The following is a 57,671-nucleotide window of genomic DNA, read 5'->3' on the forward strand; positions in this document are numbered from 1 at the left end:
CGGAAGAAGCGGGAGAAGGCCATCGACCACCTGCGCGAGGCACGCCGGATCGTCACCCAGATTGGCCCCTCGCCCTTCCTCGCCCGCATCGACAGCGCGCTTGAGACCCTGGGCGCGCGCAAGGTCTAGGGCCGGTGCGCCGCGCCGCCTCCCCGGGCGCTCAGCTTTGCAGCTTCGACAGGTGGTCCAGCGCCGTCATGCTTGGCAGGAAGGTATAGGCCCCGCCCCGCGTGGTGATGAATCGCGGGAAGCCGCGCAGCCGGATCGTGCCGCCATCCTTCAGGGCCAGGTCGAACCAGCTGGTCTCGGGCACATTTGCGCCCAGGATGGGATCGTTGGCGCCGGTGATGTCGGGGTCCTGCAGGCCAAGGTTGATCCAGTCGCACATGACGGCCTCGAACTGCGCCCCGAGATTGGCACAGAGGAAATTGCCCAGCAGACCGCGTTCGGCGTCCTTGTCGTTCTCCGGGTTGGCCGGGTCGAAATCCGGCCCGTAGGACATCCCCCGCCGCACGATCCGGCGCGAGTAATGCGCCATGCGCTGCACGATCGGCCCGTTGCGCGGATTGGCCCGCCGGGTATGCGCGCCGGCCGGGCAGAGCGAGCGTTCGGTATAGTCGAAATTGGTCAGATGGCCCGGCGCGGGAGTCTCGGGATCGGTGGAATAGGGAGAGGTCTCGTACGGGGTGCCATTGCGCCAGCGCCCGCACATCTGGGCGGCCACGACCTCGCGCAGGGCGGCATGGCGGTCGAGCCCGCCGAACACGGTCTTCTCGGCCCCCTGCGGCAGCAGGTCGTCGACCCTGGGATGCCCCATAAGATAGGTCGCGGCCCTGGTCAGGTAGTCTTCGAAGGCGACCACGTCCTGCTTCAGCACCCGGAAGGCGTTGAAGGCGCCGTTCCGGCCCAGTTTGGCGGGCGATGGCACGCGGTAGCGGATCCCCTCGTAGCGGGTGTGATGGCCCAGCAGGATCGTGCCCAGCGGGTTCTCGGGTTCCCTGTCGTCGTCGCGCAGGGGGTTCAGCACGTGTTCGAACCGGGGCTGCGAGATGCTGTCGCGATAGCCGAAGAAGACCTTGTCCTCTGCCAGGTTGCGCCCGTCGCGCGCGGCGAGCACCCCGAAGGCCTGTCCGACCTGCGCCTGCACCCGGTCCAGATGGGCGGTATCGTTGGCATAGGTCGAGGCCACGAGGTGGACGCGGTCGGGCGTGTCGAAGGGCGGCGCCCATTTGATCGGGGCGCTGTCGCCGAAATCCTTCAGCTTCTGCGCGCGCTTCGTCATGCCCTCGCGGAACTCGGTCGGGAAGCTCTGCAGGTCCGCCGCCGGCACCCCAAGCGCCCGGAGCCCGGCATGGGTGATGCCGATGTTGAAGCAGAGGTCGGGCTTCTCCGACCATTTTTCAGAGCTTTCGCGGGTGATCTGCGGGGCCGTGTCGCTGTCGCCCGAGAGCGCGGCGGCAAGGAAGGCGCGGGCCTTGCGGCGGTCCGTGACCTCGAGCACCAGATGGCGCACCTGGCCCATGCGGTAGCCGCGCAGGATGTTGCCCTGGATGTCGGTAATGTCGAATTCGTCGTTCACCAGCCCACTCCGAACTTGCTGCGCACCTGGGCCGCGGAATAGCCCGGGTAGGCGCGATAGCCGCCGCCCAGCGAAATGTTGGGATTCGCATGCAGCATCAGGATCAGGTCGCGCGGCAGGGTCTTGAGGTCATGCGGCTTGATGTCTTGCGGTGCGATGCCCCGTGCCTCGTCCATCAGGGTGAAGAGATCGGTGGGGAAATCCGGCGCCTGGAACAGGTCGTGATCGTGCACCCAGTCGATGAAGGCCTCGACGTTGTGGGCTGTCGGGATCAGCTTGTCTCCGCCCTCGACCACCGTCATCACCTCGTCGAAGACGCTGCCGATGGTGAAGATGAAGTCGCGGATGTAGTTGCTGAAATCCCCGTCGTAGACCGAGATCATGCAGATCTTGTCGTCCAGCAGCAGGAACCGCGCGAAATGCACCGTGCCGACATTGTCGAGCCCGGCGAAGATCTCGTCCACGTTCTGGGCAATGGCCAGCGCCGCCTCGGCCCGGCCGATGGCCGAGCTGTCCTTAAGCGGCATGATCAGGTTCATCATGCGCTGCACGCTTTCGGTGGTCTGGGGCGTCTCTCGCGGGCCGCCGGGCATCTTCGGCGCCGGGGTGCGGGCAGCCCAATAGGGCAGGACCACGCGGCGCGACAGGAACTTGAACCAGCCGCGCTGTGGCAGCGTGTCGACGTAGCGATCGAACCAGCCTGGGGTGTCGGCCATGGGCTTCAGTCCTTCGCGAAGGGGCAGGGGGTGGCGTGGCGGTTCTCGCTGGAGGCCCGGTAGGCATCCCGCCGCGCCTTCAGGATCGGATCGCCCGACGGCGCGATCCCCGGGGTCAGCAGCCAGGGGTTGAAGCTGAGCTTCTCGCTGTCGGCCTCCTGGTCCTCTGCCACGTCGGTGATGGTGAGCGTGCCCATCATGATCCGCACCCGGTGCGGTGGCCAGGGGCGCGAGCAATCGTCGAAATCGTCGCCGATATCGCCAAGCTGCATCATCAGCGAGAACTCGGCCTTGCCGTCGCCGGCGAGGCGCTCGCGCAGTTCGTCCTGCAGGAAGGCGTCACGCGGAGGGTCGTTGTCATGCGCGGGCTGCACGCCCGAGACCGGTTGCCAGGTGAAACGGACATAGCGGTCCACGTCGTCGGAGCCTGTGACGACGAAGGTATGGACGGCGTGATAGGCGGCGCGGGCATAGCTGGCCGGGGCGCCGATGGTTGCAGCGCCGAACGTCGGCAGCTGCGCAAAGAGGTTCTTGTTGGCGTATTCGAATCCGCCCTTGTCGGCATTCGTCGTCTCGCCGGGATAGGGGTTCCGCCTGGGCAGCATCATCTGAAGATAGTCCTTCACCTTGTCCCAGGCGCCTTCCCGGTCATAGGGTTCCTGGTGGGCGGCATTGATGAAATCCCACGCGCTCCGGGGCTCGGGCGCGAAGAAGGCGGGCAGGGTCATGGCGAGCAGGTCGGTGGATCTGGCCTCGGTCCCCCCGGTCAGATGAAAGCGGATGGCAAGGCCGCGCACGTCGGTCCAGCCGTCATGCAGCCTGTCGGCACCGGACCCGTTCGAGAAACGCCCCGTCACTTCGATCCTGTCCCCGCCGAAATGCTCTGCCACGCAGTAGGAGCGGGCGACGGGTGAGGCGATGAAATGGCCCCTCACCCCGATGCCGTTGGTGTGGACGGGCCGTCGTTGCGCGTTTCCATCTTCCCGCCAGAGGGCCTCGAACAGGGCCTCGCCCTGCGCCTTCTCCCCGTCCGGCCACACGGAAAACTTGCGCTCCATGTCGGGCGCCTCGGTCCTTCGATCGTCCATTTTCCACCCCACCGAATCCGGAAGTCCCAAAAACGTAACATGGACTCGGCCCCCGGAAGGGTTCGAATTTTCGATAATTCCGGATTGTACCCGGAAAAGTCCTGACCTGAGTGACGTAACGGCAGGCACTGGGCCCTGCGCGGCCTGCGACGGGTCCGCCAAAGGTCTTTGAGAACGCCGCCCCGGGACGTACCATCCCCGGGCGTGGCAATCCGGATTGGCGTTATGGCGTTCAAGGTTCTGTCCTGTGACGGCGGCGGGATCCGCGGATACCTGACCTGCCTCATTCTCAAGGCCCTGCAAGACGAGACCGGGTTTCTCGACAAGGTGGACGGGTTCTTCGGCACCTCGACCGGCGGGCTGATTGCCGTTGCACTGGCCGACGGCCGGTCTCAGGGGCGCGACATGAGCGCGCTGCTGGACGAGATCACCGCGATCTACCGGCACAGGGGAGACATGATCTTTCGCGAGGCCGAACGCGGGCGGATCCGCCGGTTGCTGCATGCGCTGATCGAACGGTCCGGGCGGGACAGCGGCCCGGGGCTGGTGAGTTCGCATTTCACCTCGCGCGGGCTGGCCGAGATCGGCGCGACGCTGGTGGCGGACCGGACGCTGGGCTCGATCCTGCCAGAGATCGTGCTCGCCGTACCGGCGGTCTGCCTCTACGCCGATGACGACACCGGCTGGGCGCCCTACAGCCTGACCAATCAGGAACTGCGGCGCGACGGCTTCTTCGACATGAGCGATGTGCCGCTGCTGGACATCGCCCTGGCGACCTCGGCCGCGCAGACCTTCTTTCCGCCGCATCGCATCGTCACGCCCAGGCGCGATTTCGGCTATTTCACCGATGGTGGCGTCTTTGCCAACAACCCGGTGCTGAACGGGATCAACGTGGCCATCGCCGCCGGACGGGCGCAGGGCCTTGGCGATATCGAGGCGATGTCGGTAGGCACCGGCCTGCAGCCAAGCTCCATCTCCGAGGAGATGGTCAAGAACCCCGACGACTGGGGGCTGCTGAAATGGTTCGGGCTGACCTCGGGCGCGCCGCTGGGCGCGCTGCTGGATCTCGGGCTGACGACCTCGGCCGAAAATCAGTACTGGATCGCGCATCTTGTGCTGGATGACCGGCTGGTCCGGGTGAACCCGCCGCTGCCCCGGACCGTGGGCCTGACCTCGCGCGATCCCGAGGCCTACGCGATGATGGAACACGCCTGCCGAACCGCGATGGAAAGCCGCTCGTGGCAGCAGGCGCTGGACATGCTGCGCGGCTGGTAGGCCGGGTCATCGCGGCGGCTGTCGCGGGTCCGGCGCTTGACGCGACCCTGCCTTGGCGGAAACCCGCGCGGTGTCCCGTGACATGCCCCTTTGCACCCGGATGCGGAAAACCGGTCGCGGCCCCCCGCCGGGCTGGTGCGAAAAAACACTGTCGTCCCAAGGGAAAGCCCGACCCGGACCGCTGCGGCCCGAATGGGGCGCCGGATGCCGGTGCTCCGGATTTCGAAACATTTTTGGGCGTCCGGACCGGCGGCAGGCGCCTGACCTGGACGACGCGGACTGTAACGTTGCCATGACAAGGTCCGACCGACAGACTGGATGACGTCGGGGCAACCAAGGGCGTCCCGTCTCGGCGAAACCAGAACAGGGAAAGCCAAATATGCCGGAAGAACTCTATGTCGTGGCCTATGAGGGCGACGAAAGACACCACGTTCTCGACTATGCCACAGCGCAGGCGGCGAAGTCCGGGGCGAAGCTTCATATCCTGCATGTGCTGGAATGGTCCCCCTATTCCTTCCTGACCCCGCAGGAGCTTGAACAGCGCCACGTTCAGCGCCGGACCGAGATGGAGCGCGCGCAGGAGCTGATCCTGGATCCCGCGGTCGAGCGGACCGTCGCGGCGGGCGTCTCCGCCGCGGGCGAGATCAGGTATGGCTCGGTCGTCGAGGTGGTGACCGAGACCGCCGAGAAACTGGGCGCGACGATGATCTTCGTCGGCCGCGCCGGCGGCAATTCCATCGGATCGCGCATCTTCGGCTCGGTTCCGCTGGGCCTCGCCCAGATCGCCTCCGTTCCCACCGTCATCGTCCCCTGAGGAGCCACCATGTATCGAGTACCCTTTCTCGCGGCCCTCGTGGCCTTCCTGTTCTCGGCCCTGCCGGCCGCCGCGCAGACCTTCGATGACACCATCAACCGCATCTTCGCCGATTACACCGGCTGGTACGTCGGCTTCATCTTTGCGCCGATCCCGGGCACCAGTTTCTCGTGGATCGCCATGTGGCTGGTGATCGGCGCGCTGATCTTCACCTTCTACTTCGGCTTCATCCAGCTGAAGGGCTTCTGGCATTCGATCCAGCTGGTGAAGGGCGATTACTCCGACCCCAATGACGCCGGCGAGGTCAGCCACTTCCAGGCGCTCGCCACCGCGCTTTCGGGCACCGTCGGCCTCGGCAACATCGCCGGCGTGGCGGTTGCCGTCTCGATCGGGGGGCCGGGCGCGACGTTCTGGATGGTCGTCGCCGGGCTGTTCGGCATGGCCACCAAGTTCACCGAATGCACGCTGGGCGTGAAATACCGCAACGAATACCCCGACGGCACCGTGTCGGGCGGGCCGATGTACTACATCACCAAGGGGTTCAAGGAGCGCGGTCTTCCGGGCGGTCCGATCCTGGCTGTGCTGTTCTGCATCTTCACCATCCTCGGCGCGCTGGGCGGCGGCAACATGTTCCAGGCCAACCAGGCCCATGCCCAGATCTCGGGCGTGCTGGGCGATTACCCGGGCTGGATCACCGGCATCCTGCTGGCCGGCGTGGCCTTTGCCGTGATCGTCGGCGGCCTGAAATCCATCGCCAGCGTGACCGAAAAGGTCGTGCCCTTCATGGGGGTCTTCTATGTCGTCGTGTCGCTGATCATCCTGCTGATGAATTTCGACATGATCGGCTGGGCCTTCGGCCAGATCTTCATGGGCGCCTTCACCGGATTGGGCGTGGTCGGCGGCTTTACCGGCGCCCTGATCCAGGGCTTCCGCCGCGCCGCCTTCTCGAACGAGGCCGGCATCGGCTCGGCCGCGATCGCCCATTCGGCCGTCCGCACGAAGGAGCCGGTCACCGAGGGCTACGTCGCCCTGCTGGAGCCCTTCATCGACACGGTGGTGATCTGCACCATGACCGCGCTGGTCATCGTCATCACCGGCGTGCTGAACGTCGATCCCGAAACCGGGCTTTATATCTGGAATGCCGAAGCCGGCCGGATCGCGACCGAAGGCGATGTCTCGGGCGTTCAGCTGACCTCGGCCGCCTATGCCCGGGCGTTCAGCTGGTTCCCGGTGCTGCTGGCCATCGCCGTGGTGCTCTTTGCCTTCTCGACGATGATCTCGTGGTCCTATTACGGGCTGAAGGCCTGGACCTACCTGTTCGGCGAGGGCGCGGTGAAAGAGATCATCTTCAAGGTGCTGTTCTGCGTCTTCATCGTGATCGGCGCCTCGGCCAACCTGGGCCCGGTGATCGACTTCTCGGACGCCATGCTGTTCTCGATGGCGATCGTGAACATCATCGCGCTGTACCTGCTGATGCCGATCGTCAAGCGCGAGCTGGCGTCCTATGTGTCGCGGCTGCGGTCCGGAGAGATCAAGCGCTTCAAGGGCTGAGCGGCCTGAAAGGGCACAGGCCAGGGGCCGAAACGGATGCGCCCGGTGAAAGCCGGGCGCGTTTTCCCTTCAGCAGGGGTCAGGGATGGCTCCATGCGCGGTGCAGGGCGTCGATCACGTAGCCATGGCTGTGGGTCCGGTGCCCCTTCAGGTGCGGATGATCGAGCGGCAGGTTGTCATGCCGATGCTCGCGCACTTCCGGGTCCTGTGCCGGCCAGAGCCGGAGCGCCAGCACCATTCCCAGCCCCGCCAGTGCGGCCAGCACCAGCAGCGCGGGCACCAGGCCGAACTGCGTCATCAGCCAGCCCGACAGCGGGTAGGTCAGCAGCCAGCAGGCGTGGGACAGCGCGAATTGCGCGGCAAAAAGCGCCGGGCGGTCCTCGGCATGGGCAGAGCGGCGCAGCAACCGGCCCGAGGGCGTCAGCACCGCCGAATACCCCAGCCCCACCGCCAGCCAGGCCGCCAGCAGCAGCGGCCAGCTCAGCCCGTGCAGCCCCGCCATCGCTGCCAGCCCCAGCAGGCTCGCCACCATCAGCCCGGCGCCGGCCAGCATCACGGGCCGGTCGGGCACCTGGTCCAGCAGCCGCGGCAGGGCCAGCGCCGCCAGCATCGACCCCGCGCCGAAGGCGAACATCGTCCAGGCCAGCGCGCTGTCGGTCAGCCCCAGCTGCCCGCGCACCAGCACCACGGAATTGACCAGCACCATGGCGCCCGCGCTCGATGCCGACAGGCAGAGCGCCAGCAACCCGCGCAGCCGCGGCGTTGCCAGATAGATCCGCAGCCCGCGCGTCGTCCGGTCGTAGATCCCGCGCGGCTCCCGGTCCTCGGGCGGCGTGGGCGAGGGCAGCATCACGCTGACCACCAGAAGCGCCGAGCCGGCAAACCCCGCCACCGTTCCCAGGAACAAGGCGTTGTAGGACATCACAGCCAAGAGCAGCGCGGCCAGCGTCGGGCTGACGATGTTCTCAAGGTCATAGGCCGCCCGCGACAGGGACAGCGCCCGGGTGTAACGTTCTTCCTCGGGCAGCACGTCCGGGATCGTCGCCTGGAAGGTGGGCGTAAAGGCGGCAGAGGCCGATTGCAGCAGGAAGATCAGCACGTAGACCTGCCAGGGCTCTGTCACGAAGGGCAGGGCCAGCGCCACGCCGGCCCGCACCAGATCCAGCGCGACCAGCAGACGGCGCCGGTTGACCCGGTCGGCGAAGGCCCCGGCAATGGGCGCAATGCCGACATAGGCGACCATCTTGATCGTGAAGACGGTGCCCAGCACCATCGCCGCATTGTCCCCGGCCAGGTCATAGGCCAGCAGCCCCAGCGCCACGGTCGCCAGCCCGGTGCCCAGCAGCGCCACGCATTGCGCGAGAAACAGATGACGGTAGGTGCGGTCGGACAGGATCTGGAACACGGGCGGCCTCAGGTCTGGTGGAGGCCCGGGCGGCACGCCGCCGGGCGGATGCGTTCAGGGGACCGTGATCGTCGGGCGCGCGCAGGCAGCGGCAAGAGGCGGCCCTTGCCCGGGGGCGGTGCCGCTCTGTCGGGCCATCCCGGGCGGGCCGTTTCGTCGCAGTCATGCCGCAGCAGAACCCGGCGGCCCGTCGGGTCCGCGGTCGGAGGCTGATCCGGCTGGCCCCACGCATCGTTCATGGACCCATTTAAACGCCGTGGACCGAAACCGGCAAGCGGCCAACGGCAACCTGCCCGACTGAGCGGCGCCAGGGCGGCAGACGATGTCGCGGCGTCGGCCCGCGGCCGCGAGTGGAATACGATCCTGTCGCGCCATGGATGCGTGGCAATGCCGCGCGCCCCGCACGCCCGTTGCGCCTGCGACCGGGCATGGCCACCCCGGCGCAGCTGTCCTCGACCCGTCAAACTTTAGGATTAGCCTTGCATTAAGTCGCAGGGACTAAAGCGGTCAGAACGACCTTTCTTGAAGGAGAGCCGGAATGACCGCCGAACTGTCGGAACAGGATCTGGATCGCGCCAGACACATGTGCCTTGAGGCCGGCATGCTGCTGCGTGTCGCCAATCCCCGCCATGCGGTGGAGGCTGCCAGCACCACCGCCGCGCCCCTGGGCGGCGATACCGGCGAGCTGGTCGGCCGGCCGTTTCCGTCGCTGTTCCGGGACCCTGACCAGGTGGAAGAATGCCTTGGACGCGCGGCAGAAGGTCCGGTCTCCTTCCACGTGCAACTTGCGTCCGCCTCGGCGGAAGGCAGCTTTTTCGGTATCGCGGGGCCGTCGCCCGACGGCAAGGCGGTGCTGGTCAACGGCTGGCTGGTGCCCGTCGACCGCGACATGATCTCGCGGCTGGAGGCGGCGGAACGCACGCAGGCGGTGATCGAGTTCACCCCGGATGGCACCATCCTGCGGGCGAACGGCATCTTCCTGGGCCTGATGGGGTATCGCGCGGACGAGATCATAGGCCAGCACCACAGCATGTTCTGCGAGCCCTCCGAGGTCGCCTCGAAGGCCTACAAGTCCTTCTGGAGCCGACTGCGCAGCGGCCAGATCGACGATGGCGAATACACGCGGATCGCCAAGGACGGGCACAAGGTCTGGATCCGTGCCAGCTATACGCCGGTGACCGGGCCGGACGGAAAGGTGATCAAGGTCATCAAGACCGCGATGGATGTCAGCGCCGAGCGCGAGGCCTCGAACCGGATCCGCGGTCGGGTGGAGGCAGTGAACAATTCGCAACTGGTCGCCGAATACACGCCCGACGGCAAGGTGCTCGAGATCAACGAGGCCTACCAGCAGCTGATGGGCTACGACCTGGCAGATCTGCGCGGCAAGTCCGTGGCCCGCTGGTGGTCGCGCGACGCGGAACTCTCGGACGACGACCAGGCGCTCTGGAAGAAGCTCAACAGCGGCGAGCCTGTCACCGGGGCCTATCGCCGATTCAGCAAGAAGGGCGGCGATTTCTACCTGCGCTCAACCCTGACGCCGGTGCGCGACCTGGACGGCGGGATCGACCGCATCGTCGAGCTGAGCCAGAACATCACCGACGACAGGCGGCGCGTCATCGAATTCGAGGGCATGGCCAACGCGATCCGGCGCTCGCAAGGCGTCATCGAATTCGACCTGCACGGCAACGTGCTGAACGCGAACGATAATTTTCTGGATCTCATGGGCTACAAAGCCCGCGATGTCATCGGCAAGCACCACAGGATCTTTTGCAAGCCCGCCCTGACCGAATCCGAGGGCTACCGCACCTTCTGGGAACGGCTGGCGCAGGGCGAGGTCATCTCCGGCGAATTCGAACGGGTGGCGCGTTCGGGCAATGAGGTCTTCATCCAGGCGTCCTACAATCCGATTTTCGATATCGACGGCAGCCCCGCGAAGATCATCAAGTTCGCCACTGACATCACCGCGCAGCGCCGGCGCAACGCGGAATTCGAAAGCAAGTTCAACGCGATCGACAACGCCCAGGCGGTGATCGAGTTCGACCTTGAGGGCAACATCCTCCGGGCCAACGACAATTTCCTGCGCGTCACCGGCTATTCCCTGCGCGAACTGAAGGGCCAGCACCATTCGCTCTTTTGCACGGCCGATTACGTGAAGTCCCAGAGCTACGCCGATTTCTGGAGCGCGCTGCGCCGGGGCGAGGAGCAGGGCGGCCGATTCTGCCGTGTGGCCAAGTTCGATCGCGAAATCTGGATCCAGGCCAGCTATGCGCCGTTGCTCGACATCAACGGCGAGCCGGTCGGCGTTATCAAGTATGCCCATGACGTGACCGCGCAGGTGCGGCTGGAAAACCTGATCCGCGAAAAGGCCGAGGCGATGAAGGAAATGGTGCGCCTGCTCGAAGGATCGATCCAGCAGATCGGCGAGGCCACGGAATCCACCGTCTCCGTCTCGCAGGACACCCGCGCCGCCGCCTCCGGTGGCTTTGAACAGCTCAACAGCGCGATCGAGGTGATCGACCTGATCCACAAAAGCTCGCGCGAGGTGACCGAGATGGCGCGCGTGATCAGCGACATCGCCAGCCAGACCAACCTGCTGGCCTTCAACGCCGCGATCGAGGCGGCGCGCGCAGGGGAATACGGCGTCGGCTTCTCGGTGGTGGCCGACGAAGTGCGCAAGCTGGCCGAGCGCAGCTCCACCGCCGCGCTGGAGATCACGCGGCTGGTCAACGAAAGCGGCTCGCAGGTCGCGCTTGGCAAGGACCGGTCGAACTCCGCACGGGCCGCCTTTGAACGGATCGTGGAAAGCGTGCAGGAAACCGGGGGCGCGGTGACCAAGATCTCGGAATCGGTGGGCAAGCAGAAGGATGTCTCCCGCGATGTGGTCGACCTTATCTCGACGCTGGCTCAGGTCACCCAGGACTCGTGATGGCGCCGCCCGACGATCACGCCGCTGAGGGTCCGGTCCTCGCGTCCAAAGCCGACGGCATGCCGGCGGTCGCGCTGCCCCCGGAGCTTTCCGAGGCAGGGGATTTGCCCGCCGCACTGACGCTCGACGACATCCCCGGCGCGGCGGGCGCGGTCACGCCGGATCCCTCGCCCGATGCCCCGCGAGACACCGCCGACACCGCTCCCGCGCAGGACAGCCCCGCCGAGGCGCCGGACGCTCAGACGTCCATGGCCTGGTCGGAAACGCCCATGGCCCTGATCGATCTGGGTGCTGCCCGTATCGGCATCGATGTCTGCGACCTGCGCGAGGTCATGCCGGCGCCCGACGCGCTGCAGCCCTTCCAGTCGACGGCGCCCGGCATCGTCGGCTGTGTCGCCTTGCGTGGCCAGGTCGTTCCCGTGGTCGATCTTGCGCCGCTGATCGGCCTGCCGTCGATCGATCCCGGGGCCGAGGGCGGGGTGATCGTCATCGTCGGCGACATGAAACAGGTCTACGGCATCGCCGCCTGCGCCGCGCTGCAGATCGTGCAGGCCCGCGACTGCGTCCCACAAACCATCAGCCGCGACGATACCGCCCTGGTCGACCGGTTGCTGCCCCGGCTGGTGCTGATCAACGACGACGCGATCGGCGTGCTCGATGCCCAGGCGCTGCCGGCGCTCGGCGTCCCCCGCTCCCGCTCGGATCGTGCGCCCGTCGTGGAACGGGAAACGACCTGCAACTTCCTACTCTTCGAAACCGAGGGCATCCGCTTCTGCCTTCCGGTCTCGGATATCCAGGCAACCTTGCCGGAGGTTTCGATCGACCGCAGCATCCTGTGCACCGGCGCCAGTGAAGGCGGCGTGCTGCACAATGGCATCGAACGCGCCCTGCTGAACCTCTCACGCTTCCTCGGCATGTCCGGCACCTCCGGTGCGGGCGCCCCGGTTTCCCGGGCTTCGGCGGTCCTCCTCTCGCGCGGAGAGGAGACGCCGCTCGCCCTGCGCGCCGACCGGGTCTGCGACATCCTCAGCCTCGGCCGGTCCGACATCGCCCGTATGCCGTCGCTGCTGAGCCCGCGGCCCGATCTCTTCGCCGGCGTTCACATGACCCGCGACAACCACGAAATCTTCGTGCTGGACGGCCGCGCGCTGGCCGCCGATCCCGAGCTCGCCTCCTTCGGCGCCCTTCAGCATTCGACCGAGGACGCGGATCCCGCGGCCGAGCGCCCCGGCCTGTCCGGCCCCGGTGCCGCGTCCGACAGGCCCACCGAGCTGGCGCTGCTGGTGGTCGCCGGTGCTCAATGCGCGCTTGAGGTCGCCCATGTCGAAGAAATCGTCCTGACCAGCGCGCAGATGGCCGAGCGCTGGGCCGGGGGCAGCCATTACCTGGGCAACATCACCTCGCGCCGCGGCCTGCTGATCCCCACCTTCTCGCTCGCCGCCGGCCTCGGTCTGTCGCCCTCGACCACGGAAGCGCTGAGCGCGATCATCGTGATCCGCCGCGGCGACGAACAGGTGGGCCTGCTGGTCGACGAGATCCGCGCCTTCGAACGGATGCGCGTGATGTCCGACGGCACCGATGGCAAAGACAAGATCCTTCAGCGCCGCCGCACCGACGACCAGTCGCTCTGGCAGGTGGTCCAGCCCGAGGCGCTCCCGCTCCACGTCGGCTGATCCGCAAAAGGGAACACCGCGGCGTCCGGTTGGGCGCCGTCCCCCTGCTTCTTCTTGGCCCAAATACCTCCGGGGGAGTCCGCTCCGCGGACGGGGGCAGAGCCCCCAGCCCCCGCTTTCCCCCCGCGCTGCCCGTCGATCCGGATCGCCACCAGAATGACCAGCGCCGCAGCTCTCGCCCACCCGCGGATGCGGCGAATTTTTCCATCCGCTGGAACGATCTATACCTCAACCGCGCCGCGGGCTATGCAACCCCCAGCGCAGCCCGCATCCGACGGGCGCGGCGTGAATTGGGATGTGCGGGTGCCGGGGCCAGGGTTCCCGGACCGTTCCCGTCAAAGGAGGCAGACCCGGTGCGCGAGCTCTCCGGTATCATCATTCTGGGCGCGCTGTCGCTTCTGGTCGGGCTGGTTTCGGGCGTGATCTGCGCGCTGTTCCACATGGCGCTGACCCATGCCGATGCCTTGCGGGTGCAGGCTGTCACACATGCACAGGCCAGCCCCTGGGTCGGTCTGCCGCTGCTGGTCGGCGGCACCGCCGCCGCCGCCGCCTTTGCCGCCGGCCTGGTTCGGCGTGTCGCGCCCGAGGCCAGCGGCAGCGGCATTCCCCATGTCGAAGCCGTGCTCGAGCAGGAGATGCAGCCGGCGCGCGGCTGGCTGATCCCGGTAAAATTCACCGGCGGTGTGCTGGCCATCGGCTCGGGCCTGGCCCTGGGCCGCGAAGGGCCGAGCGTGCAGATGGCCGCGGCCACCGCCAACGTGATCGGGCGGTTTTTCCGTCGCAACTGGGAGGACCGGCGCGCGTTGCTGGCGGGCGGGGCCGGCGCCGGGCTGGCGGCCGCGTTCAACGCGCCCGCGGCCGGGGCGGTCTTCGTGCTCGAGGAACTCGTCGGCAAGTTCGAACCGCGCATCGCCGTCGTGGCGCTTGGCACCTCGATCGGGGCGATCTTCGCGTCGCGCGGCCTGCTGGGCGGCGCGCTGGATTTCCCGCTGCCGCAGTTGAGCGGCGGGGGGCCCGAGATGCTGCCCCTGTTCCTGCTGATGGGGGTGCTCGTCGGGCTGGTCTCGGTCGTCTACAATCGCAGCCTCCTGGGCACCCTGCGGCTGGCCGACCGGATCGGCGGCCCGATCGAGCTGCGCGCGGCGGTGATCGGCGGCGCCGTGGGGCTGCTGGCCTTTGCCGCGCCGGACCTCGTCGGCGGCGGCGATGCCATGGTCACCCGGATGACGCAGGAGCAGGTGGCGCTGGCGCTGCTGCCATTGCTGTTCCTCGTGCGCCTGCTGCTCAGCACCGTGTCTTATGCCGCCGGCACGCCCGGCGGGCTCTTTGCGCCGATGCTGGCGCTGGGGGCGATCACCGGGCTGGCCTTCGGCTTGATTGTGCAGGCTCTGGCGCCGGGTCTCGGCGTTGCGCCGGCCGCCTTTGCCGTGGTTGCCATGGGCGCCTTCTTTGCCGGCGCGGTGCGGGCCCCGCTGACCGGGATCATCCTGGTGATCGAGATGACCGGTGCCTCCGACATTATCCTGCCGCTGCTGACGGCCTGTTTCGGCTCGATGCTGGTCACCCAGGCGCTGCGCGAACCGCCGATCTATGTCTCGCTCCGCGAACGCGCGGCACAATCCGAGCGCTGAGCATACCACCGAAACACAACGGGCGGAGGTTGCCCCCCGCCCGCCGATACCGATCCCCGTGGGTGTGATCACCAGCGCGTGGTGATGCCCAGCCCCAGCCCGTGGCTTGCGAAATCGTCGCCGAAGGCGCCGGAATATTCCAGCCGCGCCTCGAAGGTCTCGGTGGTGGCCAGCGACAGGCCCACCGACACCCGACCCAGCTGATCCGCGACCGGCACCGACGAGGTGAAGGACCCCGCGCTGGCATCGGCCATGTCCAGCCGCGCGACCGAGCTCCACTCATCCGCGTTCGACAGGCTCAGCCCCGCCTTGGCGAACATGGTCAGACCCATGCCGTTGCCCACGGTCATGGCGCGGCCGATCTCGACAGAGGGTGTCGCGATCAGGATCGTCTCGGACTGGGACTGGACGGCAAGGTCGTAGGCGCCGGCGCCGGTCTCGGTATAGCCCGAGGCACGGGTGTGGACGAGGTCGAGGTCCAGTGCCGGGCGGATGTAGCCCGAGGCATCGCCGTAAAGCCGGCTGCCGTGCAGACGCGCGCCGAAGCTGGCAATGTCGGTGTCGCCCTTGGCCGTCGTGGGGGCCGAGGCGCCGACGATGCCGCGCTCCAGGTCGTAGACGCCGTAGCTGGCGGTGACCGCCGCGCCCAGCTCGAACCCGTTCCAGCCCCGGCCCAGCGCCAGCGCCACGTAGCCGCCATCGCCATCGGCCGAGGAATTGCCGTCATCCGCGCTGTAGGAGCTGCTTTCGTAGCCAAGCGCCACGCCCAGCTTCCATTCGCTGTCCAGCATGGTCCGCAGGCCGCCGCTGACGACGAACTGGTTGCCGTCATAGCCGCCGTCGCCTTCCTGGTCGAAGGTCAACCCGCCAATATCGGCCCAGCTGCAGGTTGCCTCCGGATCCGTCAGCCCGAAGTTGCCGGTCCGGCATCCCAGCGCGCTCGACAGGCGGGTCTGGGCAAACATCGCCTGCGTCGCAGCCGCCGCGAGCGCACTGCCCGGGGTGAGCGAGCTGAGGCCCGCTGCATAAGCGGCCGCGCCATCCTCGCCCGCCGACAGCGCGTCGAGCCCGGCCAGGACACCCGCGTAGCCCTGCGCGCCGGAGTCGTAGATCCGGTCCAGGTGCGCGCCGACCGCGGACTGGTTGCTGTTCAGCGTGTCATAGGCGCTGCCGAACTGCGTGCCGTTGATCGAAACCACTGCCTCGGACCCGACCATGTCCAGCTGGTAGTCGACCGCGGCGGTGTCCTCGGCCTCCAGCGCGCCCGAAACGGCGCCGCCGAAGCTGAGCACCGAATGGGTGGTGCCCGGGGCGATGCCGGTGCTGGCGATGCGCAGCTTGCCGTCCAGCGTCACGTCGTCGCCGAAGGTGATGCGATCCGCCGCGCCGCCGCCGAAATCCGCCGCGACCTCGAGGATGCCGTTTGCGGTCTGCCGGAACTGGCCTGCGATATGGGCACTGCGCCCCGGTGCCCCGCGCACGGTCGAGATCAGACCGCCGTTCAGCACATGGGCCACATTCCGGTCGCCCAGCGTCCAGCTGCCGTTCGCGCGGTTGATCACGCGCCCGGCGACCTGCTGGCCAAAGGGCAGGGCAAAGGCGCCCATCGCCGCCGCGCTGGCCTGCGGGGCCGGGGTGGTCAGGGTCTGGTCGGCCGAGACCAGCAGCACGTTGCCGGTCAGGGTGCCGCTGTTGTCGATGGTCAGCGAGGCCCCTTCGGACGTGTCGTAAGAGCCCTGGTATTGCACCGCGTAGGCATCGCTGTCTCCGGCGATCACGCCACCGCCGGAGTTGATGGTGAGTATGTTGTCCTGCCCTTCGGAAACAAAGACCCCGTTGCCGCCCGTCCCGGTGCCCCCGGTGACGGTGCCGCCCACGGTGATGTCCACCGTGTCGAAGGAATCCGCGGCGGTGGATTGCGCGAAGATCCCGATGGAGCCTTCGCCCGAGGTGGTGATGTTGTGGTTGGCGGTCACGGTGACGGTTTCGCTGTTGCTGTCGACCCCGCCGGACGTTCCGGCAAAGAGCGTGCCGTTGTTGCCGTAAAGCCCGCCCTGGCCGCCGATGGATTGCGCGATGACGCCATAGGCCGCTGGGCCGTTGGTAAAGATCCCGCCGTTCAGCGTGACCTCGACCGTGCCGCCGTTGCCAGCGGCATTGCTTCCGTTGACGCCCGGGTAGGTGACATCGAGGTTGGGTGCCGAAAGGTCGCCGCCGATGCCGCCACCGCCGCCGATGGACTGGGCGATGATCCCGTGCGCCCCGGCGCCCTCGGTGGTGATCGACCCGCTCGACAGTTCGACCGAGACGGGGCCGCCAAAGCCCTGCGCGCCGTCCTGCGACTGGAAGCTGACCGAGGTGACGCTCTCGTCGCTGGCGGTGCCGCCCAGGCCGCCGCCGCCGCCGATGGATTGCGCGACGATCCCGAAGGCGCGGTCGCCATGGGTGCCGATGACACCGCCGGTGTTGATGTCCACCGTGCCGCCATCGCCCGAGGATCCGCCGGTGCCGCCGATGACGATCTCCAGGTCGACGTCCAGCGGGCCGTCGCCGGTCACGGCCGCGCCGACGCCGCCGGTCCCGCCGCCGCCGCCGATGGATTGAGCCAGCATGGCGTAGGAATCGTTGCCGTGGGTGGTCAGGCCCGCATAGCTGCCGGGATCGACGGTGATATTGCCGCCGTTGCCCGACGCTCCGCCGTTGCCGCCGTATCCCGCGCCCAGCGAGATGCCCGCATCCACGTCCAGCGAATGGATCGATCCGCCGCCGCTGTCGATATCCTCGCCACCCGCGCCGGCGGCCGTGCCGGTCGCGCCATGGCCGCCGCCGGCGCCGATGGACTGGATCAGCACCGCATGCGCATTGTGGCCCTGCGTGGTGACGCCCGTGTCACCGCTGTCGTCGTTGAAGGCCAGGTCGATGTTGCCGCCATTGCCGCCCGCGCCGCCGGTTCCGCCAAGCGCCATGTTGATCGACACCTGCTGCGCGCCGTCGCCGTTCGTCGCCGCACCGCCGTTGCCGCCGCCGCCACCGATGGATTGCAGGATCAGCCCGTCGGCGAAATCGCCCTGGGTCGAGGCCGCGCCTTCCAGCGTGTAGTTCACAGCACCGCCATGGCCGCCGGTCCCGCCCTTGCCGCCAACGGACATGGTCACGCCGATCGAACTGTCGACCGCGATCTCGGCCCGGGGCAGGGCGCCCTGCGAGCTGTCGCCCGAATTCGACCCCGCCGTGCCGCCGACCCCGCCGCCGCCGCCGATCGACTGCAGCACGATCGCATCCGCGTCGTCGCCATTGGTGGCGATCCGGCCGCGGGTGGTGGAATTCAGCGTGCCGGCTGTATTGCCGCTGCCGGTCTTGCCGCCCACGTTCAGCTCGACCGAGCCGGAGGCGTTGAACTTCAGCACGTTCTGCGGGGGCGATCCCTCTTCCATCTTGATCGCCAGCATCTCCTTGACCGTGAAGCCCGAGGCCGACAGCCCGATGGAGCCGCCCTGTCCGGTGCCGCCGCCGCCGCCGATGGATTGCATGACCAGCCCGTGCGAGCCGGAGCCGTAGGTGGTGACGCTGGTGCCGCTGTCGGTGGTCAGATCCACCGTGCCGCCGGTCCCGCCCGAGCCGCCGACGCCGCCGAGACCGGCGTGCAGGCTGACGTTCAGCCCGCGGCCGATCTTGTCGTTATGCGCATTGCCCACGCCGCCGTCGCCGCCGCCCCCGCCGATGGATTGAGCGACGATGCCGTTGGCGTTCTCGCCGTAGGTGGTGATCGAGGCCGTGTCGTTGAGATGCAGCGTCACCGTGTTGCTGCTGCCGCCCGAGCCGCCGGAGCCACCGAGGCTCATCGCCAGGTCGACCGAGGTGGTGTTGGGCACGCCGACGCTGCCCGAGAGAGCCGAGGCGCTGCCGCCGTCGCCGCCGCCGCCGCCGACCGATTGCGCCAGGATGCCATGCGCGCCTTCGCCGCCGGTCAGGATCGCCGTGTCGCCCGACAGCGTGCCGGTCACCGTGTTGCCGTCGCCGCCGCTGCCGCCGTCGCCGCCCACGGCGAAGGTGCCGGTCACCGCGACGGATTCGCCTTCGCCCGTGGGGGCCGCGATGGTCAGCGCCGAGGCGAGCGATGTGCCGCCGGTGCCGCCGCCCCCGCCGACCGAATGCAGCGTCAGCCCGTGGGACGAGCCCGCGTCGCTGCCAAGGGCCGTGCCGCTGCTGCCGGTGCAGCCGCTGTCGGAAAAGCCGGTGGCCACGCAGGTGCCGTCGAGCGTTGCGGTGACGGTATTGCCTGCGCCGCCGTCGCCGCCGTTGCCGCCGATGGCGCTGTCGAAGGTGAAGCCGATGGAGGCGTCGAACCCGTAGGCCGAGCCGCCCGTGCCGCCGCCGCCGCCGACCGACTGGCCAACCACGGCACTGGCGGTGTTGCCGCGCGTGATGATGGTGCTGTCGGTCAGGCTGATCGTGGAGGCGCCGCCGCCCCCGCCGCCGCCACCCGCGCCGCCGACCTGGAAGGCCAGCGGGGTGATGCCGTTGACGGCAGTGGAATTGCCACCGTTGCCGCCACCCCCGCCGACCGAATGGGCAATGATGCCCTTGGCGTTGTCACCGCTCGTGCTCAGGCTCAGGTTCTCGAAATCCGCCGTCACGCCGCCGCCCGCGCCGGCCCCGCCGGCCGCCCCGCCGACCTGCACCGACACGACCGAGGCCAGCGAGGCCCCCTGGAAATCGCCGCCGTTGCCGCCGCCGCCACCGATGGATTGCGTCACCACCCCGTGCGAGAAATCGCCCGAGGTCAGGATCGTGCTGCTGTCCATCTGCGGTGCTTCGGATCCGCTGTCCGAGGGCACCGAGGCGCAGCCGCCGTAATAGTTCGTCGTGCAGGCGCCGCCCGCGTTGCCGCCGCCCGAGGCGCGCCCGCCGATGCCGATGCCAACTCCGGCCGACACGTCGATCACGTCGCCGCCGTTGCCGCCACCGCCGCCGATGGACTGGGTGACAATGCCGTAGGCATGGTCTCCGCCGGTCTCGATGGTGCCGCCCACGGCGAAGACCTGCGCGTTACCGCCATTGCCGCCCGAACTGCCCGAACCGCCCACGGTCAGGATCCCGTTCGCCCCGCCGCCGGTGCCGCCGCCGCCGCCGATGGATTGCATGACGATCCCGAGGCCGGCGTTGCCGCTGGTGGTGATATCGCCCGAGTTGGTGACATAGCTGGTCACCGTGTTGTTCGCGCCGCTTCCGGCCGAGCCGCCGACCGACAGGATGCCGCCCGCGGTGCCCGCCGCGCCGCCGCCGCCCGACAGCGATTGCCCGACGATGCCGATCGCATAGTCGCCGGTGGTGGTGATCGCGCCGGTGTTGTTGATCTCGACCACGTTGCCCGCGCCGCCACCGCCGCCGCTGCCACCCAGTTCCAGCGTCAGCCCGTCGCTGATGCCGCCGGTGCCGCCCGCGCCGCCGATGGATTGCGCCAGCAGGCCATAGGCGTGTTCGCCGCTGGTCGAGATGGTCGAGGCCGAGGTGAAGGTGACCTTGCCCGCGTTGCCGCCATTGCCGCCGTTGCCGCCGGATCCGGCCAGAACGCCGGTGAAATCCTCGCCGGTGCCGCCGCCACCGCCGACGGAATGAAAGGTCATGCCGACGCCGTAATCGCCGGTGGTGGTGATCGAGGTGCCCGCGGTCGAGAAGGCGCCCACGCCGCCTGCGTTGCCGCCCTTGCCCGCAGCGCCGGCATTGTCGCCGCCGATGCCGCCGACCGACTGGCCGAGGATGCCGTAGCCTTCGTAGCCGCTGGTGACGATCGCCGCATCGCCGGTGAAGTTCACCTGGATCTGCCCGCCATAGCCGCCCTGGCCGCCGGTGCTGTCGGAATTGCCGTTGCCGTTGCCGCCGTTGCCGCCCTCGGACCGGGTGACGATGCCGCGCACGCCGTAGCCGCCGACGTCGATCGTGCCGCCGCTCATGTTGACGGTCATGACCGCCGGGTCATCGTTGGTGTCGGTGCTGGCGCCCCCGCCGCTGCCGCCGGTGCTCTTGTCGGCCGAGGCGCCGCCGTCGCCGCCTGCCGATTGCGCGTAGATCCCGGCGGATTCGCCCGTGGCGTTGTTGCCGTAGACCTGCAGCGTGATGTCGGCACTGTTGGTCAGCGTGATGGTGCGGCCTTCCTCGCCGCGCCCGCCGTTGTCGGAATTGTCGAACGAGGCCAGGCCGTTGCCGCCCCGCGTCGCGGCGAAGATGCCGTGGTAGCCGTATTCGCCGGTGCTGATGTTGTCGAAGTAGCCCGCGATCGCGCCGGTGTTGGTGATGGTGATGTCACCGCCCGCGCCGCCTTCGCCATTGTCGGTGCCACCGTTGCCGCCGGTCGAGACCACGCGCATCCCGCGCCCGCTGGTGCTGGCGCGGATGCCGTCGTTCTCGGCGCCCAGCGTGATCGCGGCCGAATTGGTCACGGTGACTGCCTTGGCGTCCCCCGCGTTGCCGCCCTTCTGGTCGCCTGCGCCGGAATTCTGGGCGCCGCCATTGCCCGACTGGCTCTGCACGTTGATGCCGTTGACAGGGACCGACAGGTCGACCGCGGCCGAGGTCTCAAGCGTGATGGCGCCGGAATTGGTCAGCGTGATGGTGCCGCCATCGCCGCCGCGGCCTCCGTCTTCGCCGTTGTCGTCGGGCTCGACCCCGTTGCCGCCGCCGGAATAGACCTTGATCCCGTCAAGCTCGCTCTGGCTGGCGCTTTGCGAGGTGGTGCCGGTCATGGTGATCGTGCCGGAATTGTCGAGCGTCAGGATGCCGCCCGCGATGCCGCCCGCTTCGGAGGTGTTGGACCCGTCGGTGCTGCCGTTGCCGCCGGTGATTTCCAGCAGCAGGCCGTAGTTCTCGAAGGACAGGTCGCTGTTGGGCGTCATGTTGCCGGAGTTGTTGAACGTATAGGTCGTCTGGGCCCAGACGCCGGTCTCTTCCAGGGTGTAGCTGGAATAGGAGTCGGAGTTGTTGCAGGTGACGCTTTGGCCGATGACGATGGAGGGGCAATCGGCCACCGCGGGCGCGGCGATGCAGAGCGCCAGGACCGAGGCCGAGGTGCGGATGCCGATCCTGCGCTGGCGCCCGGCTGAGGGGCGAACCGATTGAGCGGAACGGGTGAGCGTGGTGTCGAAATGCATGTTCAAAATATCCAAATTCTACGCGGCAGCCGAGTGCGAAATGTCCCCCGGGGCCAGCTGACGTAGGCGTGGCAATCATACCTGCCCCCGCCCGGTGAGTGCGTCCGGAGGCAAACAGAAAAGAGATTATGATAAGCCGTTTTGCATACCAGCTTACACCATGGCGCAGAGCCGACGCAGGGTCGAGCGTTGCAGGTTTACATCGTTAATTACGTAAAGCGGACCTTCTCGGAGGGGTCTTTCTGCCCCGCCGGCAACCTGTCCGCGTAACGGTCTGAACCGCTGACCCGGAAGGAGAGCGGCGTGTCGGGCGTCCCCGGGCCCGGATCCCCGCGCATGCGGCTGGGCGGGCCGGGGCGGCCTTGATGGAATCGGGCCGGGATGCAGGCGGACGGGCAGCGCGACATGGGCCGGGCAAGGAACATCCTCTTCATCATGTCCGACCAGCTGCGCTTGGATTACCTTGGCTGCACGGGCCATCCGCACCTGAAGGCGCGGCATATCGACGGGCGCGGGCGACCGGCCCGTCGGTATGGCAAAAGCAGGCGGGCGGTCGTCCTCAGGTCAGCACACCGGCCGCGCGCAGGGCGGCGATACGGTCTTCGTCGTAGCCCAGCCCTTCCAGCACGCTGGCGGTGTCGCCGCCGGGGGCCGGGGGCGGGGCCGGGCGGTCTGGGGCGGAGCGGCTGAAGCGGGGCGCCGGGGCGGCCTGGGTGACGCCATCGGCATCGTAGAAGGTGCCGCGCGCGGCCATGTGCGGATGCTGCGGCGCCTCGGACCAGCCGAGCACCGGGGTCGCGCAGGCGTCCGAGCCCTCGAAGATCGCGGCCCAGTCGTCGCGCGTCTTCTGGCGGAACAGCGCGGCATAGGCCTCGCGCCGGTCGGGCCAGGTGGCGCTGCCGTACTGGCTTGCCTCGTGATCCTCGGGCAGGTCGGCGCGGCGGACCAGCTCGGCGAAGAACTGAGGCTCCAGCGGGCCGACGGCCAGGAACTTGCCATCGGCGCATTCATAGGCCCGGTAGAAGGGCGCGCCGCCGTCCAGCAGGTTGGCCTCGCGCGTCTCGGACCAGGCCCCGCGCGCGATCCAGCCATGGATCAGTGCCATCAGGGCCGAGGCCCCGTCGACCATCGCCGCGTCCACCACCTGTCCCTGACCCGACCGGTCGCGTTCATAAAGCGCCGCCATGATCCCGAAGAGCAGGAACATGGTCCCGCCCGCGTAATCCGCGCCGATGTTGAGCGGCGGATGCGGCACGCCGTCCTTCGGCCCGATGGCCTGCAGAAAGCCGGTCAGCCCGAGGTAGTTGATGTCATGCCCCGCCGTCTGTGCCAGCGGCCCGTCCTGGCCCCAGCCGGTCATGCGGCCGTAGATCAGGCGCGGATTGGCCTTCAGGCAGTCCTGCGGTCCCAGTCCCATGCGCTCCATCACGCCGGGGCGGAAGCCTTCGATCAGCACGTCAGAACGCGCGACGAGGTCCAGCGCGATGTCGATCCCCTCGCCGGTCTTCAGGTTCAGCGCGATGGACCGCTTGCCGCGCGTGTTGATGTCGGCCGGATCGGCCTGGCCGGATTTGCGGGTGATCAGCGTCACCTCGGCGCCGAGATCGGCAAGGAACTGGCCCGCCAGCGGGGCCGGGCCAAGCCCTTGCATCTCGACGATCTTCAGCCCGTCAAGCGGTCCTGTCATGCGGCCAGGGTCTCCTTGGTGCGGAGCCGGTCGTAGATACAGGCCGTTTCAGCCATTGTCGTCCTCCCTCCGACCGGCCCGGCCCCCCCCCGGCCGGGTCCGTCGTTCCCTTGTCCTCCGTTCCGGCCCGCCGGATCAGGCCGGGTCGAACACCGCAAGCCGTGGCAGCGGCTCCAGCTTCTGTCGCGTGATCTCGCGTGCCTCGGCGCGGTCGATGCCGATGCCGCGCAGCACGATCTCGGCGGTATCGGTCCCGGCCTGCCGCCAGGTGCGCCGCCCGTCCAGCACCAGCGACATGGCGCCGAAGGTCGCCCCCCCGGCGGTGGCGGTGATCGAGGGCACCTGATCGCGGTGGAACAGGAACCGCCCCGAGGCGAGGCCCCGCCGCAGCTCCTGCGCCGGCATCTCGGCCCAGAAATGGCCCAGCCGCGGCTCCAGCATGGCGTAGCGCGCGATGAAGCGGCCCCAGTGCTGGTCGTCATGCACGCGCCGGATCGTCAGCCGGATCGCGGCCGAGATCCGCTCGGCCGGGTCCTGCATCTGGGCGCAGGCGGTCTCCATCGAAAATCGCAGTTCGCTCGCGACCGTGTCGCAGACCGACGGGAAAAGCTCGGTCGTATCGTCGAGGTTATTGTAGATCGTCCCGCGCGACAGCCCGGCCTCTCGCGCAAGGTCACTGACCGCGACGGTTGTGCCACCCTGCTCGGCGAAAATCCGCATGGCGGACTGGTGAATTCTGAGCGTGGCGGGGTTCATCGGGCGGGGTTCATCGGGGGGGACCTGCGCTGTGGGGCGGGTGCGCGTCTTTCGGTGAAAGTACAAACGCTGTTGACTGAAATTGAACACAGGTGTTTAAATCCTGTCAACATCGTTCATCGCCGATTGGGAGGAGACGGCATGAATACGAAGGGACCGGACGCAACGTCGTCCGGTGGTCGTTGATGGAGCTGTTGCAGCTTGTCATCGGCGGCCTGGCCAACGGCTGTATCTACGGACTTGTCGCGCTGGGCTTCGTGCTGATCTACAAGGCCAGCGAAGGCGTGAATTTCGCGCAGGGCGACATGATGATGCTGGGCGCCTTCGTGGCGCTGGGGTTCGGCAACGCCGATCAGCTGGGGCTGCCCTTCGGGCTGGCGGTGATCCTGGCGATGGCGGTCATGTTCTGTGTCGGCTGGGGGGTGGAACGGCTTGTCGTGCGCCAGATCTTCGGCCAGCCGCAATTCGCGCTGGTGATCCTGACCATCGCCCTGGGCTTCGTGTTCCGGTTCGTCGCGGGGTCCATCTGGGGCTATACGCCGCTGGTGCTGGAGACACCCTTTGCCGGGCGGAACCTGCGCGCCGGAGGGATCGTGATCGGGCTGGCGGACCTTGTGGCGATCGGCGCGACGCTGGGGCTTACCGGGGCGCTGTGGCTGTTCTTCTCGCACACCCGCATCGGGCTGGCGGCGCAGGCGGCGAGCCAGAACCAGATGGCGGCCTATATCGTCGGCGTGCCGGTGATGCGGATCAATTCGCTGATCTGGGGCCTGTCGGGGGCCGTGGCCACGGTGGCGGGCGTTCTGTATGCCACGCGCGGCGCGATCGATCCCAACATCGGCCTGCTGGGGATCAAGGCCTTTGCGGCGGCGGTGATCGGCGGGATGGGATCGCTCCCCGGCGCGCTGCTGGGCGGGCTGATCATCGGCGTGGTGGAACCCATCGCGGGCCGCTACGCGCCCGGCGAGCTGGCGCAGATGTCGCCCTACATCATCATGCTGGTGGTGCTGGTGCTGCGGCCCGGCGGGCTGTTCAGCCAGATGCAGATGAAGAAGGTCTGACCCGATGCGCGTCGTCTTCAAGACCAGCTACGACCGCGACATCGACCTGCACAAGGACGGCATCCACCGCGCCAGGATCGCGGTGCTTCTCGCGGTCATGGCGGCGCTGCCCTTCCTGGTCGGGACCTATTACCTGGCCGAGGCCACCAACACGCTGATCTGGGCGCTGGCCGGCATGGGGCTGATGGTGGCGGTGGGGCATACGGGCCAGGTAAGCCTGGGCCACGCCGCCTTCCTTGCCATCGGCGCCTACACGGATTCGGCGCTGATGGAGGCGGGGCTGCCCTTTGTCGTCAGCTTTCCGCTGGCGGGGCTGGCCACCGGGCTGTTCGGGGCGCTGATCGCGGTGCCGGCGGTGCGGATGTCGGGGATCTACCTGGCCATCGCGACGCTCGCCGTCTTCGTCATCGTCGAAGAGATGGTGATCCTGCTGGAGCCGGTCACCGGCGGGGTGGGTGGCATCATGGCGCCTTCGATCTCGATCCTGGGGATCAGCTTTGACCGCTACGGGGCCTTGCAGAACTTTTACTGGCTGGTGCTGACCATCGTGGCGCTGGTGACATGGGGCTATGCCAACCTGATGCGCAGCCCCACGGGCCGGTCGTTCCTGGCGGTGCGCGACAGCGAGGTCTCGGCCCGCGCGCTCGGCATCAACGTCACCCGCACCAAGGCGCTGGCCTTCGGCCTGTCCTCCGGCGTCACCGGATTGGCGGGCGCGCTGATGGGCCATTACATCGGCTTCTTCAATTACGAGCTGTTTTCCATCTTCATCTCGATCAACCTGCTGCTGGTGGTGACCATCGGCGGGCTGGGCTTCATCCCGGGCGCGTTTCTGGGCGCGATCCTGATCACCGGCGTGCCGCAGCTGATCGCCATCCTGCGCGACGGGCTGAATGCAAGCATCGGGCTGGACCTGTCGACGATCCCCGGGCTCGACACGATGATCTTTTCGCTGATCCTGATCGGTTTCATCATTTTCGAACCCACCGGGCTTTACGGCCGCTGGCTGAAGATCCGCGCCTGGGTCGAGCTGTTTCCGCTGGCGCGCCGCGACATGTTCCGCCGCCAGAAAAGCTACCTCAAGACGGAGCGCATGAAATGAGCCTGCTGGAGGTGGAGGATCTGGCCGTGCATTTCGGCGGGGTGAAGGCGGTGGACGGGGTGTCGTTCTCGGTCGAGCCGGGGGAGGTGTTCGCGATCATCGGGCCCAATGGCGCGGGGAAATCCACGATCTTCAATCTGATCTCGCGGATCTACGACCCGACGCGGGGCGCGATCCGGTTCGACGGGCAGGACCTGACGGTGCTGAAATCCCACGACATCGCCACCCTTGGCATCGCGCGGACCTTCCAGAATATCGAGCTGTTCGATCATTCCACCGTTCTGGATAACCTGCTGATGGGGCGTCACACCCACCGGACCACGAATTTCGTGCAGGACATCCTGTTCCTGCCCAGGGTCCGGCGCGAAGAGCGCGCGCACCGCCACAAGGTGGAGGAGGTGATCGAGTTCCTCGAGCTCGAGGCCTACCGCGAGAAGATGATCGCGGGGCTGCCCTATGGCGTGCGCAAGGTGGTCGAGATCGGGCGCGCCCTGGCGCTGTCGCCCCGGCTGATCCTGCTGGACGAACCGGCCTCGGGCCTTTCGGTCGAGGAGACGCAGGACGTCGCCTTCTGGATCGAGGACATGCGCCGCGACATGGGGCTGACCGTTCTGATGGTGGAACACGACATGTCGCTGGTCACCGGGGTCTGCGACCGGGTGCTGGCGGTGGCCAACGGGAAGCCGCTGGCGATGGGCACCCCGGCCGAGGTGCAGGCGCATCCGGATGTGCAGGCGGCCTACCTCGGGACAGGGGCGGCGGCATGACGGTCGGGATTGCAGAGACGAGGGCAGCGGCCGACCTGGAGGCCGCTTCGGTCCATCTGGCCGACGTGGCACCTTCAAGCATCCATGTTGCGTGGGCTGTGCATGTCATCGCCAAAGCGGCCTCCGGGGGGAGGTCGGCCGCTGCCCGGCGGTGCCGCCGGGCGGGACATCTCCGCAGTTCGGTTCCCGGCAAGGCCAGCGTTGTGCATGCGGAGGCCGCCGCATGACCGTCCTCTCCGTCCGCAACCTCGAAACCTTCTACGGCGCGATCATGGCCCTGCGCGGGGTGTCCATCGACGTCGACGAAGGCGAGATCGTCACCATCCTCGGCGCCAATGGCGCGGGCAAGACCACCCTGATGAAGACCATCGCCGGTCTCATGGACCCCGAGAAGGGCGCCATCACCTACAAGGGCGAGACCATCGCGCGGCTCGCCCCGGACCGCATCGTCGCCAAGGGCATCTCCCTTGTCCCCGAGGGGCGCGAGGTCTTCCCCTACCTGACCATCGAGGAGAACCTGAAGCTCGGCGCCTTCACCCGCCACGGCGGCCAGGCGCAGGACCTGGAACTGGTCTACGGCTACTTCCCGATCCTGAAGGAGCGCCGCAAGCAGGCCGCCGGGTTCCTGTCGGGCGGGCAGCAGCAGATGCTGGCCATCGGGCGCGGCCTCATGGCCCGGCCCACGCTGATGATGCTGGACGAACCCTCGCTTGGCCTGTCGCCGCTGCTCACGCAGGAGATATTTGCCATCATCGCCCGGCTCAATGCCGAACAGGGCGTCACCATGCTGCTGGTCGAACAGAACGCCCGGATCGCGCTGGACACCGCGCACACCGGCTATGTCCTTGAAATGGGGCGCATCGTGATGAGCGGGCCGAGCGAACGGCTGAAAGCCTCGGACGACATCCAGGAATTCTATCTTGGCCGCACAGAGGCGACGGAGCGCGGGCAGAAGCGCTGGAAAAGGCGGAAGACATGGAGATGAGCCGCGCCTTCACCGGAGATGTCATCGCCTTCGACGGGCACACCACCATCGTCGCCCTCTGGGCCGACCGCTGCGCGCGTTATGGCGACAGGGTCTGCCACCGCGAAAAGCTGCTGGGCATCTGGCAGGCCTATTCCTGGCGCGACTATTACGACAGCGCGAAGAGGATCGGCCTGGCGCTGATCGCGCTTGGCGTGAAACGGGGCGAACCGGTGCTGATCCTGTCCGAGGACCGGCGGGAGTGGCTGTACTGCGACCTTGCGGCCGCCGCGATCGGGGCGATCCCCGGCGGAGTCTACACGACCGATTCCGCGGCACAGCTGGCCTACCTGGCCAATGACAGCGGCGCGCGGGTGCTTTTCGTGGAGAATGACGAACAGCTCGACAAGTGGATCGCGGCGCGGGGCGAGATGCCGGGGGTGGAGCATGTCGTGGTCTTCGACCGCGACGGGCTGGCCGAGTACAGCCATCCCAGGGTGATGTTCCTCGACGAGCTGATGAAGATCGGCGCTGCGGCCGCCGACCCGGACCGGTTCGAACAGGCGCTCCACGAGGTCCAGCCCGAGGATCCGCGGATGCTGATCTATACCTCGGGCACCACCGGCCCGCCCAAGGGCGCGGTGCTGACCCACCGCAACATGATCTTCCAGCTCACGGCGGGCTGCGAGATGCTTGAGTTCCGGGAGGACGACAACCTGCTGTGCTTCCTGCCGCTCTGCCACGTGCTGGAACGGCTGGTCTCGGTCGAGGCGCCGCTGGCCAACGGCTGCATCGTCAACTTCGCCGAAAGCCCCGAGACGGTCTTCGACAATCTGCGAGAGGTCTCTCCGGACAGTTTCGCCGGCGTGCCCCGGATCTGGGAGAAGGTCTATTCCCGCGTCATGATCATGCGGTCCGAGGCCGGGCCCCTGGGCCAGCGCGCCTTCGACTGGGCGCTGAGGATCGGCATGGCGCGCGCCCGCGCGGACCGGCCGTCGGCCGGCCTGAAGATCGCGCACCGGATCGCGGACCTGCTGGTGCTGGGCAACCTGCGGCGGATGCTGGGCTTTGCCAATGCCCGCCGCGTGACATCCGGAGCGGCGCCGATCTCGCCCGAGCTGATCGACTGGTTCGACGCCATCGGCGTGCCGCTGGTCGAGGGGTTCGGGATGACCGAAACCTCTGGCGTGGCCACGGTGAACACCGTCGAGAACAACCACGTCGGCACCGTCGGCGCGCCGCTGCCGGGGGTGACGCTGAAGCTGGACGAGGCCACCGGAGAATTGCTGGTGGGCGGGCCCACCGTCTTTGCCGGTTACTGGAACAAGCCCGAGAAGACGGCCGAGACGATCACGCCGGACGGCTGGCTGCGCACCGGCGATATCGGGCGGATCGGCAATGACGGGCACCTGACGATCACGGGGCGGATGAAGGACATCATCATCACCGCCGGCGGCAAGAACATCACGCCCGCCGAGATCGAGAGCAAGCTGAAGTTCTCGCCCTACATCTCGGACGCCGTGGTGATCGGCGACCGGCGCAAGTACCTGACCTGCCTCATCATGATCGACCAGGAGAACGTCGAGCAATTCGCCCAGAACCGGGCGATCCCGTTTTCCGATTTCGCCTCGCTCACCCGCGCGGCCGAGGTGCAGGCGCTGATCGGAGAGGTGGTGGCCGAGACCAACCGGCACTTTGCCAACGTGGAACAGATCAAGGATTTCCGCCTGATCGACATCCTTCTGACGGCCGAGGACGAAGAGCTGACGCCGACGATGAAGCTGAAACGGAATTTCGTGAACCAGCGCCACGGCGCGCTGATCGACGAGATGTACTGACCCTGAAACAGGGCACCAAGGGAGGACGACATGAAACATTTCAAGGCCCTGGCCACGGTCGCGGCGCTGGTTGCGACGCCACTGGCCGCACAGACGCCGGGCGTGAGCGATGACGAGATCAGGATCGGCGGGGCGCATGACCTGTCGGGCATCTTCGCGCCCTTCTCGGTGCCCGCCGTGGCCGCCGCCCGCGCCTATTTCGATGAGGTGAACGCCAATGGCGGGGTACACGGGCGCCAGATCAACTACATCGTCGAGGATCACGGCTACCAGGTGCCCAAGGCCGCGCAGGCCGCCAACAAGCTGATCAACCGCGACCAGGTCTTTGCCATGCTGCTGAACCTCGGGACGCCGCACAACCTGGCCATGTTCCAGATGATGGAGCCGCAGGGCGTGCCCAATGTCTCGCCCATCACAGCGGCGCGGCAGATGATCGAGCCGCCCGCGCCATGGAAATTCGCCGGCACGTCTTCGTATTTCGACGCGATCCTGGCGACGACGGATTACATGATCGAAAACGAAGGCACCCGGAAGGTCTGCCTGATGATCCTGCCCACCGATTTCGGCAAGGAGATCGAGGCCGCCGTCCATGAACTGGCCAACGAGGGCAAGATCGAGCTGGGCGCCGAAAGCGCGCACAAGCCCGATGAAAGCGATTTCACCGGGGCGCTGGGCCGCGTGAAGGAGTCGGGCTGCGATACGGTGGGCATGGCGCTGGGGATCAGCCAGATGATCAACGCCATCGCCACCGCGCGGAAACTGGGCATGGATGACGTGAAATTCATGCTTTCGAGCGCCGGATTCCACACGGTGGTGGCCAAGGGGCTGGCGCAGCAGGGGGTGATGGACGGGGTCTACGCCGGTTCGGGCTGGCAGGACCTTGAGGCGCGGCTGGACCAGCCCGAGGTCGCGGAATGGGTCGCGTCGTACAAGGACGCCACGGGTGAGGATTACCCGGGCACCGGGGCGCTGCTGGGCCATTCCGGCGCGGTGATCATGGTCGAGGCGCTGAAGGCCGCCGGGCCGGACCTGACGCGCGAGAATTTCATCGCCGCGATGGAGACGCTGGATTTCCCCGATCCGATCGCCGGCACCCGGGTGGACTTCTCGGCCGAGGACCATACCGCGGCGGACGAAGTCTTTGTCAGCCGGATCGAGGACGGGTCCTGGGTGCTGGTGCAGACGCTGGAGTGAGCGCGGCCCGAACGGGCGCGGCGGCCTGTTGCCGCGGGGGCGGGGGCAGGTGCTCCGCCCCCGTCCTGGCCGGCGGTCTGGTGGCGCAGCCGGTCAGGCGCCTGCATTTCCAACCATTTTCCAACCGGAGGCCCCGATGCTAAAACGCACGCTCTACGACGAGGAGCACGACATCTTTCGCCGCACGGTCCGGGCCTGGGCCGAACGCGAGGTCTTTCCCCATTCCGAGGCGTGGCGCGAGGCGGGCTGCGTCAGCCGCGATCTCTGGAAGACGGCGGGCGCGCAGGGGTTCCTGTGCATGTATGCGGCCGAGGCCCATGGCGGCATGGAGGTGGAGGATTTCCGCTATGACATGGTGCTGTGCGAAGAGCTGGGTCCGCGCGAGCCGGGCTTTTTCATCGGGCTGCACAACCGGATCGTCGGCCCCTACCTGCAGAATGCCGCCAGTGACGCGCAGCGCGCGCGGTTCATGCCCGGCGCGGTCAGCGGGGATCGGGTCATGGCCATCGCGATGACGGAACCCGGCACCGGCTCGGATCTGGCGGGGATAAAGACGCGGGCGGTGGAGATGGACGACCACTGGATCCTGAACGGGTCCAAGACCTATATTTCCAACGGGTTTCTCTGCGATCTGGTTCTGGTCGCGGCGCGCACGAACCCGGAGGCCCGCCACGAGATCGGGCTGTTCTGGGTTGAGACCGACACGCCCGGCTTTGCCCGGGGACGGAACCTGAAGAAGGTCGGGCTGGAGAGCCAGGACACCGCCGAACTGTTCTTCGACGACGTGAAGGTGCCGAAGGAGAACGTGCTGGGCGATCCGCGTGGCGGGTTCCGGACGATGATGATGAACCTGGCCGAGGAGCGTCTGATCGGCGCGGTCGGTTTCGCCGCGCGGGCGGAACGCGCCTTTGACCTGACGATGGACTACATCATGGAGCGCCGCGCCTTCGGGCAGCCGGTCGGCACGTTCCAGAATTCGCGGTTCAAGATGGCCTCGATGCGGACCGAGCTGGACGCGGCCTGGGCGCTGACCGACCATTGCGCGCGCGAACACATGAAGGGCGAGCTGACCGCCGAGATGGCGGCGGAGGCGAAGCTCTATACCTCCGAGGTCGAGGGTAGGGTGGTCGATGAATGCCTGCAGCTGCATGGCGGGGCGGGCTACATGGACGAATACGAGATCTCGAGGCTGTATCGCGATGCGCGGATCAGCCGGATCTATGCCGGCACGTCCGAGATCATGCGCGAGATCATCGGGCGCGGGCTGGGGCTGGACGACCGCAGGCGGAACTGAAGGGCGCGCTCGTCGGGCCCTTGCAGGCCCGCCTCGCTGCTGTTGTGCGGTGCCGGCCGGGGCGCCTTTCGCGCGACCGCCTGAAATGCCGGCATTCGGACCTGGCGGCCGGGCAGCGGGCGGGATGGCGCGACGCGCCCTTGACAGTTGAGAATGATTTGCATTTACATCTGCACCAGAAAAGCACATCGGAAAGGATGAGCACATGTCATTCCTGCGACTGAGGCCCCACCGCGGTCTGACACGCGGTCTTGTGGCCGGCCTTGCGGCACTGGCGGTCGCGACCGGCCCGGCGCTGGCCGACGGCGACCGGATGAAAGTGGTCACCACCTTCACCGTCCTGGCCGACATGGCGCGCAACGTGGCGGGGGAGGCCGCCGAGGTCGTCTCGGTCACCAAGCCCGGCGCCGAGATCCACGGCTATGAACCCACCCCGCGCGACCTGGTCGGCGCGCAGGACGCGGACCTGATCCTGTGGAACGGCATGAACCTGGAACTGTGGTTCGAGCAATTCCTGGCCAACCTGAGCGACGTGCCCTCGGTCACCCTGTCGGACGGGGTGGCGCCCATCCCGATCGCCGAGGGCGCCTATGAAGGCCTTCCGAACCCCCACGCCTGGATGGGGCTCGACAACGCGCTAATCTATATCGACAATATCGCAGCGGCCTTCGCCGCGCATGATCCCGACAACGCCGCGACCTACATGCAGAACGCCGAAACCTACAAGGACGAGCTGCGCGCCACGCTCGAACCGCTGCGCCAGCGCATCGCCGAGGTGCCCGAGGCGCAGCGCTGGCTGGTGACCTGCGAAGGCGCCTTCAGCTATCTTGCGCGCGATTTCGGCATGAAAGAGCTGTATCTCTGGCCGATGAACGCCGACCGCATGGGAACGCCCCGGCAGGTCCGGACGGTCATCGACGGGGTGCGCGACAACGATATCCCCGTGGTCTTCTGCGAAAGCACGGTCAACACCGCGCCCGCCGAACAGGTCGCGCGCGAGACCGGCGCGGGCTATGGCGGGGTGCTTTACGTCGACAGCCTGTCCGAGGCGGACGGGCCGGTGCCCACCTATCTCGACCTGCTCAGGGTCACCTCCGAGACCATCGCAGACGGGCTCGAAACCGCAAAACAGTAACGCAAGACCAAGCACCGCCGGCTGCCCCGGTCGGGGCCGCCGCGGCCCCATCCGGAAAGACAGCCATATGACACCCGACAGCTACATCCCCCTCGGCCCCGAGGTCCGCACGACGGACCCGGGCGGCGGCATTGCCGCGCGGGATGTCACCGTCACCTACCGCAACGGCATGACCGCCCTGCGCGACGCCACCTTCGAGATCCCGCGCGGCACCGTGACCGCGCTGGTCGGCGTCAACGGTGCCGGCAAATCCACCCTCTTCAAGGCGATCATGGGCTTCGTGCCCCTCGGCAAGGGCGAGATCCGGCTGCTGGGGATGAGTGTGAAGGAGGCGCTGCGCAAGAGCCTTGTCGCCTACGTCCCGCAATCCGAGGAGCTCGACTGGTCCTTCCCGGTGCTGGTGGAGGACGTGGTGATGATGGGCCGCTACGGACACATGGGGTTCCTGCGCCGGGCGCGCGCCGCCGATCACGAGGCGGTCGACGCGGCGCTGGCCCGGGTCAACATGGCCGACTACCGCCACCGCCAGATCGGAGAGCTGTCGGGCGGGCAGAAGAAGCGCGTCTTCCTCGCCCGGGCGCTGGCGCAGGAGGGTCAGGTGATCCTGCTGGACGAACCCTTCACCGGTGTCGACGTGAAGACCGAAGAGCAGATCATCGCGCTGCTGCGCGAGCTGCGCGACGAGGGGCGGGTGATGCTGGTCTCGACCCACAACCTTGGCACCGTGCCGGAGTTCTGCGACCGGACGATCCTCGTGAAGGGCACCGTGCTGGGCTATGGCCCGACCGAGACGACCTTCACCCACGAGAACCTCGCCCGCGCCTTCGGCGGCGTTCTGCGGCAGTTCACCCTGTCGGGCACCGACCTGCATGACGACGACGACGCGCGCCGGGTGTCGATCCTGACCGACGACGAACGCCCCTTCGTGCAATACGGCGTCGACAGCAGCGAGCCGGAGGAGAAGCCGTGAGCCCGCTGCTGGAGCCCTTCGGCTACGGCTACATGGTCAATGCCATGTGGGTCTCGGCCCTTGTCGGGGCGGTCTGTGCCTTCCTGTCGTGCTACCTGATGCTCAAGGGCTGGTCCCTGATTGGCGATGCGCTGTCGCATTCCGTGGTGCCGGGCGTGGCCGGGGCCTACATGCTGGGGCTGCCGTTTGCGCTGGGCGCCTTCCTGTCGGGCGGGCTGGCGGCGGCGGCGATGCTGTTCCTGTCGGACCGGTCGGGGCTGAAGGTGGACGTGGTGATCGGGCTGATCTTCACCTCGTTCTTCGGGCTGGGTCTGTTCATGGCCTCGGTCAACCCGATGGCGGTGTCGATCCAGACGATCACCATGGGCAATATCCTGGCGATTTCGCCGACGGATACGCTGCAGCTGGCGGTCATCGGCTTCGTCTCGCTCGCCGTGCTGCTTCTGAAATGGAAAGACCTGCTGGTGGTCTTCTTCGACGAGAACCACGCGCGCTCGATCGGGCTGCGGCCCGACCTGCTCAAGGGGATCTTTTTCGTGCTGCTGTCGGCCTGCGTGGTGGCGGCGATGCAGACGGTGGGGGCCTTCCTGGTGATCGCCATGGTGGTGACACCGGGCGCCACGGCCTACCTGCTCTGCGACCGCTTCCCGCGGCTGATCGTGACGGCGGTGGCCATCGGCACCTGCACCAGCTTCTCGGGCGCCTACATCAGCTATTTCCTCGATGGCGCGACCGGAGGGGTCATCGTGGTGCTGCAGACGCTGATCTTCCTTGTCACCTTCATCCTGGCGCCCAAGCACGGTCTGCTGGCGCATCGCCGCCGCGTGGCCGAGGCCCTGAGGGAGGGCGCGTGATGGCCGAAACATTGCTGATGCCGTTTCAGTTTCCCTTCATGCAGAACGCCTTCCTGATCGCGCTGATCGTGTCGGTGCCGACGGCGCTGCTGTCGTGTTTCCTGGTGCTGAAGGGCTGGGCGTTGATGGGCGACGCGGTCAGCCATGCCGTGCTGCCGGGGATCGTGCTGGCCTATGTGCTGGGCTGGCCGCTGATCGTGGGCGCCTTTGCCGCGGGCATGCTGACTGCGGTGGCGACCGGCTATCTCAGTGACAACAGCCGGGTAAAGCAGGACACGGTGATGGGCGTGGTGTTTTCCGGCATGTTCGGGCTGGGCATCGTGATCTTCGTGGCGATCCGCACCAATGTGCATCTCGACCACATCCTCTTCGGCAACATGCTGGGCGTGGGGCCGCAGGACCTGTGGACCGCCGGATCCATCGGGCTGGTGGTGTCGGTGGCGCTGCTGCTGAAATGGCGCGACCTGATGCTGCATGCCTTCGACCCGATCCAGGCGCGCGCCGCGGGGCTGCGGGTCGGTGTGCTGCACTATGGCTTGCTGACCATCCTGTCGCTGACCATCGTCGCGACGCTCTCGGCGACCGGGCTGATCCTTGCCGTCGGCCTGCTGATCGCGCCGGGGGCGATTGCCTTCCTGCTGGTGCGCAGCTTCGGCCACATGCTGGTGGTCGCGGTGGCGGCCTGCATGGTCGGGATGCTGGGGGGCGTCTACCTGAGCTTCTTCCTCGACAGCGCGCCGGCGCCGACGATCGTGCTGATCCTCACCGCGATCTTCCTGGTGGCCTTCGTCCGCCGGCAGGTCCTGACGCGGCGCGTCTCGGCCACGGCCTGAGGGGATCGCGTTCAGGGGGACTTATTGTGCAATCGGGTGTGGCATCAGTGCTCCTTATCGCCGCAGCCCGCGGAAAGCCACGAGAATCCTTTGATCTTTCCGTATGCATCGGTCTACAACCAAGGTGCGGGACGACAGAAAACCCGCAAACGACCGCCACGGGAGAACCAGCCAAGCTGGTGCCGAAGGAGCAAACGCCCCGGAAACTCTCAGGCCGCAGGACCGTGGTGGTCGAAATGACTCTGGAGAGTGATGCCCCGTGCATCCGCCGAAGGGATAACGATCTCAGGCATCAGGACAGAGGGGGCATCACGCGCGCCGGGGTGGCGCGCATGGTGCCGTGTGACGCAATCCCGTGTCATCGGCTGAATGGACGAAAGACAGGGGGTGAAGGTGTCAGACCTCTCACGGACGCCGCTATACGATCTGCACGTGGAACTGGGGGCCAAGATGGTCCCCTTCGCGGGCTACGAGATGCCGGTGCAGTACAAGCTTGGCGTGATGAAGGAACACCTTCACACGCGCGACAAGGCCGGGCTGTTCGATGTCAGCCACATGGGCCAGGTCATCGTGACCGGCACGGATTACGCCGCCGCCGCCGCCGCGCTGGAAACGCTGATCCCGGTGAACATCGCCGGGCTGGGCGAGAACCGGCAGCGCTACGGGCTGTTCACCACGCCCGAGGGCGGCATCAGTGACGACCTGATGCTGACCAACCGGGGCGATCACGTCTTCCTGGTGGTCAACGCCGCCTGCAAGGAGGCCGACATTGCCCACCTGAAGACGCTGGAACCCGCTGTCACGGTGACCCCGATCACCGACCGCGCGCTGATCGCCCTGCAGGGCCCGGCGTCGGAGGAGGTGCTGGCCGCGCTCGACCCGAAGGCCGCCGACATGGCCTTCATGGATGTCGCCACGCTGACCCTCGATGGAGCGGAGTGCTGGGTCTCGCGCTCGGGCTATACCGGCGAGGACGGCTACGAGATCTCGGTCCCCGAGGCCGCGGCCGAGGCGCTGGCGCGCAAGCTGCTGGCGCATGACGCGGTGGAGCCCATCGGGCTCGGCGCGCGGGATTCGCTGCGGCTTGAGGCGGGGCTCTGCCTTTATGGGCACGACATCGACACCGAAACCACCCCGGCCGAGGCCGCGCTGAGCTGGGCGATCCAGACGGTGCGGCGCATCGGCGGCGCGCGCGAAGGCGGCTTTCCGGGGGATGAAACCATCCTCGCCCAGCTCGAGACCGGCGCCGGCAAGACCCGCGTGGGCCTGCGCCCCGAGGGCCGCGCGCCGATGCGCGAAGGCGTCCCGCTCTTCGCGGCCGAAGAGGGGGGCGACCCTATCGGCCAGATCACGTCCGGCGGCTTCGGCCCCTCTGTCGAGGGCCCCGTCGCCATGGGCTACCTGCCCACCGAACTCACTGCCGAAGGCACCACCGTTTTCGGCGAATTGCGCGGACGCAGGGTTCCGGTCACGGTGACCGCACTCCCCTTCGTCCCCGCCCGTTTCAAACGCAAACCAGCAAAGGTCCAGCAGGCATGAAATTCACCGAAGAACACGAATGGCTCCGGCCTGAAGGCGATATCGTCGTTGTCGGCATCACCGAGCACGCAACCGAGCAGCTTGGCGATTTGGTCTTCGTCGAACTGCCCGAGGTCGGCAGCACTGTCGCCAAGGATGACGAGATCGTGGTGATCGAAAGCGTCAAGGCCGCCTCCGACATCTGCGCGCCGATCGACGGCGAGATCGTCGAGATCAACGAGACCCTCGTCGACAACCCGGCGCTGGCCAACGAGGACCCGCTGGGCGACGGCTGGTTCTTCAAGATCCGTCCGGCGGATGCAAGCCAGATGGACGGCTACATGGACGAAGCGGCCTACAAGGCCATGATCGAGTGACGGAGCCCTCCGCGATGTCTTTCAAACCAACCGACTACCTGCCCTACGATTTCGCCAATCGGCGCCATATCGGCCCGTCGCCCAAGGAGATGGCCGAGATGCTGTCGACCGTGGGCGCCGCCGACCTGGACACGCTGATCGACGAGACCGTGCCCAAGGGCATCCGCCAGGCCGCGCCGCTGGATTTCGGGAAACCGAAATCCGAGCGCGAGCTGCTGCACCACATGCGCGAGACGGCGGCGAAGAACAAGGTTCTGACCTCGCTCATCGGCATGGGCTACTACGGCACGGTCACGCCCCCGGCGATCCAGCGCAACATCCTGGAAAACCCGGCCTGGTACACCGCCTACACGCCCTATCAGCCCGAGATTGCGCAAGGTCGGCTCGAGGCGCTGCTGAACTACCAGACGATGGTGTCCGACCTGACCGGGCTCGAGATCGCCAATGCCTCGCTGCTGGACGAAGCCACGGCCTGCGCCGAGGCGATGACCATGGCGCAGCGCATCGCCAAGTCGAAGGCCAAGGCGTTCTTCATCGACGAGAACTGCCATCCGCAGAACATCTCGGTTATGAAGACCCGGGCCGAACCGCTGGGGATCGAGGTGATCGTGGGCCCCGCCGACGACCTGGACCCCGAGGCCGTGTTTGGCGCGATCTTCCAGTATCCCGGCACCTACGGCCACCTGCGCGATTTCACGCCGGAAATGGCCGCGTTGCACGGCGCGCAGGCGGTCGGCATCGTCTCCGCCGACATCATGGCGCTGACGCTGCTGAAGGAGCCGGGCGCGATGGGCGCCGATATCGCCGTGGGCTCGACCCAGCGCTTCGGCGTGCCGGTGGGCTATGGCGGGCCGCATGCGGCCTACATGGCGACGCATGAGAAGAACGCGCGCTCGATGCCGGGCCGCATCGTCGGCGTCTCGGTCGACAGCCACGGCAACCGCGCCTACCGCCTGTCGCTTCAGACGCGCGAACAGCATATCCGCCGGGAAAAGGCCACGTCGAACGTCTGCACCGCGCAGGCGCTGCTGGCGGTCATGGCGGGGTTCTACGCGGTCTTCCATGGTCCCGAGGGGCTCAAGGCCATCGCCCAGCGGATCCACCGCAAGACGGTGCGGCTGGCGCGCGGGCTGGAGGAGAAGGGCTTCAAGGTCGAGCCCGAGAACTTCTTCGACACCTTCACCGTGGATGTCGGGCCGCTGCAGGAAGCGGTGATGAAATCCGCCGTGGACGAAGGCATCAACCTGCGCCGGGTCGGCAGCACCAAGGTCGGCATCTCGCTGGATGAACGGACCCGGCCCGAGACCCTGAAGCAGGTCTGGCGCGCCTTCGGCATCACCGACCGCGACCCGGGCGTGACCGCCGAGTACCGCATGCCCGATCCGCTGCTGCGCACCTCGGATTACCTGACCCACCCGATCTTCCACATGAACCGGGCCGAGACCGAGATGATGCGCTACATGCGCCGCCTCTCGGACCGCGACCTGGCGCTGGACCGCGCGATGATCCCGCTGGGCTCCTGCACCATGAAGCTGAACGCCGCGGCCGAGATGATGCCGATCAGCTGGGGCGAGTTCTCGTTGCTCCATCCTTATGTCCCTGCCGATCAGGCGCTGGGCTACAGGGAGATGATCGACGATCTGTCCAGCAAGCTCTGCGACATCACCGGCTACGACGATTTCTCCATGCAGCCGAATTCCGGTGCGCAGGGGGAATATGCCGGTCTGCTGACCATCGCGGGCTACCATAGGGCCAACGGGGAAGGGCACCGCAACGTCTGCCTGATCCCGATGTCCGCGCACGGGACCAACCCGGCCTCGGCGCATATGGTCGGCTGGAAGGTCGTGCCGGTGAAATCGGCGGACAACGGCGACATCGACCTCGACGACTTCCGCGCCAAGGCCGAAAAGCATGCCGCCGAGCTTGCCGGCTGCATGATCACCTATCCCTCGACCCACGGCGTGTTCGAGGAGACGGTGACCGAGGTCTGCAAGATCGTCCATGAGCATGGCGGGCAGGTCTATATCGACGGGGCCAACATGAACGCCATGGTGGGCCTCTCGCGGCCCGGCGACCTGGGCGGCGATGTCAGCCACCTGAACCTGCACAAGACCTTCTGCATCCCGCATGGCGGCGGCGGTCCCGGCATGGGGCCGATCGGCGTCAAAGCGCATCTGGTCCCGCATCTGCCCGGCGATCCGGTCAGCGGCGACGGTGCGGTCTCGGCGGCGCCCTTCGGCTCACCCTCGCTGTTGCCGATCTCCTGGGCCTATTGCCTGATGATGGGCGGCGAAGGCCTGACCCAGGCGACGCGGGTGGCGATCCTGAACGCCAACTACGTGGCCAAGCGGCTCGAGGGCGCCTACGACGTGCTCTACAAGGGGCCGACGGGGCGGGTGGCGCATGAATGCATCCTCGATACCCGGCCCTTCGCGACCTCGGCCCATGTCACCGTGGACGACATCGCCAAGCGGCTGATGGATTGCGGCTTTCACGCGCCGACGATGAGCTGGCCGGTCTCCGGCACGCTGATGATCGAGCCCACCGAGTCCGAGACCAAGGCCGAGCTGGACCGCTTCTGCGACGCCATGCTGGCGATCCGGGAGGAGATCGCGCAGATCGAGAAGGGCGAGATCGACGCGGAGAACAACCCGCTGAAGAACGCGCCCCACACGATGGAGGACCTCGTGAAGGAATGGGATCGCCCCTATTCGCGCGAGACCGGGTGCTTCCCGCCGGGCGCCTTCCGGGTCGACAAGTACTGGCCGCCGGTCAACCGCGTCGACAACGTCTGGGGCGACCGGAACCTGACCTGCACCTGCCCGCCGATGGCGGATTACGCCGAAGCGGCGGAATAGGGCGACACGCCCGGAACCAGCGGGGGCCCTGTCACGGGCCCCCGTTTCGGTCTGCGCGCCTGGCCGAGACGTTGCACGGGACGGGTGCCACCTGTCCTCCTGGGCACCGGCCCGGCTCGCGGCTTTTTCATGTCACACGACAATTTGACCCCGGGACCTTACGTTAGGGCGGGCAAAAACCCGCTGCGCCGGGTTTCGTCTGTGGGAGCCGCCGAAAAGGAGTGCTAGGTCCACGGTCCGAACCGGCAGGCGATGCGAATCGCCTGCCGGTTTCCCGTTTCCATTGCCTCGATACCGGAATTTCAGATGAAGATCGTCGATTTGTCGAAGACCATCGTGGACAACCCCGTTGCGCCGGGGTTCCTGCGCGTAAAGATCAAGCCCAAAAGCCGCCGCTTCGCCCGTTTCATGGTGCGCATGCTGGGCCTCCCGTATCGCCTGATGCCGGACGATTTCGAAGGCTGGGCCGATGACACGATCCGCAAGCTGGGCGTTCACGCGACAACCCATATCGACGCGCCGGTGCATTACGGCTCCGTCTCGGAAGGCGAGCCGGCGGCGACGATCGAACAGCTGCCTCTGGAGGCCTGCATCGGGCCCGGCGTGGTGCTGGACATGTCGCAGAAGGAGGAGGGCGATCCGATCAACGTGGCCGATATCGAGGCCGAGCTGGCGCGGACCGGGGCGAGGATCGAACAGGGCACGATCACGCTGATCCGCACCGATCGCGACAAGTTCTCGGACGATCCGGAATTCTGGAAATACGGCACCGGGATGAGCGCCGAGGCGACCGAATGGCTCATCGACCGGGGCAGCCGGGTGATGGGGATCGACCAGTGGGGCTGGGACCTGCCGTTTCACATGCAGATCGCCAGGGCCAAGGCCGAGAACCGCAAGGATCTGTTCTGGGAGGCCCACCGCGTCGGCATCCGCCGCACCTACTGGCACATGGAACAGCTCACCAACCTCGACAAGCTGCCGCCCTCGGGCTTCACCGTCCACGTGATGCCGCTGAAGCTGAAGGGCGCCTCGGCCGCGCCGGCCCGTGTGATCGCCATCCTCGACGCGTCGTAGGCGCGGCGCCGGCGCCCTCGCGGGACCGAACGGCCAGGTGTCCCGAGGGGCCGGGCCGGGCGTCCGGTGTCCGGGACACCTGGCCGGTCCCTTGCCGCCTGTCATGCCGGTCACGCCTACGACGCGCAGGGCGAAAGGCGGGTGCAGGATGGAGACGGGCCTCTCACCCGGCCCCGGCGGTCAGGCCACCAGCCCGTCCCGTTCCGCCCGGGCCGCGCGCGCAATGGCGGGGCCGGGTGCGGGCAGGCCGGGGACCGCATCCGCCGCGTTGTCCCGGGGGCGGACCATTCCGGGGCTTGGACACCTCACGCCGCTGGGATTATGCTTTGCCCACAAGGGGTCGTGTCACGGAGCGCGCGCATGAAGGACCGTATCCGGTCGCTCTACATGGATGACACGCCGCGAGGGCACAGGTTCCGCTATGTCCTTCTGGCCTTCGACATCGTCACGGTGCTTTTCGTCGTCGTCACGTCGTTCTTCCCGCATACCCGCCCGGTCGAGATCACCGATGCCATCTTCGGCATTCTGATCCTTGCCGATTTCGTCATGCGGTTCTGGATCGAGCCGCAGAAAAGCCGCTTCCTGCTGCGGATTGCCACCTGGGCCGACATTATCGCGATGCTGTCCTTCCTCGCGCCCATCGCGGGCGAGGGGCTGGGCTTCCTCCGGATCCTGCGGACCCTGCGCCTGTTGCACACCTATGAACTGCTGGACCGTCTGCGGCAGGATTTCACCTTCTTCCGCCGCAACGAGGACATCATCCTTGCCTGCGTCAACATCGGCGTCTTCCTCTTCGTGATGACCGGGCTGATCTATGCCACGCAGGAGGCGATCAATCCCGACATCCGCAACTACGCAGACGCGCTCTACTTCACCGTCACCACCCTGACGACCACGGGCTTCGGCGACATCACCCTGAACGGCCCGGGCGGCCGGCTTCTGTCCGTGGCGGTGATGATCTTCGGTGTCACGCTCTTCCTGCGGTTGTTGCAGGTGCTCTTTCGTCCGACCAAGGTGCGGTTCGAATGCGAGACCTGCGGGCTTTTCCTGCATGACGCGGATGCGGTGCATTGCAAGCATTGCGGGGCAACCGTGCATATCCGTACTGCAGGTTACAATTGAGGCCGGCAACATATTCCACAACCGGAAGGTGAGCGCTCCCAAGCGGCAAAAACCCGCATCCAGCTGAAAGGTCCTGCGGGACGGGGGGAGAATCGTGTTACATAATCCCATGAGTTCATGCCGGCGGAGGAGAGGGAGGATCGGCTATGATGACAATCGACGACATGCGCGATGTGACGGGTCTGTCCAGGGAAGAGGTCAGCCAGCTGGCCGGACATGATCACCTGGCCGACATCGCGGCGGCCCTTCTGGGCGAATACTTCATGCACATGCACAAGGGCGCGTCAGAGGTTCAGAGGATGATCTGCGGCGACATGCGCGAAGCGCTGCGTGCGGGCAACCTCGATCACGCCCGCGTTCTGTTTACCACCCTTCAGGATTTCGTCGAGGAATACCCCGAAACAATCCTCAGCGCCGCGCCTGCCTGACCGGCCGGACAGGGCCCGGTGACGCGCGGGGTGAAAAAAAACGCACGATGACATGCAGGATGCAGGGGCGGGCCGGGGTCCGCCCCTGTGCATTCAGGGCGCGCGCGATCATCGGCGATCCGCCCGGCCACTCCGGCGATGCGCAGGTCCGCAGTGACGCGCGGCCCGCGCGCCGCGCCTCTGCACCGCCCGCGTCCCCCTCGCGCGCGGGCCTCACCGCGGGGCGCAGGCTCCTGGCGGAGCCCCATCGTGCCGACCCGGCTTGCCAGCCCGCCCGGTGGCGCGGATAACCGTCCCATGGAGACCATGCCCCTTCCCAAGACCCGTGACATCGTCCTCGTCGGCGGTGGCCACACCCATGCTCTGGTGCTGCGCAAATGGGGGATGGCGCCCCTGCCCGGGGCCCGGCTGACCCTGGTCAATCCCGGTCCGACGGCGCCCTATTCCGGCATGCTCCCGGGCCATGTCGCAGGCCATTACAGCCGCGAGGCGCTGGACATCGATCTTGTCCGCCTGGCCCGCTTTGCCGGCGCCCGCCTGATCCTTGGCGCGGCCACCGCGATCGACCCGATCGCCCGCGCCATCGCGGTGCCGGGCCGTCCGCCGGTGGGCTATGACCTCTGTTCCATCGACATCGGCATCACCTCGGCCATGCCCGACCTGCCCGGCTTTGCCGAACACGCCGTGCCGGCCAAGCCGCTGGGCCCCTTCGCCAGCGCCTGGGCCGCCTATCTCGCGGGGCAGGGCCCGGCCTCCGTCGCCGTGATCGGCGGTGGCGTCGCGGGGGTGGAGCTCGCCCTGGCCATGGCCCATGCGCTTGCGCAGGCGGGCCGCGCGGCGCAGGTCGCCCTGATCGACCGCGGCACCGCCCTGAGCGCGCTGCGCCCGGCCTCGGCCCGCAAGATCCGCGCCCGGATCGCCAAGGCGGGCATCCACCTTCACGAAGACACGCCCATCGCCCAGGTCTCGCCCCGGGGCGTCACCCTGACCGACGGCACGTCGATCCCCGCCGATTTCGTCACCGGTGCCGCCGGTGCGCGCCCCTACGGCTGGCTCGCCGCCTCGGGGCTCGACACGACGGACGGCTTCCTGACCATTTCCGAGACGCTGCAGACCAGCGACGCGGACATCTTCGCCGCCGGCGATTGCGCCCATATGGCCTTTGCCCCGCGCCCCAAGGCCGGGGTCTATGCCGTCCGCCAGGCGCCGGTGCTTTACGACAACCTTCGCGCCCGTGCCATGGACCGGCCCCTGCGCCGTTACCGGCCGCAGGGCGATTACCTCAAGCTCATCTCGCTGGGCGGGAAATCCGCGCTGGGTGAACGCTTTGGCCTGCCACTGTCGGGCCCGCTGATGTGGCGCTGGAAGGACCGCATCGATCAGCGCTTCATGGAGAAGTTCCGCGACCTGCCCGCCATGCCGCCCCCCGCCTTGCCCCGCGACCGGGCCGCCGGGGTCGACGACGCCCTGGGCGAAAAGCCCCTTTGCGGCGGCTGTGGCGCCAAGGTCGGGCGCGCCGGGCTCTCGCGCATCATCGAGGCGCCCGTGGACCGCCCGGACATCGACATGCTGCCGGGCGACGATGCCGCGCTGCTGAACGTCGGCGGCACCCGGCTGGTGCTGACCACCGACCACCTGCGCGCCATGGTGGAGGACCCGGTGGTCATGACCCGCATCGCCGTGACCCACGCCCTGGGCGACATCTGGGCCATGGGCGGCGCGCCGAAGACGGCCCTTGCCACACTGATCCTGCCGCGCCTCTCGCCCGCCCTGCAGCATCGGACCCTGACCGAGATCATGGAAACCGCCCGCACCGCCATGCGCGCCGCCGGGGCCGAGATCATCGGCGGCCATACCTCCGTAGGGTCCGAACTGACCATCGGCTTTTCGGTCACGGGCGAGGTCGACCGCCCGATCACCCTGGCCGGAGGGCAGCCCGGAGATGCGCTGATCCTGACGAAACCGCTGGGCTCCGGCGTCGTGATGGCGGCCGAGATGGCCGGTGCCGCGCCGGGGGCCTGCGTGGCCGCCGCGCTGGAACAGATGCAGCAGCCGCAGGGCGCGGCCGCGCGCCTGCTGCACGCCGCCCATGCCATGACGGACGTGACTGGCTTTGGCCTGGCCGGGCACCTCGAGGGGATCTGCGCCGCCTCCGGCAGCGGCGCCATGCTCGACCTGGATGCGATCCCGCTGATGCAGGGCGCGCTTGCGCTGTCGGGGCAGGGCGTCCGATCCACCCTCTACCCCGAGAACCGCGCGCTGGTGCCGGGCCTGCCCGAGGGCGGCGCCGCGGACCTGCTGTTCGATCCCCAGACCGGCGGCGGCCTGCTGGCCGCGGTGGCGCCCGACAGCGCCGACAGCCTTGTCGCACAGCTGCAGGACGCCGGCTTCGACACCGCCCGGATCGGAGAGCTGACCGACGGCCCACCCGCGATCCGCCTGACCAGCTGACGGAAACAAACGGCTCAGGCGGTCCGGCTCAGGCGCCGGGCAGATCCTTCAGCACGGCTTCCAGCTGCGTCGCCGCGGCTTCGATCCCCGCCGGGCTCAGCGCCTCTGCCGTGACCCGCGCCACCGGCTCTCCGCCGATGGCCCTGCGCGATTTCGCATAGGCCGGGTCGTAATGCTGCGCCATCAGGTCCCGGGTCAGCGCCGCCTTGTCGCCGCTTGCGATATGCGCGATCCAGCCGTCTACCACCTCGTGCCCCCGCACCGTCCGCAGGTGCCACAGCAGCTGCTCCAGCTTGGGCCCGTCGCTCAGCACGTCGTCATAGGCCTCCACCAGGTAACCGACCCGCGCCGCCATCGGCGCCTCGATCTCGACCCTGGCCGCGCCCTTCATCACCGCCCAGACCGAGGGCGGGATGATCCGTTCGCCGATCTTGCTCGATTCCGCCTCCACCAGCACCACGCGGGCCGGGTCCATCTCGGTCAGGCGTCGGGCCAGCGTCGTCTCGAACGCCTTCTGGCTGGGCTGACCGCCCATGCCGCCCAGCAGCGAGCCCCGGTGATTGGCCGCGCCCTCCAGGTCCAGCACCTGCCAGCCGCGCCGTGCCAGCACGTGCAGCAGGTCGGTCTTGGCGGTGCCGGTGTTGCCGTCGATCAGTACGAAGCTGTGGGGCAGGGGGCTGTCGTAGAGATAGCCGTTCACCAGCCGCCGGTAGGTGCGATAGCCGCCCTCAACCGTGTCCGCCCGCCAGCCGATCTCTTTCAGCATCCAGGCGAAACTGCCCGACCGCTGGCCGCCGCGCCAGCAATAGACCAGCGGCCGCCAGCCGCCTTCGTGATGCGACAGCGACCGTTCCAGGTGCCCGGCCGCGTTGCGGAACACCAGCGCCGCGCCCAGCTTGCGGGCCAGGAACGGGCTCTCCTGCTTGTAGATCGTGCCCACGCGGGCGCGCTCCTCGTCGTCGAGCACGGGCAGCGAGATCGCGCCGGGCACGTGATCCTCGGCAAATTCCGAGGGGCTGCGCACGTCGATCACGGTGTCGTGGCCGTGGGCATAGAAATCGTCGAGCGTGGAAAAGGTCAGCGGCATGCGTCTTGCCTAGCGCCGGACGCGTGCAAAGGAAAGCCGCCTTGGCAGATTGGGGTCTTTTAATTCATGAATTTGTGAAATAGACTCGAGCCTGCGATCAGGCTCAATGATTCCTGTCACACCCGTGTAACGCTCGCATGACGCCGTGCCGCGCCGGGCCGTATCCCCGGCCCATGCACACGAGGGCAGGACGCGGGGCCGAACCAGGACACGAACAGAACGGACGGACGGACCACAATGACACGCGTGGCAATCAATGGCCTGGGCCGGATGGGAAAACTGGTGCTCCGCGCCTTCATCGACGAAGGGCTGGAGGCCGAGATCGTCCTGCTGAACGATCCCGCCGGCACGCCCGAGCAGCACGCGCTGCTGATGGAATTCGACAGCGTGCATGGCCGCTGGCGGCATGACTTCGGCTGGACCGACGACAGCGTTTCGATCGACGGCAGGCCGATCCGCCTGACCCAGGTGTCGCGAGTCGAGGATCTTCCGCTGGCCGAGCTGGGCATCGACGTGGTGGTCGACTGCACCGGGGTCTTCAAGACGGCGGCCAAGGTGCAGCCCTATTTCGACGCCGGGGTGAAGAAGGTCGTCGTCTCGGCCCCGGTAAAGGATGAGGGCGCGCTGAACGTGGTCTACGGCGTGAACCACGCCCTTTACGATCCCGCCATGCATCATCTGGTGACGGCGGCCAGCTGCACGACCAATTGCCTGGCGCCGGTGGTCAAGGTCATCCACGAGGGACTGGGCATCAGGCACGGCTCGATGACCACGATCCACGATGTGACCAACACGCAGGTCATGGTCGACAAGCCCTACAAGGACAGCCGCCGGGCGCGCTCGGCGCTGAATTCCCTGATCCCGACCACGACCGGCTCGGCCACCGCGATCACCCTGATCTACCCCGAGCTGAAGGGCCGCCTGAACGGCCACGCCGTCCGCGTGCCGCTGCTGAACGCCTCGCTCACCGATTGCGTGTTCGAAGTCGAGCGCGAAACCTCTGTCGAAGAGGTGAACGCGCTGTTCAGGGCCGCGTCCGAAGGCGACCTGCAGGGGATCCTCGGCTACGAGGACCGGCCGCTGGTCTCGGCCGATTACCTGAACGATCCGCGCTCTTCGATCGTGGATGCGCTATCGACCATGGTGGTGAACGGGACGCAGGTGAAGGTCTATGCCTGGTATGACAACGAATTCGGCTACGCCTGGCGGCTGGCCGACGTGACCCGGATGGTGGTCGGGGGGCTGGCGCGGGCATGACACGGGCGCACGCTTGCGGCCCGTACCAGGGCGCCCTGCCGGGCACGGATCCGTCGCGCAGGATGACACCTCAGACCCGAGAGACGAGACGCACATGACCAGCACAAGCAGGGCCGAGGGGCTGTCGGCCTATATCGCTGTCACCGCGGCCTACTGGGCCTTCATGCTGACCGACGGGGCGCTGCGGATGCTGGTGCTCCTGCATTTCCACGGGCTGGGCTTCTCGCCGGTGCAGCTGGCCTACCTGTTCCTGCTGTACGAATTCATGGGGATGGTCACCAACCTCTCCGCGGGCTGGATCGCGAAACGCTTCGGCCTGACTGCAACGCTCTACGCGGGGCTCTCCCTGCAGATCGTGGCGCTTTACGCGCTGACGCGGCTGGATCCGGCCTGGACTGTGGCGGCCTCGGTCGCCTTCGTGATGGGCGTTCAGGGCCTGTCGGGCGTGGCCAAGGACCTGGCCAAGATGAGCTCCAAGTCCGCCGTGAAGCTGCTGGCCCCGGCCGAGGGCGGCGGGCTCTTCCGCTGGGTGGCGCTGCTGACCGGATCGAAGAACGCGGTGAAGGGCGTGGGCTTCCTGCTGGGGGCGGCGCTGCTGGCGTCGGTGGGCTTCACCGCGGCGCTCTGGGCCATGGGCGCGGTGCTGGCCGCGATCCTGCTGGCCGTGGCGCTGCTGATGCCGCCGGGCCTGCCGCGCGGCAGGAAGGGCACGAAGTTCACCGAGGTCTTCTCGCGCGATCCCCGCGTGAACCTGCTGTCGCTGGCCCGGGTCTTCCTCTTTGCCGCGCGCGACGTCTGGTTCGTGGTCGGCATCCCGATCTACTTCTACGCCGTCCTTTCCGACGGGACCGAGGCCGGCAACCGCGCCGCCTTCTTCCAGATCGGCACCTTCATGGCGCTCTGGATCATCGCCTATGGCGCGGTCCAGGGCTGGGCGCCGTCGCTGCTGCGCGCGAAGGACCGCGCGCTGGACGAGATCGTCCGCCTCGCCATGCTCTGGGTCGGGTTGCTGACGCTGGTGCTCGCGACAGTGACGCTGGCCGCCTGGCTGGCCGGTGCGCCCTCGCCGGGGCTGACGCTGTTCCTCGTCGCCGGGTTGATGGTCTTCGGCTTCGTCTTCGCGGTGAATTCCTCGGTCCATTCCTACCTGATCCTGGCGTTTTCCCAGGATGACCGGGTCACGATGGACGTGGGCTTCTACTACATGTCGAACGCCGCCGGCCGGCTGCTGGGCACGCTTCTGTCGGGCGTCAGTTACCAGGTCGGCGAGTTGCCGCTCTGCCTTGGCACCGCGGGGCTGATGGCGGCGCTGTCCTGGCTCGTGGCCCGGCGGCTGCACGGGCGGATGGGGCAGGCGGTGGCGGCCTGAGCGCCCCCTTCTGAATTGGCGCGCCCCTTGCGGTGTCGTGCCGAAGTATTTGTATCCAAGGTGAAGCAGCAGGACGCGCCCCTGACTTCACCTTTGTCTCAAATACTCCGGTGCTCCATCTCCGCCGCTGCAACGGTGGCCAAAGGGCCCAACCGCCCCGACACCAGCCCGGGCAGATCCCGCGCTGCGCTGATCCGCAGATCGCCAACGGCCGCGCCGTTCACCAGCACCGGCGCCCGCCCCAGCGCCCGGGCGGCATTGGTCGTCACCGACGGCAGCCAGCGCGCAAACGGCGGATCCAGATGTCCGGTCAGCACCGCAAGGTTCAGCGCCCCCATCGGGTCATGGAACCCGGTCGGACAGAAGGCATCCGCCACGTTGTCCGAGGCGACGACAATCGGCACCCCCGCCGCGTCCAGCTCGCGCAGCCGGGTCAGACCGCGCCGGTCCGGCGTGCCCGCCCCGCGCCCCTGCAGGTAAAGGTTCGTCGTCGGCAGCGCCGCCACGAAGATCCCCGCCTGCGCCACCTTCTCCAGCAGCCGGTCCAGCGCGTCCCCTTCCACATTCATCAGGCTGCAGCAATGTCCGCACAGCACCGGCCCCTGGTAGCCCATCCCGATCATCAGCTCGGCCAGCAGGCCAAGCCCGTCCAGCCCGTCCTCCAGCCCCTCATCCATGTGGAAATCCAGCGTCAGCCCATATGTCGCCCCGGCCTCCAGCACCGCCCGCATCCCGGCCTCGCGCCCGTCGTGATCCAGCACGAAGGCGCCCAGCGTTCCCCCCGTCGCCGCGATGTCCCTTGCCACACGGTCCGCCGCGCCCGGCTCGGCCAGGATGTCGACCCCGATCAGCGCCGAACGGTCCACCTTCAGCCCGGGCCTGTCCCCGGCCGCCTCGGCGATCACGTGCCAGGCCGGCGGCAGGTCCAGCCCCTCCAGCCAGTCCACATGCGTCCTGAGCAGCCCGCAGCCCGCCGCGATCGCCTCGTCCATGCCGCGCCCGATCCGGGCGCGCAGGTCGTCCTCGGTCCAGAGCGCCTTGTCCTCGACCTGGGCCTCGATCGCCTCGCGCAGGTTGCCGCCGATGCCCTGCATGCGGTGGATCGTGTGGCATTTGTCGAGGTGGCAATGCGCCTCCACCAGCGCCGGCATCACCACGCGCGGCGTGCCCGTCTCGCCGCGCCGCATCCCCGCGACCCGGCCGTCCTCGATCATCAGGTCCCCACGCAGGCACCCGTCCTCGCGCGGCAGATCAGCTGGGGCCGCGCCAAAAAGCACCTCCGGCACCAGCACGTCGCGCAGAACATCAGCAGCCATGGCTCTCTCCGTCAAAATTGCTGCGCGACCCTTCCAAACTGCCCCGCCGGGGGCAAGAGTGAAGCCCAGCCAAACGGAGCCTCTCCATGAAATCGCTTGTCCCGCCGAGTATTTCCCCGCCATTCGCGCGCTATGCCCACGGGGTGGAACTGCCCCCCGGCCAGCGCGTCATCCGCACCTCCGGCCAGCTCGGCCTCGCCGCCGACGGCACGATCCCCGGGGATCCCTTCGACCAGGCGCAGATCTGTTTCGGAAACATCGCCGTGATCCTGGCCTCGGGCGGCATGTCCCCCTCGGACATCTTCCACCTCTCGGCCTACGTCACCGACCGCGCGCATATGCAGGGCTACATGGCGGCCCGCGACCACTTCCTCGCCGCCACGCCCGGGGATCGCCTGCCCAGTTCGACCCTTGTCATCGTCAGCGGCTTTACCCGCCCCGAATTCAAGGTCGAGATCGAGGTCTGGGCGAGCGCGCCCTGATCTTCTTCTTGGGAAAAATACCTCTCAGGGGGTCCGGGGGATGAAATCCCCCGGCCGGTCGGATCGCGCAAGCGATCCGAAACCGCTCAGTACAGCGCCACCGGGTTGATGATCATCTGCACCGTCCCCCGGATCCGCGCCTGGCCTAGCACGAAGAAGAACTCGTTCACGCCCTCCTCCAGCAGCGGCCCGGTGTTCATCGTCTCCAGGATGTAGATCCCGTTCTGCTGCAGCAGGATCACGTGTCCGTAGAAGGTCCCGTCGCCCTCCTTCGCCGGCACCGGCTCCACGCCCCAGGTGTCCGCGCCCACGGCCATCGGGTTCAGCCCGGCCACCCAGTCCGAGCCCGCGTTGTCGATCCCCGGCTCGCCCGAAACCCAGGCCTGCGGGTCGTTCTCGAGCATCGCGTCTGTCCAGCCGGTGTGGAACAGGATGATGTCGCCCTCCCGGAACTCCACCCCCTGCGCCTCGGCCGCCGCCTGGATCTCCTCGGGGCCGAAGCTTTCACCCGCGTCCAGGTGCTCCTTGCCCGCATGCACCGCCATGTCGACGATCACCGCGCGGCCCACCAGCGGCGGGATCGCATGCACGCCCAGCTTGGTCAGCCCGGTGATCGCGGCGATCTCTTTCTCGTCGTTGCAGTTGTAATACAGCCCCTTCTCGCCCAGGTGCCCGAGCCCGTCGATCTGGCTGCCGATGCCCACCCAGGTCTGGAGCACGTCGTCGTTGTAATTCCCGGGATAGCCGAAGGCGTCCAGCTTCTGGCCGCCCTGCTGGTTCGGCTGCACCACCTGCAGGCTCAGCGAGCGGGGCGCGAAGGCCGGTGTTTCGCTGTCGATGACGATGCCCAGCGGCATGGACTTGCCCTGCCTGATCAAGGAGGCCGCCGCGAGCGTGTTTTCGGGCGTGACCAGGTTGGCCGATCCAAGCTGATCCTCCGCCCCCCATTTCGACGGGGCGCATTCCTGCGCGGCCAGCTGACCGGCGCATAACGACAAGGCACAGGCAAGGCCCGCGCGAAACGCGTTCATCATCGTCAGTCTCCCTTGAAATGCGCGGGCGCTCCTCCCAAGGCCGGCAGTGCCGGCGCGCCCGCGCATCGCAACCCTAACACGCAAAAATGCCTCATGCGAAGACATCTTTTCCGCCGCGCTGCGGCACTGGGTCTTGCGACGTAACGTCAAGACTTGTCAGGAATATTTTCGCGCATCCCGCAGAATGGTCTCCAGCACCTGGATGTCGCCGATGCGATTCGCCATCATCAGCACCAGCCGCGCGTTCAGTGCGTGGCTGTCGTCCAGGCTCAGCCCCGCATGGGCGGCCATCAGCGCCGCATAGAATTCGTCCTGGTTCGGGGACAGCCTGTCCGGCGCGGGCCGGGCCTGCGTCTCGCTGTCGGTGCTCATGCGGTTACCTCCCGTTGCGGTGCCGGCGCCTCGTCGCTCTGCATCTCCGCCCCCATGGCCCGGTCCCGGGCGGCGGCGACGCTGGCCGCATCCGGCGCGTCGAAGACCGCCGCGACATGGCCGTCGGGGCGGAACAGATAGGCCTTTTCGCTGCCGTAGCGGCGGATCGCGTGTCCGGACCGGGCGGTGAAACAGGGGTAGTCGCCGTTCCGCTGGTTCACCCCGATCCGCGCGACCCCCGCCACCTCCGGCAGGGGCACCGACCCAAAGCCCACCAGCACGAAGCGTCCCTGCACCTCCTCGATCAGCCAGCTGGCCCCGTGCGGCCCGTCCAGCGGCGCATCCACCATGGCCCGCCCCGGCGCCACCTGCGCCGCGCCCGGCGTGATCAGTGCCGATCCTTCCAGCCCGCAGGGCAGCGACAGCCGCCCCGAGTTCAGCAACTTGCGCGCGAAGGGCTGGTTATGGGCCAGCCGCAGCGTCTCGGCCCGGAACAACGCCTCGATCCCGGTCTTGGGCGTCATGAAATTGGTCGACCGTGCCGAGTTCAGGATGTTTTCCTCCGCCCCGTGCCGGCGCTCGGCATCATAGCTTTCCAGCAGGTTCTCGTTGGCCTGCCCCCCGATGACGGCGGCCAGTTTCCAGCCCAGGTTGTCCACGTCCTGGATCCCGCCATTGCCGCCGCGCGCGCCGAAGGGCGACACCACATGCGCGCTGTCCCCGGCAAAGATCACCCGGCCATGAACGAACCGGTCCAGCATGATGCAGCGGAATTTGTAGACGCTCATCCAGTCCAGCCGGAACGGCGTGTCGCCGACGATGGCGCGGATGCGCGGCATGACCTTCTCTTCGGTCGCCTCGGCCTTGGCATCGGCGCCGACATCCAGCTGCAGGTCGATCCGATAGATGTTGTCGGGCTGCATGTGCAGCAGCGCGGACTTGCCCGGGTGGAACGGCGGGTCGAACCAGAACCAGCGCTCCGGCACGGCCGCGTCGCCGAAGGGGCTGTGCTCCATCTCGATGTCGGCGATCAGGAACTGCTCTTCAAAGACCTGCCCCTCGAAACTCAGCCCCATCCGCTCGCGCGTGGGCGATTTGGCGCCGTCGCAGGCGATCAGCCAGTCGGTTTCCAGTTTGTACAAACCGGACGGAGTCTCGATCTCGACCTGTACAAAACGGTCAATTTCGCGGTGATCCACCACCTTGTTGCAGAACCGCAGGTCGATCAGATCGGGGAAATCCCGGGCCCTCTCGATGAGGTATTCCTCGACGTAATATTGCTGCAGGTTGATGAAGGCGGGATACTTGTGCCCGTCCTCCGGCAGCAGGTCGAAGCTGAAGACCTCCTGCGCACCGTGGAACTGCCGCCCCACCTTCCAGGTCACGCCCCTGGCCAGCATCCGCTCGCCCAGGCCCAGCCGGTCAAAGATCTCAAGCGTGCGTTTCGACCAGCAGATCGCCCGCGAACCCCTTGAAACCACGTTGTTATCATCCAGCACGACACTGGGCACCCCCCTCAGCGCCAGGTCGATCGCCAGCGTCAGCCCGATGGGCCCGGCGCCGACGATCACCACCTTGTGGCGCGGCTCGGGCCCGGTCAGCCCCGGCGGCGGTTCGAATGCATAGGTCTGGTACTCATAGGCCATGGGTCTCCTCCCCCCAGGTTGATCCTCAGCCGAAATAGGCGCGGGCTGTCGGCGCGCGGTCGTACTCCAAATAGAATTCATCCAGTTGTGGCGGCGCAACGCCTTGATATTGCAGCTGAACATGCGCCTGCCCGCGATGGTGCACCTGGTGCTGCACCAGGTGCAGGATCAGCGCATCTACCCGTTCCTCCACCGGGCCGATGTCGCGTTCGGTCATGCGTGTGCCGGCCAGATCTTCCTCTGTCAGGTCGCTGCAGAACCGGGCAAAGCGCATGTCCACATCCGCCTGCGCCGCCGCCAGGTCGAGCGCGGTGCCAAGCTCGGCCTGTTCATAGACCGACCGCCCCCGCCCGCCGTTCTCCAGCGCGTCCACATAATAGAGATCGACCATCCAGATATGGTTCAGCGTCGCCTTGAGCGATCCGAAGAATCCGGGTGCCTCGGCACTCAGCCCGCCATCCGGCAAGTCCCTGAGCGCATTGTAGAACGTGGCGTTCGCCCAGGCGTTGTTCAACGCCATGAGGCGAAAGTGCTCGATGCTCATGCGGCGCCCTCCGGGCCTCGTCCAAGGCGATCGGCATGGCATCCCCTGCTCATCCCTGCAGATCCTCCCACATCTTCCGGTCCCGTTCGGCGGTCCAGATCCGGGGCGTGTCGATATCCAGCGCCTCGTCATAGGCGCGGGCCACGTTGAACGGCAGGCAATGTTCATAGATCGCGTAGTCGGCGAACTTGGGATCGCATTCCGCGCGAACGGCGTCCCAGGCCTCTTTCAGCGACCCGCCGCGCAACGCCACCCGGGCCACCGGCGCATAGGTGGAGCGCACGAAATCCCCTGTCAGATCAAGCGCTTCGTTGACCATCTCGCGGCCCACCAGCGCATCGCCGCGGCCCGGCGCGATGGCGTCCAGGTCCCAGCGGCGGATCGCCTCCAGCGTGCCGGGCCAGTCGTGGAAATGGCCGTCGCCGCAATAGCAGGCGGATTTGTATTCCACGATGTCACCGGTGAACATGACGTTCTGATCCGGCACGTAGATCACGATATCCCCGGCCGTATGCGCGCGGCCCATCTGCATGATGTCCACCCGCCGCTTGCCCAGATAGACCGACATCCGCCCGTGAAACGTGGTCGTCGGCCAGGTCAGGCCCGGGATGCTCTCGTGCCCCTCGAAGAGCCTGGGGAAGCGTTGAAATTCGCTGTCCCAATCTTCCTGTCCGCGCTCGGCGACCATGGCGCGGGCCTTCTCGCTCATGATGATCTGGCTGGCCCCGAAGGCGGAGGCGCCGAGCACGCGCACCGCGTGGTAATGGGTCAGCACGAGGTGGGTGATCGGCTTGTCGGTGACCTCGCGCACATTCTCGATCACCTTGTGCGCCAGGCGCGGAGTGGCCTGCGCCTCGACGATCATGACGCTGTCATCGCCGATGATGACGCCGGAATTCGGATCGCCTTCCGCGGTAAACGCCCAGAGGCCATCGCCCACCTCGGTGAAGGAGATCTGCTTTTCGCTCATGTCGCCCTGCGAGGCGAAGGCTTTGGCCATGTCGATATGTCCTTGTCGCTGGTGTGGATCGTGAGGTCAGGAGTGCCTTCGGCGAGAGGTATTTATGCAAAGATGAAGGACAGGTTGCGCTAATCCTCCAGAAATTCCAAGCGGTTGCCGAACGGGTCTTCGGTGAAGAACCGCCGCCGTCCAGCGATGGCGGCGTCCCAGGTGACGGGGTGGCCGGCGGCGTTCAACTGCTCGGCCAGCCTGTCGATCCCGGCGGTGCGAAAGCCGGGATGAGCCTTCTTCGCCGGGGTGAAACCGGCCTCCACGCCCAGGTGCAGGTCCGCCCCCGCCAGTTGCAGCCAGAGCCCGCCGCGGGGTTTCAGCGCCTCGGGCTTCTCGATCTCCGCCAGGCCGATGATACCACACCAGAAGGCGCGGGCGGCGTCCTCTTCGCCCTGCGGCATCGCCAGCTGGATATGGTCGAGCGCGGGCGTCACGCGAAGGGATCCTCCAGCGCCGTCAGGATGGTGCCGCTGCAGGTGCCAAAGCCGATCCGGTAACCGTCGCCCTGCGCGTGGCCGGCCAGCGTCAGCGTGTCGCCATCCTGGAGAAAGCTGCGCTCCTCCCCGGTGTCGAGCGTCAACGGTTCCTTCCCGCCCCAGGACAGTTCCAGCAGCGAGCCGCGCTCGGGCTTTGTCGGACCCGAGATGGTGCCGGAGCCAAGCAGGTCGCCCGCGTGCATCGGGCTGCCCGCCGTGGTGTGATGCGCCAGCTGCTGGGCGGCGGAATAATACATCTCGCGGTAATTGGTGCGCGAAAGCGTCGTGGGCGCCTTGCCGTCGGGTGCCAGAGTGACCTCGAGCGAGATGTCGTAAAGGCCGGGGCCGTCATCCTTCAGGTGATCCAGCAGCTCCACCTCGCGCTCGGGCGTGTCGGCACGAAACGGCTCCAGCGCGGCCTTCGTCACGATCCAGGGTGAGATCGAGGTGGCGGTGGCCTTGGCCTGGAACGGCCCCAGCGGCTGGTATTCCCAGGCCTGGATGTCGCGCGCGGACCAGTCGTTCAGCAGGACATAGCCGAAGATATGCGCCTCGGCCCCGGCCACGGTCAGCGGCCCGTCCGAGGGCGTGCCGACGATGGCGCCCATCTCAAGCTCGAAATCGAAGCGGCGCGAGGGCAGAAAGGCGGGCCGATCCTGATCGGGGGATTTCAGCTGCCCCCAGGGCCGGCGCACCGCCGTGCCGGAAACACAGACCGACGACGCCCGCCCGTTGTAGCCGATGGGCATGTGCAGCCAGTTCGGCGGCAGGGCGTTCTCGGGGCCCCGGAACATGCAGCCGACGTTGTAGGCATGGTGCCGGCCGGCGTAGAAATCGGTGTATTCGCTGACCACGAAGGGCAGGTGCATCTGCGCCCCGGCCATCGGCACCAGCAGCGGTGCGACCTTCTCCCGCTCCTCCGAACCCTCTTCCAGCAGGGCCGTCACCCGCGCCCGGAACGCCGCCCAGACGGCCGGCCCCTCTTCC

The 57,671-nt window shown here is 67.6% G+C and carries 44 protein-coding genes and 1 riboswitch (2 of these 45 cut by a window edge); of the genes, 28 read left to right on the forward strand and 16 right to left on the reverse strand.

Annotated elements, in window-relative coordinates:
• A protein-coding gene (locus ATO3_RS17680) for an ATP-binding protein (protein WP_158217994.1) crosses the window boundary here: on the forward strand, positions 1–129 show its 3' end. 3,012 nt of this gene lie to the left of the window's left edge; only the last 129 of its 3,141 coding nucleotides appear in the window; the start codon falls outside the window, past its left edge; it ends in the stop codon at positions 127–129.
• Between the two features lie 31 nt (positions 130–160).
• Here the strand turns inward: ATO3_RS17680 and ATO3_RS17685 are convergent, their stop codons facing one another.
• Genes ATO3_RS17685 through ATO3_RS17695 form a run of 3 tightly spaced genes read right to left on the reverse strand, consistent with a single transcriptional unit; the run spans position 161 to position 3,383 of the window.
• Entirely contained in the window at positions 161–1,579 is a 1,419-nt protein-coding gene (locus ATO3_RS17685; RefSeq protein WP_088651225.1) for a Dyp-type peroxidase, read from the reverse strand.
• On the reverse strand, positions 1,576–2,295 hold the full coding sequence (locus tag ATO3_RS17690) for a hypothetical protein (protein WP_088651226.1): 720 nt from the start codon (positions 2,293–2,295) through the stop codon (positions 1,576–1,578). The genes ATO3_RS17685 and ATO3_RS17690 overlap by 4 nt, the downstream gene beginning before the upstream one ends.
• A gap of 5 nt (positions 2,296–2,300) precedes the next feature.
• Entirely contained in the window at positions 2,301–3,383 is a 1,083-nt protein-coding gene (locus tag ATO3_RS17695; protein ID WP_088651227.1) for a catalase, read from the reverse strand.
• A gap of 225 nt (positions 3,384–3,608) precedes the next feature.
• On the opposite strand from ATO3_RS17695, the gene ATO3_RS17700 reads away from it, so the two are divergent.
• The 3 genes from ATO3_RS17700 (at position 3,609) to ATO3_RS17710 (ending at position 7,023) form a co-directional block, all read left to right on the forward strand.
• A complete protein-coding gene (locus ATO3_RS17700; RefSeq protein ID WP_088651228.1) occupies positions 3,609–4,658 on the forward strand; it encodes a patatin-like phospholipase family protein in 1,050 nt (349 codons plus the stop codon).
• A gap of 379 nt (positions 4,659–5,037) precedes the next feature.
• On the forward strand, positions 5,038–5,472 hold the full coding sequence (locus tag ATO3_RS17705) for a universal stress protein (RefSeq protein WP_088651229.1): 435 nt from the start codon (positions 5,038–5,040) through the stop codon (positions 5,470–5,472).
• Between the two features lie 9 nt (positions 5,473–5,481).
• Positions 5,482–7,023 carry an alanine/glycine:cation symporter family protein gene (locus ATO3_RS17710; protein WP_088651230.1) on the forward strand — a complete coding sequence of 514 codons (1,542 nt, stop codon included), beginning with the start codon at positions 5,482–5,484 and terminating at the stop codon, positions 7,021–7,023.
• 79 nt (positions 7,024–7,102) lie between these two features.
• Here ATO3_RS17710 and ATO3_RS17715 read toward each other — a convergent pair whose 3' ends face one another.
• Entirely contained in the window at positions 7,103–8,428 is a 1,326-nt protein-coding gene (locus ATO3_RS17715; protein ID WP_088651231.1) for an MFS transporter, read from the reverse strand.
• 538 nt (positions 8,429–8,966) lie between these two features.
• Between ATO3_RS17715 and ATO3_RS29465 the strand changes: the two genes are divergently transcribed.
• The 3 genes from ATO3_RS29465 (at position 8,967) to clcA (ending at position 14,658) form a co-directional block, all read left to right on the forward strand.
• Positions 8,967–11,354 carry a methyl-accepting chemotaxis protein gene (locus ATO3_RS29465; protein ID WP_088651232.1) on the forward strand — a complete coding sequence of 796 codons (2,388 nt, stop codon included), beginning with the start codon at positions 8,967–8,969 and terminating at the stop codon, positions 11,352–11,354.
• Positions 11,354–13,027: a chemotaxis protein CheW gene (locus ATO3_RS17725; protein WP_088651233.1), complete on the forward strand. Its 1,674-nt coding sequence runs from the start codon at positions 11,354–11,356 to the stop codon at positions 13,025–13,027. The genes ATO3_RS29465 and ATO3_RS17725 overlap by 1 nt, the downstream gene beginning before the upstream one ends.
• 353 nt (positions 13,028–13,380) lie before the next feature.
• Positions 13,381–14,658, forward strand: coding sequence for a H(+)/Cl(-) exchange transporter ClcA (gene clcA, locus ATO3_RS17730; RefSeq protein WP_198963302.1), 1,278 nt, complete (start codon positions 13,381–13,383; stop codon positions 14,656–14,658).
• 68 nt (positions 14,659–14,726) lie between these two features.
• Here the strand turns inward: clcA and ATO3_RS17735 are convergent, their stop codons facing one another.
• From ATO3_RS17735 to ATO3_RS17745, 3 genes are all read right to left on the reverse strand, one after another.
• The gene (locus ATO3_RS17735) at positions 14,727–21,806 is read right to left on the reverse strand and encodes an autotransporter outer membrane beta-barrel domain-containing protein (RefSeq protein WP_143747301.1); all 7,080 of its coding nucleotides are present in this window, start codon (positions 21,804–21,806) and stop codon (positions 14,727–14,729) included.
• Positions 21,807–22,365: 559 nt separating this feature from the next.
• Complete coding sequence (locus ATO3_RS17740; RefSeq protein WP_088651235.1) at positions 22,366–23,493, reverse strand: CaiB/BaiF CoA transferase family protein; 1,128 nt, start codon at positions 23,491–23,493, stop codon at positions 22,366–22,368.
• A 135-nt stretch (positions 23,494–23,628) separates the two neighbouring features.
• Positions 23,629–24,249 (reverse strand): TetR/AcrR family transcriptional regulator, encoded by a 621-nt coding sequence (locus ATO3_RS17745; RefSeq protein WP_088651236.1) that lies wholly within the window; start codon positions 24,247–24,249, stop codon positions 23,629–23,631.
• A 185-nt stretch (positions 24,250–24,434) separates the two neighbouring features.
• Here ATO3_RS17745 and ATO3_RS17750 point away from each other — a divergent pair, with 185 nt between their 5' ends.
• The 18 genes from ATO3_RS17750 (at position 24,435) to selD (ending at position 46,089) form a co-directional block, all read left to right on the forward strand.
• Complete coding sequence (locus tag ATO3_RS17750; RefSeq protein ID WP_088651237.1) at positions 24,435–25,310, forward strand: branched-chain amino acid ABC transporter permease; 876 nt, start codon at positions 24,435–24,437, stop codon at positions 25,308–25,310.
• A gap of 4 nt (positions 25,311–25,314) precedes the next feature.
• On the forward strand, positions 25,315–26,412 hold the full coding sequence (locus tag ATO3_RS17755) for a branched-chain amino acid ABC transporter permease (RefSeq protein WP_088651238.1): 1,098 nt from the start codon (positions 25,315–25,317) through the stop codon (positions 26,410–26,412).
• Complete coding sequence (locus ATO3_RS17760) at positions 26,409–27,179, forward strand: ABC transporter ATP-binding protein (RefSeq protein WP_088651239.1); 771 nt, start codon at positions 26,409–26,411, stop codon at positions 27,177–27,179. Before ATO3_RS17755 ends, ATO3_RS17760 begins: the two co-directional genes overlap by 4 nt.
• Before the next feature lie 223 nt (positions 27,180–27,402).
• Positions 27,403–28,164, forward strand: a complete 762-nt coding sequence (locus ATO3_RS17765; protein ID WP_088651240.1) for an ABC transporter ATP-binding protein — start codon at positions 27,403–27,405, stop codon at positions 28,162–28,164.
• Positions 28,155–29,981 carry an AMP-dependent synthetase/ligase gene (locus tag ATO3_RS17770; RefSeq protein ID WP_233152201.1) on the forward strand — a complete coding sequence of 609 codons (1,827 nt, stop codon included), beginning with the start codon at positions 28,155–28,157 and terminating at the stop codon, positions 29,979–29,981. Before ATO3_RS17765 ends, ATO3_RS17770 begins: the two co-directional genes overlap by 10 nt.
• A 30-nt stretch (positions 29,982–30,011) precedes the next feature.
• Positions 30,012–31,175, forward strand: coding sequence for an ABC transporter substrate-binding protein (locus ATO3_RS17775; RefSeq protein WP_088651241.1), 1,164 nt, complete (start codon positions 30,012–30,014; stop codon positions 31,173–31,175).
• Between the two features lie 136 nt (positions 31,176–31,311).
• Positions 31,312–32,469 (forward strand): acyl-CoA dehydrogenase family protein, encoded by a 1,158-nt coding sequence (locus ATO3_RS17780; RefSeq protein WP_088651242.1) that lies wholly within the window; start codon positions 31,312–31,314, stop codon positions 32,467–32,469.
• 205 nt (positions 32,470–32,674) lie between these two features.
• On the forward strand, positions 32,675–33,604 hold the full coding sequence (locus tag ATO3_RS17785) for a metal ABC transporter substrate-binding protein (protein WP_088651243.1): 930 nt from the start codon (positions 32,675–32,677) through the stop codon (positions 33,602–33,604).
• A 67-nt stretch (positions 33,605–33,671) separates the two neighbouring features.
• A complete protein-coding gene (locus tag ATO3_RS17790; RefSeq protein ID WP_088651244.1) occupies positions 33,672–34,574 on the forward strand; it encodes a manganese/iron ABC transporter ATP-binding protein in 903 nt (300 codons plus the stop codon).
• On the forward strand, positions 34,571–35,428 hold the full coding sequence (locus ATO3_RS17795; RefSeq protein ID WP_088651245.1) for a metal ABC transporter permease: 858 nt from the start codon (positions 34,571–34,573) through the stop codon (positions 35,426–35,428). The genes ATO3_RS17790 and ATO3_RS17795 overlap by 4 nt, the downstream gene beginning before the upstream one ends.
• On the forward strand, positions 35,428–36,261 hold the full coding sequence (locus tag ATO3_RS17800) for a metal ABC transporter permease (RefSeq protein ID WP_269845419.1): 834 nt from the start codon (positions 35,428–35,430) through the stop codon (positions 36,259–36,261). Before ATO3_RS17795 ends, ATO3_RS17800 begins: the two co-directional genes overlap by 1 nt.
• A 149-nt stretch (positions 36,262–36,410) precedes the next feature.
• A riboswitch (glycine riboswitch) is annotated at positions 36,411–36,496 on the forward strand.
• A gap of 158 nt (positions 36,497–36,654) precedes the next feature.
• Complete coding sequence (gcvT, locus tag ATO3_RS17805) at positions 36,655–37,800, forward strand: glycine cleavage system aminomethyltransferase GcvT (RefSeq protein WP_088651340.1); 1,146 nt, start codon at positions 36,655–36,657, stop codon at positions 37,798–37,800.
• A complete protein-coding gene (gcvH, locus tag ATO3_RS17810) occupies positions 37,797–38,156 on the forward strand; it encodes a glycine cleavage system protein GcvH (RefSeq protein WP_088651247.1) in 360 nt (119 codons plus the stop codon). Before gcvT ends, gcvH begins: the two co-directional genes overlap by 4 nt.
• 14 nt (positions 38,157–38,170) lie before the next feature.
• Positions 38,171–41,014 (forward strand): aminomethyl-transferring glycine dehydrogenase, encoded by a 2,844-nt coding sequence (gene gcvP / locus ATO3_RS17815; protein ID WP_088651248.1) that lies wholly within the window; start codon positions 38,171–38,173, stop codon positions 41,012–41,014.
• Positions 41,015–41,320: 306 nt separating this feature from the next.
• Entirely contained in the window at positions 41,321–42,088 is a 768-nt protein-coding gene (locus ATO3_RS17820) for a cyclase family protein (protein ID WP_088651341.1), read from the forward strand.
• Between the two features lie 360 nt (positions 42,089–42,448).
• The gene (locus ATO3_RS17825) at positions 42,449–43,210 is read left to right on the forward strand and encodes a potassium channel family protein (protein WP_088651249.1); all 762 of its coding nucleotides are present in this window, start codon (positions 42,449–42,451) and stop codon (positions 43,208–43,210) included.
• Positions 43,211–43,356: 146 nt separating this feature from the next.
• Positions 43,357–43,638 (forward strand): hypothetical protein, encoded by a 282-nt coding sequence (locus ATO3_RS17830; protein WP_088651250.1) that lies wholly within the window; start codon positions 43,357–43,359, stop codon positions 43,636–43,638.
• A gap of 297 nt (positions 43,639–43,935) precedes the next feature.
• On the forward strand, positions 43,936–46,089 hold the full coding sequence (gene selD, locus ATO3_RS17835) for a selenide, water dikinase SelD (RefSeq protein ID WP_088651251.1): 2,154 nt from the start codon (positions 43,936–43,938) through the stop codon (positions 46,087–46,089).
• Between the two features lie 28 nt (positions 46,090–46,117).
• On the opposite strand, the gene mnmH is transcribed toward selD, so the two are convergent.
• Positions 46,118–47,176: a tRNA 2-selenouridine(34) synthase MnmH gene (gene mnmH, locus ATO3_RS17840; RefSeq protein ID WP_088651252.1), complete on the reverse strand. Its 1,059-nt coding sequence runs from the start codon at positions 47,174–47,176 to the stop codon at positions 46,118–46,120.
• A gap of 237 nt (positions 47,177–47,413) precedes the next feature.
• Between mnmH and ATO3_RS17845 the strand changes: the two genes are divergently transcribed.
• Positions 47,414–48,433, forward strand: a complete 1,020-nt coding sequence (locus tag ATO3_RS17845) for an ArsJ-associated glyceraldehyde-3-phosphate dehydrogenase (RefSeq protein WP_088651253.1) — start codon at positions 47,414–47,416, stop codon at positions 48,431–48,433.
• 94 nt (positions 48,434–48,527) lie between these two features.
• The gene (arsJ, locus tag ATO3_RS17850; protein ID WP_088651254.1) at positions 48,528–49,802 is read left to right on the forward strand and encodes an organoarsenical effux MFS transporter ArsJ; all 1,275 of its coding nucleotides are present in this window, start codon (positions 48,528–48,530) and stop codon (positions 49,800–49,802) included.
• 98 nt (positions 49,803–49,900) lie between these two features.
• On the opposite strand, the gene ATO3_RS17855 is transcribed toward arsJ, so the two are convergent.
• A complete protein-coding gene (locus tag ATO3_RS17855; protein WP_088651255.1) occupies positions 49,901–51,118 on the reverse strand; it encodes an amidohydrolase family protein in 1,218 nt (405 codons plus the stop codon).
• Positions 51,119–51,204: 86 nt separating this feature from the next.
• Here ATO3_RS17855 and ATO3_RS17860 point away from each other — a divergent pair, with 86 nt between their 5' ends.
• Positions 51,205–51,600, forward strand: a complete 396-nt coding sequence (locus tag ATO3_RS17860; RefSeq protein ID WP_088651256.1) for a RidA family protein — start codon at positions 51,205–51,207, stop codon at positions 51,598–51,600.
• A gap of 86 nt (positions 51,601–51,686) precedes the next feature.
• Here the strand turns inward: ATO3_RS17860 and ATO3_RS17865 are convergent, their stop codons facing one another.
• From ATO3_RS17865 to fahA, 7 genes are all read right to left on the reverse strand, one after another.
• Entirely contained in the window at positions 51,687–52,634 is a 948-nt protein-coding gene (locus ATO3_RS17865; protein ID WP_233152202.1) for a cyclase family protein, read from the reverse strand.
• Between the two features lie 156 nt (positions 52,635–52,790).
• On the reverse strand, positions 52,791–53,006 hold the full coding sequence (locus ATO3_RS17870; protein WP_088651257.1) for a DUF2783 domain-containing protein: 216 nt from the start codon (positions 53,004–53,006) through the stop codon (positions 52,791–52,793).
• Positions 53,003–54,652, reverse strand: coding sequence for an FAD-dependent monooxygenase (locus ATO3_RS17875; RefSeq protein ID WP_088651258.1), 1,650 nt, complete (start codon positions 54,650–54,652; stop codon positions 53,003–53,005). Before ATO3_RS17875 ends, ATO3_RS17870 begins: the two co-directional genes overlap by 4 nt.
• A gap of 25 nt (positions 54,653–54,677) precedes the next feature.
• Positions 54,678–55,196, reverse strand: a complete 519-nt coding sequence (locus ATO3_RS17880; protein WP_088651259.1) for a DinB family protein — start codon at positions 55,194–55,196, stop codon at positions 54,678–54,680.
• A gap of 49 nt (positions 55,197–55,245) precedes the next feature.
• Complete coding sequence (locus ATO3_RS17885) at positions 55,246–56,196, reverse strand: MBL fold metallo-hydrolase (RefSeq protein ID WP_088651260.1); 951 nt, start codon at positions 56,194–56,196, stop codon at positions 55,246–55,248.
• Between the two features lie 89 nt (positions 56,197–56,285).
• Positions 56,286–56,642 carry a VOC family protein gene (locus tag ATO3_RS17890; RefSeq protein WP_233152203.1) on the reverse strand — a complete coding sequence of 119 codons (357 nt, stop codon included), beginning with the start codon at positions 56,640–56,642 and terminating at the stop codon, positions 56,286–56,288.
• Positions 56,639–57,671, reverse strand: partial view of a fumarylacetoacetase gene (gene fahA, locus ATO3_RS17895; protein ID WP_088651261.1) — the 3' portion only. The gene runs 221 nt beyond the window's last position; the window shows 1,033 of its 1,254 coding nt (coding positions 222–1,254); its start codon lies off the right edge, out of view — the gene reads right to left on this strand; it ends in the stop codon at positions 56,639–56,641. The genes ATO3_RS17890 and fahA overlap by 4 nt, the downstream gene beginning before the upstream one ends.

The sequence above is a fragment of the Marinibacterium profundimaris genome (genome assembly GCF_002210095.1).
Lineage (GTDB): Bacteria > Pseudomonadota > Alphaproteobacteria > Rhodobacterales > Rhodobacteraceae > Marinibacterium > Marinibacterium profundimaris.

Coding starts and splice junctions, on each gene's coding strand:
- ATO3_RS17690 (WP_088651226.1), bottom strand. CDS start 2,295: ATGGCCGACACCCCAGGCTGGTTCGATCGCTACGTCGACACGCTGCCA.
- ATO3_RS17695 (WP_088651227.1), bottom strand. CDS start 3,383: ATGGACGATCGAAGGACCGAGGCGCCCGACATGGAGCGCAAGTTTTCC.
- ATO3_RS17700 (WP_088651228.1), top strand. CDS start 3,609: ATGGCGTTCAAGGTTCTGTCCTGTGACGGCGGCGGGATCCGCGGATAC.
- ATO3_RS17705 (WP_088651229.1), top strand. CDS start 5,038: ATGCCGGAAGAACTCTATGTCGTGGCCTATGAGGGCGACGAAAGACAC.
- ATO3_RS17710 (WP_088651230.1), top strand. CDS start 5,482: ATGTATCGAGTACCCTTTCTCGCGGCCCTCGTGGCCTTCCTGTTCTCG.
- ATO3_RS29465 (WP_088651232.1), top strand. CDS start 8,967: ATGACCGCCGAACTGTCGGAACAGGATCTGGATCGCGCCAGACACATG.
- ATO3_RS17725 (WP_088651233.1), top strand. CDS start 11,354: ATGGCGCCGCCCGACGATCACGCCGCTGAGGGTCCGGTCCTCGCGTCC.
- ATO3_RS17735 (WP_143747301.1), bottom strand. CDS start 21,806: ATGCATTTCGACACCACGCTCACCCGTTCCGCTCAATCGGTTCGCCCC.
- ATO3_RS17740 (WP_088651235.1), bottom strand. CDS start 23,493: ATGACAGGACCGCTTGACGGGCTGAAGATCGTCGAGATGCAAGGGCTT.
- ATO3_RS17745 (WP_088651236.1), bottom strand. CDS start 24,249: ATGAACCCCGCCACGCTCAGAATTCACCAGTCCGCCATGCGGATTTTC.
- ATO3_RS17750 (WP_088651237.1), top strand. CDS start 24,435: ATGGAGCTGTTGCAGCTTGTCATCGGCGGCCTGGCCAACGGCTGTATC.
- ATO3_RS17755 (WP_088651238.1), top strand. CDS start 25,315: ATGCGCGTCGTCTTCAAGACCAGCTACGACCGCGACATCGACCTGCAC.
- ATO3_RS17760 (WP_088651239.1), top strand. CDS start 26,409: ATGAGCCTGCTGGAGGTGGAGGATCTGGCCGTGCATTTCGGCGGGGTG.
- ATO3_RS17765 (WP_088651240.1), top strand. CDS start 27,403: ATGACCGTCCTCTCCGTCCGCAACCTCGAAACCTTCTACGGCGCGATC.
- ATO3_RS17770 (WP_233152201.1), top strand. CDS start 28,155: ATGGAGATGAGCCGCGCCTTCACCGGAGATGTCATCGCCTTCGACGGG.
- ATO3_RS17775 (WP_088651241.1), top strand. CDS start 30,012: ATGAAACATTTCAAGGCCCTGGCCACGGTCGCGGCGCTGGTTGCGACG.
- ATO3_RS17780 (WP_088651242.1), top strand. CDS start 31,312: ATGCTAAAACGCACGCTCTACGACGAGGAGCACGACATCTTTCGCCGC.
- ATO3_RS17785 (WP_088651243.1), top strand. CDS start 32,675: ATGTCATTCCTGCGACTGAGGCCCCACCGCGGTCTGACACGCGGTCTT.
- ATO3_RS17790 (WP_088651244.1), top strand. CDS start 33,672: ATGACACCCGACAGCTACATCCCCCTCGGCCCCGAGGTCCGCACGACG.
- ATO3_RS17800 (WP_269845419.1), top strand. CDS start 35,428: ATGGCCGAAACATTGCTGATGCCGTTTCAGTTTCCCTTCATGCAGAAC.
- gcvH (WP_088651247.1), top strand. CDS start 37,797: ATGAAATTCACCGAAGAACACGAATGGCTCCGGCCTGAAGGCGATATC.
- gcvP (WP_088651248.1), top strand. CDS start 38,171: ATGTCTTTCAAACCAACCGACTACCTGCCCTACGATTTCGCCAATCGG.
- ATO3_RS17820 (WP_088651341.1), top strand. CDS start 41,321: ATGAAGATCGTCGATTTGTCGAAGACCATCGTGGACAACCCCGTTGCG.
- ATO3_RS17825 (WP_088651249.1), top strand. CDS start 42,449: ATGAAGGACCGTATCCGGTCGCTCTACATGGATGACACGCCGCGAGGG.
- ATO3_RS17830 (WP_088651250.1), top strand. CDS start 43,357: ATGATGACAATCGACGACATGCGCGATGTGACGGGTCTGTCCAGGGAA.
- selD (WP_088651251.1), top strand. CDS start 43,936: ATGGAGACCATGCCCCTTCCCAAGACCCGTGACATCGTCCTCGTCGGC.
- mnmH (WP_088651252.1), bottom strand. CDS start 47,176: ATGCCGCTGACCTTTTCCACGCTCGACGATTTCTATGCCCACGGCCAC.
- ATO3_RS17845 (WP_088651253.1), top strand. CDS start 47,414: ATGACACGCGTGGCAATCAATGGCCTGGGCCGGATGGGAAAACTGGTG.
- arsJ (WP_088651254.1), top strand. CDS start 48,528: ATGACCAGCACAAGCAGGGCCGAGGGGCTGTCGGCCTATATCGCTGTC.
- ATO3_RS17855 (WP_088651255.1), bottom strand. CDS start 51,118: ATGGCTGCTGATGTTCTGCGCGACGTGCTGGTGCCGGAGGTGCTTTTT.
- ATO3_RS17860 (WP_088651256.1), top strand. CDS start 51,205: ATGAAATCGCTTGTCCCGCCGAGTATTTCCCCGCCATTCGCGCGCTAT.
- ATO3_RS17865 (WP_233152202.1), bottom strand. CDS start 52,634: ATGATGAACGCGTTTCGCGCGGGCCTTGCCTGTGCCTTGTCGTTATGC.
- ATO3_RS17870 (WP_088651257.1), bottom strand. CDS start 53,006: ATGAGCACCGACAGCGAGACGCAGGCCCGGCCCGCGCCGGACAGGCTG.
- ATO3_RS17875 (WP_088651258.1), bottom strand. CDS start 54,652: ATGGCCTATGAGTACCAGACCTATGCATTCGAACCGCCGCCGGGGCTG.
- ATO3_RS17880 (WP_088651259.1), bottom strand. CDS start 55,196: ATGAGCATCGAGCACTTTCGCCTCATGGCGTTGAACAACGCCTGGGCG.
- ATO3_RS17885 (WP_088651260.1), bottom strand. CDS start 56,196: ATGGCCAAAGCCTTCGCCTCGCAGGGCGACATGAGCGAAAAGCAGATC.